Raw genomic sequence first — 56,336 nt, forward strand, 5'->3', positions numbered from 1 at the left:
TGCAACTCGACGGCGAAGGCACCCACGGCCCCCGCGAACTGCTCGAGCTCCCCATCCGCTTCCTTTCGGTCGTCGCCTACGGCGAGGTCTCCGGGACGGCGGTCAGACCCGCAGCGCGGTGACCACCCAGCGCAGCGTGGAGCGGTCGGTGCAGCTCGCCAGCAGCTCGGCCTGCTCGGTCGCCTCGGCGTCGGACCGGCGGGCGTCGTAGAGGTCGGCGACCACGCCGGGCACGTCCAGGTGCTCGCCGCGCAGCGCCTGCGCCGGGCCGGGCAGCTCCAGCCGGTCGATCAGCAGCCGCAGCGTCCGGTACCCGATCACCCGCATGCCCGGGCCGAGCAGCGGCGAGGACGGCGCCGGCGACGGGCCGGGGCCGGCGGGCAGGGTCACCGCGGACACCGCGATCACCCCGCCGTCGAGCATCGCCCAGGCGTCGACCGCGGGCCGGTGCGCCTCCCGGCCGGACGCGGTCGGCAGGTCCTGGGTGGCGAGCCAGCGCCGCAGCCGGGGCCGCAGGTCCCAGCGCACGTCGAACACCCCGCTGCCGAGATCGGAGGGGGTGAACACCTCGTCCCAGCGCGGCCCGCCGGGCACGCCGCTGCCGACACCCGTATCGGGCTGGATGGCCATGTCTCGTTCCCCCGGGCTGGTCACCGACCCGGCCACCGGTGAGCGACGTCACGCACGGAGCCGGACGACCAGAATACGTGCTGGCGAACGGGCGCACAGTGTGGCGCGGACGGTCGTACCCGGTGGTGTGACAACCCGGCCGGCCGTGCCGCGAGCGGCCGATCAGGCGCGCCGGATCGCGACCGGACATGACGCTCCGTCACCGGATCGGGTTGCTCAGCGGTGATGGATGACACGATCGTGGGACTCCACGGGGAGCGGTAACGAGGCAGGATGATCCCAGCGATCCACAAGTGACGGCGACGTGGAGGCGACATGGACGGACAGTTCGACGGCACCCCGGCGGTGCACCCGGGCCTGATCCCGGCTGCGCGGCGCTCGGTGGAGACCCTCCCGTCCGGCCGTGGCGTCGCCGACGCCGGCCGGGGACGGGTGCTGGCCCGCTACGCCCGGCTCATGCGGTCCGGCCGGCCCGAGGTCTGCCGGCCCGGTCGCCGGGAGATCGAGGAGCGGGAGCGGACCGGCGTCGGCACCGCCCCCGGCAGCGACGGCAAGGTCATCTACCCGGACCGGGACGCCGCCGAGTGCGCGGCCCGCGAGCTGGAGGCCCTCGGCGGCCGGCCGCAGCGGGCCTACCTGTGCCGTCGGTCCCGGCGCGGGCACTTCCACCTGACGACTGACCTGGTCGCCGAGCGGCGGCGCGGCCCGGCCGAGCTGATCCCGCGCCCGCGCCGCGGCGACTGACCGGCACCACGTGTTGACCTGGATGTGATGCGCAGCACACGCTGATCGTCTAGCGTGGGTGTGGCGACGGTCACCCGAAGCCGTCGCGTTCACCACCACGCCGACGCATCAGGAGGGTCCCGTGAACCCGCACCTGCTGGAGGAACGAGTCGCCACCGTCTCCGGTGGCCCCGGCCTCGCCGAGACCGCCCGCGCCCGCCTCGCCGCCCACAAGGCCACCGCCGACGCCTGCCGTCGCCGCACCTCCGAGCGCCGCGCCGAGCTGGAGCGGGCACTCGCCGGTGACAGCACCGGCCACGCACTCGATCTGATGCTGGAGCTGGACGCGCTGGAGCGCGTCCAGGACCGCATCGACCACCGGCTCTCCGAGCTGTGCGACGCGCTGAGCGATCCGCGCTCGCCGCGCTACGGGGACGCCCAGCCGATCTAGGGCCCGCTCGGCGCGCGCGTGGTTCGATGGCGGGGACACCGCCGTCGAGCGACAGCAGGGAGAACACGTGCGTGCAGTGCAGGTCGTCGAGCTGGACGGGCCGTCCGCGGTCCGGATCAACGATGTGGAGCCGCCGGTGCGCGGCGCCGGCGAGGTGCTGATCGACGTCGCCGCGGCCGGGGTCAACTTCCCGGACGTCCTGCTCACCCGCGGGCAGTACCAGTACCGGCCGGACCCGCCGTTCACGCTCGGCTCCGAGTGCGCCGGCACGGTCCGCGAGGCGGAGCCGGGCAGCCGGTTCGCGCCGGGCGACCGGGTCGTCGCCTTCACGATGTCCGGCGTGTTCGCCGAGACGCTCTCGGTCCCCGAGCACACGGTGCTCCCGCTGCCCGACGGCGTCGGCTTCGCCGAGGGTGCCTGCCTGCCGATGAACTACCTCACGGCGCACTTCACCCTGGAGACGCGGGGCGCGCTGAAGGCGGGGGAGACGGTGCTCGTGCAGGGCGCGGCCGGCGGCGTCGGCACCGCCGTCGTGCAGCTCGCGGCGGCGCTCGGTGCGACCGTGATCGGGGTCGCCTCCACCGAGGCCAAGGCCGAGGTGGCCAAGCGCGCCGGGGCGGCGCACACGGTCGGCGTCGACGGGTTCAAGGACGCGGTCGCCGAGATCACCGGCGGCGCCGGCGTCGACATGGTGGTCGACCCGGTCGGCGGCGACCGGTTCACCGACTCGCTGCGCTGCCTGGCCCCGCTGGGCAGGCTGATGGTCGTCGGGTTCACCGCGGGCGACATCCCGACCGTCAAGGTGAACCGCCTGCTGCTCAACAACATCGACGTCCGCGGCGTCGGCTGGGGCGCCTACGCGCTGTCCCGCGACGGGTTCGTCCGCGCCGAGTGGGACGCGCTGGTCCCGCACCTGCGCTCCGGCGCACTGGACCCGCTGATCAGCGAGCGCTTCGGGCTGGACGACGCCGCGACGGCCCTGTCCCGGATCGACGACCGGGTGGTGACCGGCAAGGTCGTCCTGGAGGTCTGAGCCGGCCTCAGCCGGCGGGCTCCAGATTGTGCCGGACCGGGGTCCTCGGGTGCGGCGCCGCCGCCGGGCGGCCCGCCCCCGGGTCCCGCGGCGCCGGCGCCGGGGCCGGCTCGGCGACGTGCAGCCGGTGCCGGGCGGCCAGCGCCCGGCCGGCCGGTCCGGTCTCGCCCAGCGCGTGCAGCGCGAGCGCCCGGTGCGCGGGCACCTCGCAGCGGCGCAGGAACCGGTCCAGCTCGCGGACCGCGTCGCCCGGCTCCCGGGACAGCGCCCACAGCACGACCTCGGCGCGGGCGATCTCCTCGCGGACCCCGCCCATCCGCACGCACAGGTACTCGATGTCCTCGTCGGCGAGCTCGCCCGGCGCCGGGACGTGCATGCCCTGCTCCAGCAGGTACTCGTGCACCGCCCACAGTCCCATCGGGGTCAGCGCGACGACCGTGGGATCCGGGTCGTCGCGGTGCGCCACCTGGGACAGCGCGTCCAGCTCGTCGGCGTCGAGGGTCTCGGTCAGCTCGATCGCGCCGAGCAGCTCGCAGGCGTCGAGCAGCGCGGTGACGTCGCGCCGCCACAGCCGCTGCTCGACGTCGCCGGCCAGGTCGTCGACGACGCAGCCCGCGTCGTCGTTGACCGTGTCGCGGACCTGGCGGTGGAAGTGCTCCAGCGGGACCGGGCCGCCGCCGGCCGCGTAGAGGTTGACCCACAGCATCGGGAACGCCTCGGACATCGACATCCCGAACAGCGACGGGGCGCCGAACACGTCGGTGCCGCCCAGGTTGTCGCCCAGCCTGCCGACCGACTCGAACACCCTGCGCCACAGCTCGATCGGCCGGTTCAGCAGCGGCCCCGCGCTCTTCACCGGCAGCAGCCTGCCCCGGACGACGCGGACCAGCCGGGCGGCCCGGGCCCAGCGCAGCAGCAGCGAGACCTCGGGCAGGTCGTCGCTGGTGCGGGCGGTCTCCCGGTAGATGTGGTCGAGCTGCAGGTGCGCGGCGAGATCGAGCGCGTCGGCCCGGCCGAGCCTGCCGTCGGAGGTCAGCCGGCGCCCGGCCCGGACCCACACGGTCAGCTTCCGCAGCAGATCGAGCGCCTCGGACCGCTCGGCGGCCTCCACCAGTGCCGCGGCGCCCGGCATCGGCACCGGCGGGAGCTCCGGGCTCCACTCGGTGCGCGGCGGGCGCTCGGCCTCCCGGCGCATGATCTCGGCGAGCGCGTGCCGGTCGACGTCGGCCTCGCCGGAGCCGGCCCGGTCCAGGAAGCGCTGCACGGCCACCGGATCGGCCGGGTCGATCCCGTTGCGGTGCAGCTGCACGCCCCAGAACTTGCCGAGATCGTAGTTGCGCTCGTCGGCGAGCCCGTCGTGCAGCGCGGGCGTCGAGTCCAGCACCTGGCGGTGCAGCGCGTCGGGCGGGGCGGACTGCGGATCGAACCAGTCGTGGTCGTCCAGGAAGTCGATCAGGGCGTGGAACGCGGGGGCGACGTCGTCCGGTTCGAGGACGGTCACCTTGCGCGGGAACCACATCCCCAGTGCGTCGGCCACCTGCGCGCGGGTCCACCGGCCCAGCCTGCGGTCCCGGGCGTACTTGTAGTCCACCGCCGCGGCGACGAGCGCGGTGTCGACCTCGACCCGGTGCCGCCGGGCCCATACGAGGAACTGCTCCAGCAGCCGGCTCCGGGCCTCGGCGTACCCCTGGTCGTCCCCGGGGGTGAACACGAGACGCATCCGGCCCACTGTGTCAGGTCCCTCCGTCCGTTCGCCGAGCACGGTGATGATCTCCGGCGCGCGCGGGGGCCCGCACGCCGGGTCGTAGAAGGTGCAACGAGCGCGCCGATCGCGGGTCACGCCGAACCACTCACCGTCGGTGGGCGGTCGGTGACGACCGGTGCGACGGTTCCCCCCGACGCGCCCTCCCGGAGACCCTCCCACGGACGACGACGGCCGGACACCCCGCGTGGGGTGTCCGCCCGGGCCGGTGTGCGGCGAGCGGTGCCGCCGGATCGGTCAGTCGCCGCCGACCGGGCTGTCCTTCCGCCCGGCGTCGCCGTCCGCCGGCGGGCCCGCGTCCGGCACCGTGCCGGTGGGCTCGGGCTCGGGACCGGGATCGACCGGGCCCTCGCCGGGCTCGGTCATCGTGTAGCCGGGCCCGGTGCCGGGGCCGTTGCGGTACCCGCCCGGGGGCGCCTCCTCCTCGACGCGGTCCTTCGGGAACGCGCCGACCTTGACGAAGAAGTCGTCGCCGTGCCGGTCGGTGGCCCAGTCGACGGCCTGCTCGATCACCTCGGCGCCCTTGAGCTCGCGCAGCACCACCGGATCGCGGCGCAGGTCGCGGAACAGCGCGAAGCAGAGCAGCACCATGATGATCACGAACGGGGCCGCGACCAGGATGGTCAGGTTCTGGATGCCACCCAGCGCGTCCTCGCCGCCGGTCAGCAGCATCAGGACGGCGACGGCGCCCATCACCGCACCCCAGAAGATGACCACCCAGCGGCTCGGCTCGATGGTCCCGCGCTGGGACAGCGTCCCCATCACGATCGAGGCGGCGTCGGCGCCGGAGACGAAGAAGATCCCGACCAGGAGCATCACCAGGATGCCGGTGGCCGTGGCCCACGGGTAGGCGCCCAGCACCTGGAACAGCTGGACGTTGGAGTCCTCGGAGAACTGCACGCCCTGCTGCGCCTGGGTGATCGCGGTGCCGCCGAAGATGCAGAACCAGACCAGCGAGACCAGCGACGGGGCGAGGATGACGCCGCCGACGAACTCGCGGATGGTGCGCCCGCGCGAGATCCGGGCCAGGAACATCCCGACGAACGGGGTCCAGGAGATCCACCACGCCCAGTAGAAGATCGTCCAGCCGGACAGCCACTCGAGCATCGGCTCGCCGCCGACCGCCTCGGTGCGCCCGACCATCTCGAAGAACTGGGAGAAGTAGGCGCCGATCGAGGTGGGGATGAGATCGAGGATGATCACCGTCGGTCCGGCGACGAACACGAACAGCGCCAGCACACCGGCCAGGACCATGTTCGTGTTGGACAGCCACTGGATGCCGCGCGCGACGCCGGACACCGCGGAGAGCACGAACGCGGCGGTCAGCACCACGATGATCGCGGCCAGGGTGCCGGATCCGACCGGACCGTCCGACCAGCCGACGGTCTGCATGCCGCCGCCGATCTGGTAGGCGCCCAGGCCCAGCGAGGCGGCCGACCCGAACAGGGTCGCGAAGATCGCCAGAATGTCAATTGCCTTGCCGATTGGCCCCTCGGCGGCGCGGCGCCCGATCAGCGGGATGAACGCCTGGCTGATCAGCTGCCGGCGGCCCTTGCGGAACGTCGAGTAGGCGATGGCGAGGCCGACCACCGCATAGATCGCCCAGGGGTGCAGCGTCCAGTGGAACAGCGATGTCGCCATCGCGACCTGCATCGCCTCGGTCGTCCCGGGCTCGGCGGCACCGGGCGGCGTGGAGGTGGTGAAGAACGAGAGCGGCTCGTTCACGCCGAAGAACATCAGCCCGATGCCCATCCCGGCGGAGAACATCATCGCGATCCACGAGACCGTGCGGAACTCGGGTTGCTCGACGTCGGTACCGAGCCTGATCCGGCCGAACCGGCTGAACGCCACGAACAGCGCGAACGCCACGAACGCCGTCGCGGCGAGCACGAACCCCCAGCCGCCGCCGCGCATCAGCCCGTCGAGCATCGTCTGGGCGGTCGCGCCGAGACTGTCCGGGGACACGATGCCCCACACGACGAACAGCAGCGCGAGTGCCGCGCCCACTCCGAAGATCGTCCAGTCGGTGCGCGACCGACCCTCATCGGATCCGGCCGGGCCGGAATCCGCGCGTGGTTCCACCTGTGTCATTCCAGGTCACGCCCGTTCGGGCGTTTCCCCCTCCCTGGTCGAGCACGCTCGATCGTGCACATCCTTGCCGGGGGAGTGTAGGAAAACCGGACGATGCTGTGGTGACGGAGCGACCCGCCCGAATTGGTCCGTGCAGGTCAGCGCGGTGCGGCCGACTGTTTCAATTCGATATCGTTGAAATTTTGTCCGTTTTGTTGCCGTTTACCGCCATCCGGAACCGTCGACACCACCCGGAACCGGCGCCGCCGGATCGTAGGGTGTCCGGGTGAACACGAACGTGGCCAGCCACAGGTGGTCCTCGGCGATCCGCAGCGTCTCACCGGCGAAATAGCCGTCCAGCCCGATCCAGCTGCCGTCCGGGCCCGGCCGGAACCGCGACGAGCGACCGGGCCGTCCGAGGCCGCCCAGGTGCAGCATCCCGCCGGGGACCGCCCGCAGCGCGTACGGCGACGGGCCCCAGAACCAGGGGCCGAGCAGGGCCGGGTCCACCGGCGACGGCTCCGGCGCCCACTCGTCGACGATCCGCGGCTCGGCCGCCTTCACGTCGGCGAGCAGCCCGGCGGCCAGCCCCGAGTCCAGGCCCGAGGTGGTGTTGCCCATCGCCAGCGCGCCGGTGCCCTCCTCGCGGTCCACCCAGAGCCCGGCGAGGAACCCGGGCATCGACCCGCCGTGCCCGACCAGCGTCGCCCCGCCCTCGACCCGCAGTACCTGCACGCCCAGGCCGTAACCCGCCCACACCGGCGACGACGCGTCGATGCCCGCGGGCAGCGTCATCTCCTCGACGGTGGACGGGGCCAGCACGCCGCTGGTGTCACCGAGCAGGAACGCGCCGAGCCGGGCCAGGTCGCGGGCGGTGCACCAGAGCTGCCCGGCCGGGGCCATCGCCCCGGCGTCGTGCTCCGGCTCGGGCAGCGTGAGCTCGGCCCACGGATGCACCGCGCGGCCCGACGCCGCCGGCTCCTGCGGCCGCGGCGAGGTGCGGGTCATCCCGAGCGGGAGCAGCACCTCCTCGCGCGCCACCTCGGCCCAGGCCGCGCCGCGGGCCCGCGCCACGACCTCGCCGAGCAGGCCGAACCCGAGATTGGAGTAGTGGAAGCGGCGGGCCGCGGGCAGCACCCGGTCGGCCTCGCCGAGGCCGAGCTCGTCGAGCGTGCCGCCGGGCGCCCGCTCCCACCACTGCCCGGGGCTCTCCGAACCGGCACCGGCCAGGTGCGACAGCAGCTGGCCGAGCGTCCGGTCGCCGAGCGGGGTCCCCGGCAGGTGCCGGTCCAGCCGGTCGTCGAGATCGAGGGCGCCCTCGTCGCGCAGCCGCAGCACGGTGACGGCGCAGACCGTCTTGGTGATCGACCCGATCCGGAACTGGACGTCGTCGTGTGCCGCGCCGTCCGGGAAGCTCCCGCGGCCGGCGTGCCAGGCCAGTGCGCCGTCGCGGACGACGCCCGCGACGAGCGCGGGGACACGGCCGTCGCGCTGGGCGCGGGCGACACGGGCGAGCAGGGTGCGCTGGGTCGAGGGGAGCACACGACGACGGTAGCGGGCGGGTTCAGAGCGCGATGTCGGCGTAGGAGGTGAGCCGGACGGCGCGATCGGCGAGCGTGGCGGGCACCGGCTCGCCGACCGGCATCCGGTCGGCGCCGGTGAGCGGCCCGAGATCGAGACCGGTGAGCTCGGCGATCCGGGCGACCGGCACCTGGAACGTCCGGAAGCCGCCCAGCGGCGGCGGCTCGCCGGGGGCGCGGCGCAGGTCGCCGAGCCGGGGCGACTGGTCGAGCAGGAACCCGGTGGTGCCCAGCGCGCCCCCGGTCAGGTAGCCGCCGATCTTCCAGAACAGCCGCGGGACGAGCAGCCCGCGGTACTCCGGGTCGTCGTCGGCGAGCACCGGCCCGGTGAACACGACCAGCCTGCGGCCGTGCTCGGCGGCGTGGTCGAGCAGGTGGTCCTCGAGCCCGAGCCACAGCTCGCGGTCCTGGTTGAACGACGACGCCTGCGGTGCGGCGTTGGTGTAGTGGAAGGTGTCGTCGCTCGCCCGCTCCGCGACCGCCTGCTCGCCCCAGGCCGGGTCGGCCCGCCGGACCAGGTGCCCGCGGTCGAGGTCGTTGCCGGTGTAGATGTCCGGACCGGCCTGCGCGTCGGCCGGGATCCGGTCGTCCAGCCGCCAGTCGTCCGAGCGCGGCACCGGGCGCAGGGCCGCGCCGTCGATCATCACCGCGGTCGCCGCGGCCAGCCTGCGGTCCGGCCGGTGCAGCGTGGCGAAGTGGGTGTAGTCCAGCGGCACCGTCGCGACGCCGGGCGGCGCGACCGGCATCGGCGCCGGCACGCCCAGGAAGTCCGGATCGAATCCGCTCACCGCGCCCCCCTGGCCAGCCGGTGCAGCAGCGGGGCGGTGCGGAACCCGACCAGCGAGCGCATGACCAGCGACGTCGACGTCCGCTCCACGCCGTCGATGGCGAGCAGGTGCCCGGCGATCCGGTAGAGATCGTCGGCGTCCCGGGCGACCAGGTGCACCAGCAGGTCCTCGGCGCCGGAGACGCCGTGCACCTCCAGCACCTCGGGGACCCGGTCCAGCGCGTCGGCGACCGCGGCCAGCTCGCGCTGCACCACCCGCACCGTCACGAACGCGGTGAGCGGGTAGCCCAGCGCCGCCGGGTCGATCCGGCGCTCGAAGGTGTCCAGCGCGCCGAGCCGGTCCAGCTTCGCCAGCCGGGCCTGCACGGTGTTGCGGGAGAGCCCGACCCGGTCGGCGAGCGCCAGCACGGTCGCCCGCGGGTCCTCGGCGAGCGCGAGCAGCAGGCGGGCGTCGTGGCCGTCCAGCTCGCTGCGCACCCTGCCGTCCATTCTCCCGCCCACCCTGCTGCCCACCCACGGACCGTCCGTGCGGTGCGCACTCTGCCGCCCCGGCGCCGTCCTGTCCAGGCCGGCCCCGTGCATTCTGCTCAGTTCCCGGCCCGTCGGTTGTGCAGTCATCGGAGTGGTGGTGAGCTGCTGGTGCAACGTGCGTGGTCCCCGGCCACCACGCCGGCGAGGGAGCTGGAGACACCGATGACCGACACCGACGACCGCGGGACGATCGCCGACATCGAGCAGCGGGTGCTGTGGCTGTCGACCGCGATCATCGACGCCGCCAACCGGCGCGGCGACCCGAGCGGGCTGAAGGTGGGTGGGCACCAGGCGTCGTCGGCGTCCCTGGTGACGATCATGACCACGCTCTGGTTCGAGCACCTGCGGGCGGCCGACCGGGTGTCGGTGAAACCGCACGCGTCGCCGGTGCTGCACGCGATCAACTACCTGCTCGGCGAGCTGGACGAGGCGTACCTGCCGACGCTGCGCGCGTTCGGCGGGCTGCAGTCCTACCCGTCGCGGTCCAAGGACCCGGACCCGGTCGACTACTCGACCGGCTCGGTCGGCATCGGCGCGACCGCCCCGATCTGGGGGGCGCTGGCCCGGCGCTACGTCGACTCGCACTTCGGCGGCGCGGGACGGGGACGGCAGTACTCCCTGGTCGGCGACGCCGAGCTGGACGAGGGCGCGGTCTGGGAGGCGATCCTGGATCCGATGGTCGGCGAGCTCGGCGAGGTCGTCTGGGTCGTCGACCTGAACCGGCAGTCGCTGGACCGGGTGGTCCCCAACATCGGCGCGCCGCGGCTGGAGGGCATGTTCAGCGCCGCGGGCTGGCAGGTGCTCACCGTGAAGTACGGCCGGCTGCTGCACGAGCTGTTCGCCCGCCCCGGCGGCGACGCGCTGCGCGAACGCATCGACGGCATGCCGAACCCGGAGTACCAGCGGCTGCTGCGCTGCGACGCCGCCGAGGTCCGCAAGCGGCTCCCGGACGGCGTGCCCGACGGCGCCGGGCTGGCCGGGCTGATCGAGGACCTGGACGACGCGACGCTGCTGGCCGCCGTCCGGAACCTGGGCGGGCACGATCCGGCCGCGCTCGGCGAGGCGTTCGACGCGATCAACGACACCCGCCCGACGGTCGTCCTCGCCTACACCGTGAAGGGATACGGCCTGGCCACCGCGGGCCACCCGCAGAACCACGGCTCGCTGCTGACCGCCGAGCAGGTGCGCGAGCTCGCCGACACGGTCGGCGCCGACGTCGACGACCCGTGGCGGCGGTTCGATCCCGCGAGCCCGGCCGGGCTGCTGTGCGCCCGGACCGCCGAGCGGCTGCGCCGGGAGCCGGCCGTGCCGGAGCCGGTGCCCGCGCTGCCGACCGACATCGGCCGCACCCCGTCCGGCCGGGCCACCACCCAGGCCGCGCTCGGCCGCGCCCTGCTCGACCTGACCCGGGAGGCGCCCGATGCGGCGGGCCGGGTGGTCACGCTGTGCCCGGACGTGTCGTCGTCGACGAACCTGGGCGGCTGGGTGAACAAGGTCGGCGTGTGGTCCAGCGCCGAGCGCCGGGACTGGTTCGACGACGACCCGGAGACGATCCTGCACTGGCGCGAGCGGCCCACCGGCCAGCACCTGGAGCTGGGCATCGCCGAGGGCAACCTGGTCGGCGCGCTCGGCGAGCTGGGCGCCACCTGGTCGCGCTGGGGGCGCCCGGTGCTGCCGATCGGGGTGCTCTACGACCCGTTCGTCGAGCGGGCCCTGGAGCCGTGGTCGTTCGGCATCTACGCCGGCGGGCAGTCGATCCTGGTCGGCACGCCGTCCGGGGTGTCGCTCGCCCCGGAGGGCGGCGCCCACCAGTCGATCACCACCCCGTCGGTGGGGCTGGAGCAGCCCGGCTGCGTGACCTACGAGCCGGCGTTCGCGATCGACGTCGAGTGGACCCTGCTGGCGTCGCTGGCCCGGCTCGGTCGCCCCGACGGGACCTCGGCCTACCTGCGGCTGTCGACCCGGCCGGTGGACCAGTCGCTGGCCGCGGTGCCGTCCGATCCGGCGGCCCGCGAGCGGCGCCGCCGCCAGGTCGTCGCCGGGGCGTACCCGCTGCGCCATGCGGGCACCGCGCCGGACCTGACGATCGCCGCGATGGGGCCGCTGCTGACCGAGGCGCTGGCCGCCGCCGACCGTCTGACGGCGCTCGGGCACGCGGTGGACGTGGTCTGCGTGACCGCGCCCGGACTGCTGTTCGACGCCGTGCAGGCCAGGGCGGGCCGCCCGGCCCGGCCGCAGGCGCAGCCGTGGGTGCTGGAGTCGGCGTTCCCGGCGCGGCGTGCCGCACCGCTGGTCACCCTGCTCGACGGGCACCCGCACACGCTGGCGTTCCTGGCCGGGATCAACCGGGTGCCGGCCACCCACCTGGGCGTGACCCGGTTCGGCCAGTCCGGTGATCTCGCGTCGGTCTACGCCCATCACGGGCTGGACGCCGACGCCGTCGTCGGGGCGGCACTGGACCTGCTGTAGCCGGGATCAGGCGAGGACCTCGTCCAGCCAGTCGAACACCTCCCGGTGGAACACCGCCCGGCCGGTCATCTCGCAGTGTCCGGTGACGCCGTCGGCCGGGCCGAACTCGACGTAGCGCGACGGGCAGGTCAGCCGGGCGGCGAACGTCGGTGCGGCCGCGGTGAGGTCGTCGCCCGCGGTGCGGCAGACGAACGTGGGGCAGCGGATCAGGTGCTCGCGTCCGGCGAGGGTGTAGTCGGCCAGCACACCGAGCAGCTCCAGCGGGTCGTCGACGCCGTGCACCCACAGGTTGCGGCGCAGCGACCAGCCGGCGCTCGGCCTGCGCAGCACCGACCGGAGCGCCGCGGCCAGCACCGGGCGGGTGAGCACGGTGCCGTGCGGGAGGTTGCGGGTCAGCGGCCGCGGGATCCGCGCCCGGAGCGCGCCCAGCAGGTCGTAGGGCCCGCTGTCGGACACGCAGGCGGCGAGCCGGTGCTCGGCGGTCGCCGCCCGCGGGGCGGTGTACCCGCCGAAGCTCCAGCCCATCAACGCGATCCGGGCCGGATCGACACCGGGCAGCTCCAGCACGTGGTCCAGCACCGGGCCGACCACGTTCTCCCAGTCCGGCCGGAACACGATGCCCTGGTCGAGCAGCACCGAGCCCTGGCCGGGGCCGTCGAACGCGATCACGTGGTAGCCGCGGTCGAGTGCCGCGGCGCCGTTGGCGAACCAGAGCTCCTCGACCGTGCCGTCGTAGCCGTCGGTGAGGATCAGCGTCGGCCGGGGCTCGTCGCCGTCGCCGGCGCGGAAGAAGTAGCCGGGCAGCGTGGTGTCCCGGTAGGGCGTCGCGCCGCACCCGCTGCGCGGTCGCCGTCCACTCGCGGTACCAGAGCTCGCCGTCGACCGCCGTGATCCGGCGGGCGGTCTGCACGCACTCGCCGAGCTCGGCGCCGCCGCAGCGGGTGTAGGCGATCGCGCGGACCAGCTGGGCGTCGTACAGGTCGTCGTCGAGAACGAGTCCCATCGGTTCCTCCCTCGGCGCAGCTGTCACCGCAGGATCTCCACCAGCAGCACCCAGGTGCTCACCAGCGCGCCGCCGATCGCGCCGACCGTGGCGACGACGATGCCGTAGGCGCCGGCCGGCCGGCCGGCGACCAGCAGCGCGCCGGCCGCGGCGATGCCGCCGACGGTGACCGCGGCCGGGAGGACCGTCGACACCAGCCGCACGGCCACCGCCTGCTGCGGCGGCCGGGCTCCAGGCCGGGCGAGGTAGAGCACGCCCGGGCCGAGCACGGCGGACAGGACCAGCAGCTGCACGCCGTACGCGGCCGGGCCCTGCGGCACGGTGAGCAGCATCGCCGACAGCGTCGGCAGCACCAGCAGCAGAACGGCGAAACCCGAGCGGGCCGGGAGCTCCGCGGTGTCGACGATCAACCGGATGTTGATCGACATCGAGACGAAGAGCAGCCCGATCAGTGCCGCCCCCGCACCGGTGACGGCGACCCCGAAGTCGGTCCAGCCCTCCATGCGGCGGACACTCGTCCGCCGCGCCCGCGGTGTTAGGGGGCGGGCGGCTCGTGCGGCGGCTCGTCGCCGCCCTCGGCCAGGAACCGCTCGAACTCCGCGGCCAGCTCGTCGCCGCTGGGGAGCTCGCCGCCCTCCAGCCCGTCGGTCAGGTCACCGGCCTCGCGGGCGGCGGCGACCTGGTCGTACTGCTCCTCCAGCGCCTTCACCACCTGGACGACCTCGTCGGACTCGGCCATCTGCTCGGCGATCTCGGTGTCCGCCTGCTCGGCGGCCCGGGTCAGCGTCTCGGTCGGCAGGTAGAGGCCCGCCGAGAGACCGGCGTGGTCGAGCAGCACCCGGGCGGCCTGCGGGTAGGCCGAGCGCGCCAGGTAGTGCGGGACGTGCACGGCGAAGCCCATCGCGTCCTGCCCGGCCTGGCCGAGCCGGTACTCCAGCAGCGCGGCCGCACTGCCCGGGACGTCCGCGGTCGCGAACCACGGCTGGTGTCCCTCGACGAGCTCCGGGCGCGTCGCGTGCGCGGTGACGCCGATCGGGCGGGTGTGCGGCACCGCCATCGGGATGCCCTGCAGGGTGATCACCAGGCGGACGCCGAGCTGCTCGACGAGCAGGCCCACCGCGGCGACGAACCGCTCCCACTGGGTGTCCGGCTCCGGCCCGGCGAGCAGCAGGTACTGCGTGTCGCCGGTGTCCTGGAGCGCGACCACCTCGAGCGTGGGCGGGTCGTAGTCGGCCCAGTGGTCGGTCTCGAAGCGCAGCGGGGGGCGCCGCGACCGGTAGTCGACGAGCTGGTCGATGTCGAAGCTCGCGACCCGGCTGACCTCCCGCTCGTCCTTCATCGCGCCGACGGCGAGCGCGCCGGCGTTGCCGGCGTCGACGAACCCGTCCAGCACGACGATCAGCACGGGCTCGTCGAGGTGCGGCGCGGCCGGGTCGACCTGGTAGAGCTGAGCGGGATCGAGCACCGGGTCCTCCGTGTGGTGGCGTCCGCGACGGCCGGGGCCCGCCGCCGGCCCGACCCTAGCCGGACGGCGGCCGGTGCTGCCGGTGGCCGCGGCCCGGCCGGGTGTGACGCTGGTCGGCCGGGGGCGTGCGGCGGGCCCGGATGCCGCAGAATGGTCGTTCGTCATGGCAACGTTCTCGGCGCCGCGTGGCGCCTACCTGGTCTGGTCGGCCGGTCTGCTCGCCTACACGGTGGCGGTGCTGCAGCGCAGCTCGTTCGGGGTCGCCGGGCTGGACGCCGCGGAGCGGTTCGACGCCTCGCCGACGGTGCTCGCCGGGTTCCTCGTGCTGCAGCTGCTCGTCTACGCCGCGCTGCAGGTGCCGGTCGGCCTGCTGCTCGACCGCTTCGGTGCCCGGGCGATGGTGCTGGCCGGCGCCGTGACGATGACCGCGGCGCAGGTGCTGGTCGCGCTGGCGACCGCGCTGCCGCTGGCGATCGCGGCCCGGGTGCTGGTCGGGATCGGCGACGCGCTGACCTTCATCTCGGTGCTGTCGGTGGTGTCGGTCTGGTTCCCGGCCCGCCGGGTGCCGCTGATGACGCAGCTGACCGCGCTGCTCGGCCAGTCCGGGCAGGTGCTGTCGGCGATCCCGCTGGCGACGCTGCTGCACGGCCACGGCTGGACGACCGCGTTCCTCGCCGCCGCGGCCGCCGGGCTGGTCGCGACGATCGCGGTGGCGGCGGTGTTCGTGAACCGGCCGCCGGGCAGCCCGGAGCCGGCCCCGGCGGCGAGCCCGCGCGAGGTGCTCGACGGCCTGGCCGGGGCCTGGCGGCACCCGGGGACCCGGCTCGGGCTGTGGTCGCACGCCGGGACCCAGTTCTCCGGCCTGGTGTTCGCGCTGCTGTGGGGGGTGCCCTACCTCGTCGCCGGGCAGGGGATGAGCCCGGCGGGCGCCTCGGTGATGCTGACCGTGCTGGTCGCCGCGGGCGCCGTCGCCGGGCCGGTGTTCGGCGAGTTCACCGCCCGGCACCCGCTGCGCCGGTCCTGGCTGGTGCTGGCGGTGATCGGGTCGACCGCGGTGGTGTGGGCGATCGTGCTGCTGGTGCCGCCGCCCGCCCCGCTGTGGCTGCTGGTGCTGCTGGTGGTGGTGCTCGCCGCGAACGGGCCGTGCTCGGCCGTCGGGTTCGACTACGCCCGCACCTTCAATCCCGAGCACCGGCGCGGGACGGCCGTCGGCATCGTCAACGTCGGCGGGTTCACCGCATCGCTGCTGACGACGCTGCTGGTCGGCGCCGTGCTCGGGATCTCAGGCGGCTACACCCCGGAGGCGTTCCGGGTGGCCTGGCTCGTGCAGTTCCCGATCTGGGCGATCACCGTCGCCGGGGTGCTCGTCGCGCGCCGCCGGGCCCGCCGGGTGCTGGCGGAGGAGGGCACGATCGTGCCGCCGCTGCGCGAGGTGCTGAGGCGGCGCCGGCGGACCCCGTGATCCGGGCTCACTCGGCCAGCAGCCGGTACAGCGCCTTGCGTGCCGCGGTCAGCGCCTCGGTGGCCGCGGTGACCTGCTCGGGCGTCCCGGCGGCGGCCACCTGCCGGGCGGCCGCGTGCAGCCGGGCCAGCTCGTCGCCGAGCCCGGTGGCCGGGTCGTCGGCCGCGGCCTCCGCGTCGTCGGCGAACGGGGCCCACACCGCGTCCAGGGTGGCGCGGTGCTCCGCGACGTGCCGGGTGCCCTCCTCGGTGAGGTGGACGACGCGGCGGCCGTCGGTCTGCTCGGAGCGGACCAGGCCCTCGTCCTCCAGCTGGGACAGCATCGGGTAGACCGAGCCGGGGCTCGGCTTCCACCGGCCGCCGGTCCGGGCGGTGATCTCCTGGATGATCTCGTAGCCGTGCCGCGGCGCATCGGCGACGACGGCGAGCACCGCCGCCCGGACGTCACCGCGGGCGGTCCGCCTGCGGCCGAAGCCGCGCCCCCGCCCGCCGGGGCCGAACCCACCGGGCCCGAAGCCGCCGAAGCCGCCGAAGCCGCCGGGGCCGCCCGGCCCGCCGAAGCCACCGGGCCCGCCGCCGAAGCCGCCCGGGCCGAACGGCCCGCCGGGGCCGAAACCGCGGCCGCGGCCGTGCGGGCCGCCGCGGTGCGGACGGCCGCGGCGCGGGTCGTCACCCTCGTGGTCTGCCTGGTCGTCGTTCATGAATGCCTCCTCGCGGCCGCGCGGGCCGGGTCGTCCGAACCGTCCGGGCCGGCCGAACGGCCGCCGGAGACCGTGCACGTCTCGCATGGTCATGACGTGTGTTCCTCTCGTCGCGAGCCTCCTCTTCGATCGGCTCGTGTGCCATCACGATATATCGCGACGCGTCGCCGTTGCAACGAGATACGTCTGAGAGTTCGCTGTGTGCCGCGTCGCCGCTGGCCCGGCCCGGCCCGATGCCGTTGACTGGCCGGACGGGCCCGGACCGGCCGGGCCCGGCGAGGGGAGGGGGCGTCGTGGGGCGTCACGACCGGCGGAGGCCGGCCGACGGGGACACCGCGGGCACCGCGGAGGTGTCCGACTCGGCCGAGGAGCTCGACCTCAGCGAGGTCTCACCGGCGATCCTGCGCGACCGGCTCTCCGCGCACGCGGACGGCCGCGACGACCAGGTCGTCCGCGCCGCCGCCGAGCTGCGGGCGAGCCTGGACCGGCTGGCGGCCGGCATCGCCCACCGCCGGGAGGCGCTCGTCGTGCGGGCGGGGGAGATGGCGCGCGCCGCGGCGCCGTTCGCCGGCGGGGCGCTCGCGGCCGGGCTCGGCGCGGTACTGGTGGTGCGACGGGTGCGCCGGCCAGATCGTTAGCTTGCGCAACGCCGCCCGCCGGGCGGACACTCGGTGCTCCGGCGGTGGCGATGGAGGTACGCGATGAAGGTCTCCGACATCCTGCGGATCAAGGGCGACACGGTGCACACGGTGCTCTCGTGGAACACGATCGCCGAGGCGGCCGCCCGGCTGGCCGGGCCACCCGCGATCGGGGCACTCGTGGTGTCCGACGACGGGTTCCGCGAGCGGGTCGCCGGGATCATCTCCGAACGCGACATCGTCCGCCGGTTCGCCACCGACGGCGCCGGCCTGACCCGGCTCACCGTGGCCGACGTGATGACCCGCAAGGTCGTCACCTGCACACCGGACGACTCGATCGCCGAGGTCATGGCCTCGATGAACCGCTGGCGGCACCGGCACCTGCCGGTCGTGGAGAACGGCAGGCTGCGCGGCATGATCAGCATCGGGGACGTGGTGAAGCAGCGGCTGGCGGAGATGAGCACCGAGGCCGGGGTGCTGCGCGACATCTACATCGCCTCACACTGATACCGGGGGATCACCGTTCCACCGGGAACGACGGGCGCGGCCCGGGCGTTGCACCGGGCATGAGCGCTGCATCTGCTTCGACCGCGGGTCGTCGTGCCGGCCGTACGGCCGCGTTCGCGACGCTCTTCCGTGCCCTCACCCGGCGGGGCGCCCCCGGTGAGCCCGGGCCCGCCCAGCGGGTCCGGGCGCTGCCCTCGATGCTGGGCGACGCCTGGCGCGGCAGCTACCCGCACCTGGGGAAGGGCCGGTTGGCGCTGTTCCTGCTCGCGCTGGCCTACCTGGTGTCGCCGGTGGACCTGGTCCCGGAGGCGTTCCTCACCGTGTTCGGCCTGGGCGACGACGCGATCGTCGCGATGTGGCTGGGCGGCGCGCTGCTGGTCGAGGCCGACCGCTACCTCGGCTGGCGGTCCGGGTCGCCGGTCGTCGTCGACGGCGGTCAGGTCTCGCAGTTCGACCGGACGTAGTCGTTGATCCGCTGGCTGGCCGCCTGGTACTCGGGGTCGCTGCGGGCCTCGGCGATCTCCGGGTCGCGGGCGACGGCGATCGTGTCGCCGCCGTTCGCCTCCAGCAGCTGCAGCTGACGCTCCACGATCTGGTTGACCCGGTCGAAGTCCGACCGGATCTCCTGCGGGGCCAGCGCGGTGACCTGCTGGTTGGCCCGGCGCACGTTGGAGGCGACCGCCTCGACGTCGTCCAGTCCGCGGCCGAGTCCGAGCCCGCCGACCGGCTGCGTCGCCTGGCGGCTGGCCTGCACCGCGTCACAGAACGGCGTCGTCGCCTGCGCCTGGGTGGTCGTCGCCGGGCGGGACGTGCCGGGCTGGGTCGCGAGCGAACCGCCGCAGCCGGCGAGCAGCACCAGCGCAGCCGGAACGAGCAGCACGAACCGCCGCACAGCCGTCATCGGGTTCCTCCACTCACCACCACCGATCGGGGTGTCGGAGAGTCTAGGTCCGGGCCTGTGAGGTGGGTGTCGTGACCTGCCGATCGGCGGTGTGCCGCTCGTCCCAGGCGGGCCTCCCGGCCGGACGGGTCAGCCGAGCAGCGCCCGCAGCACCCCCGGCACGTCGGTGATGATCCGGTGCACCCCGGCGTCGATCATGCGACGCAGGTCGGTCCCGGAGTTGACGGTGTACACGCCGGTCTCCATCCCGCGGGCCCGGACCGCCGCGACCAGCGCGGCGTCGGTGACCCGGAAGCTCGGGTTCACCTGGTCGGCGACGGCCGCGGCGGCGTCCAGCTCGGCGTCGGTGGGCCGGCTGTCGAACAGCAGGCCCGCCGGGACGTCCGGGGCGGCGGCGGCGAACCGGCGCATCGCGTCGTGGTCGAAGGACTGCACCGCGACGTCGGCCCGCGGTGCCCCGACGGCGTCGGCGACCTGCTGCTCGATGCCGGGGTAGGACGCCGGGTCCTTCAGCTCGATCAGCAGGCCGGCCCGGTCCCCGACCCGGGCGAGGAGCTCGCCGAGGGTGGGGACCGGCTCCCCGGCGAACCCGGGACCGAACCAGGAGCCCGCGTCGAGCCGCTTCAGCTCGGCGAGGGTGAACGTCCCGACCGGTTCCGCGGCCCGGTCCGGGAGGACCCGGGCGACGTCGGTGGTGCGGGCGAGGGTGGTGTCGTGCAGCAGGACCAGCTGCCCGTCGGCGGTCCGCTGCAGGTCGACCTCGATCGAGTCGGCGCCCTGCGCGAGCGCCTCGTCGACGGCGGCGAGGGTGTTCTCCGGGGCGTCGGCGGAGGCGCCCCGGTGGGCGACCACCTGCACGGCCGGGCCCGGTCCGGCGGGGGAGGGGTGTCGCATGTCGCCGATCCTTCCGGGCCGGGCGGTCGGCCCGGTGCACGCCGGACGGCGCCGGGATGACACCGGGCCGAACCGGTCACGGGTCACGGGCGGGCGGCGGCGGCGTCGAGGGCGGGCAGGTAGCCGTCCCGGTATCCGGCGGCGGTCGGGTGGTAGGCGGCCGGGCTGCCCGCGGCGGGCGGGTTGATCCACGGCTCGGCGCCGCACAGGCCGTGCCCGGCGAACGCGTCGCGGACGTCGACGAACTGCCCGCGGAAGCGCTGCGCGGCGTCGGCGAGCGCGTCGTTCAGGGTGTCGGCGGCCCGGTTGAGCGCCTCCCGGCGGGCCGCGTTCGGGACGCCCGGGACGTCGCAGGTCGCGCCGGGCTCGAACAGCCGCGGATAGCCGAGGACGACGATCCGGGCGTCCGGTGCCTGCAGCCGCACCGCGACGATCACCGAGATCAGCCCGCCCGGTGCGAACAGCTCGGCGATCCGCTCACCGCCGCGGACCGCCCGGAAGCAGGTCTCGTCGTCCGGGGCGGTGCTGCAGGTGGCGAGCACCGGGCCGAAGCCGGTGTCGTTGCCGCCCGCGGTGATCGTCACCAGGCCGGTGTCCGCGGAGACCGTCCTGACCTGGCGGGCGAGCACCTCGCCGCTGGTCGCTCCGCTGCAGGCGACGGTGCTGAACGACGCGGGCCCGTGCCGTTCCGCCCAGAGCGCGGGATAGGCGTCGGGCCCGCGCAGGCACTCCCCGCTCGCCGGGTCGGTGGCCGCACCGACGCCCGCCGCGTAGGAGTCGCCGAGCGCGACGTAGCGGGTCGCCTGCTGCGCCGACGCGCCCGGGGCGGCGACGGCCGCGGGGGCCAGGCCGACGAGCAGCAGCACGGCCAGCACGGGGACCAGGAGTCGGCGCACGCGTCCCAGCCAACCCGGCGGGGGACGGGCGGGCAATCGCGGTTCCGGGTGAGGGGCGGTACGGGCCGTGCGGCACCGGTGGGCCGAACGGGTGCGCGGGATCTGCCGGCCGGCGGCGTCCGCGGCGTCGGCGCAGCTCCCGGCCCTGCCCGCTCGACCACGCTGAGTGACCGGCAGCACAGGGCGGCAAACGGACGTACCACTCGCCCGTCCGGTGCGCGATCCCGTCGTCGCAGGTGGAGGGGCGATTTTCCGGCGCACCGACCGGTTGTCCCTGCGGTGAACGGCAGGTGATGGCCGCTCTCGTCACCCAGCGTCCGCTCACCGCCCGGCGGCTTCCAGTGGTCTCGTCATCACTCGTTCGGGTTTGCCCTCGCGGGGCGGCGGGCTAGCGTCGGCGTCAGATCACGGAACGGTCACGAACCGGACGCAGCCCGACCCCCCGACGGGCTGCCCCGCTCCCCACGGGTTGTCCGCCGTTCCGCGATCCGGAAGGAAGACGTGGCACGGCATCGCTCCCCCCAGGGTCGGCCCGCGGGTCTCGGGCTCCTGTCACCGCAGTTCGCGGTGGCAGGGGTCGGAGGCATGGCCGGCGCGTTCCCGTCCGGTCCGCACGTCCGGCGCTCCCGCCGCGCCGAGGACCGCCCCCGGTACTCCGCGAGCACCCGGATCGCGGCCGCGGTCGTCGCGGTCGGCGGTCTCGCCGGTGCCGCGCACGCCTCGGTCGGCGGCGAGGGGCTCCCCGCCCCGGTGACCGGCTGGCTGGACACCGCCTCCGCGGCGTTCACCGGCGGTGGCGCCACGGCCGGCCTGGCGGCGCCCGAGGCGGTCCCCGCCGCCGCGCCGATCGCCGATCCCGGCACGATCGCCGCGCTGGCCACCCCGGCCGCCGGCGGCGCCTCGGTCGCCGCGCAGACCGTCATCGCCGGAGCCGGCGTGCACTCCAGTGCCGCGGACGCCGTCGACGGCGCCGTCGCCTCGATCGCGAAGGTGCAGGAGGCCGCCGCCGAGCAGGCCCGCGCCGCCGAGGCCGCCCGGGCAGCCGGTGCCACCGGCTCGCTGGAGAGCCCGTCGGTCGCCGGTGGCGCGGTGTCGATCGTGTCCGGCCGGGTCACCTCCGGGTTCGGCTCGCGCTGGGGCTCCCAGCACATGGGCCTGGACATCGCCGCCCCGATCGGCACCCCGATCAACGTCCCGATCGACGGCACCGTGATCAGCTCCGGCGCGGCGAGCGGGTTCGGCATGTGGGTCCGGGTGCAGCACGACGACGGCACGATCACCGTCTACGGCCACATCAACCGCTCGCTGGTGTCGGTGGGCGAGCGGGTGACCGCCGGGCAGCAGATCGCCGAGGTCGGCAACCGGGGCCAGTCGACCGGCCCGCACCTGCACATCGAGGTCATCGACCCGAGCGGCACGAAGATCAACCCGAAGCCGTGGCTGGACGCCAGGGGCTTCTCCTACACCTGATCAGGACTTCTGCACGCTCTCCAGCGCGCGGATCTTGTTCGTCGCGTCCAGGGCCGCCACCTTGTACGCCTCGGACAGGGTCGGGTAGTTGAAGACGGTGTCGACCAGGTAGTCGACGGTCCCGCCGCAGCCCATGACGGCCTGCCCGATGTGCACCAGATCGGTCGCGTTCGTCCCGAAGACGTGCACGCCGAGCAGCGTCCGGTCCTCCACGGAGACGAGCAGCTTCAGCATCCCGTAGGAGTCGCCGACGATCGCGCCGCGCGCCAGCTCCCGGTACCGGGCGAGCCCGGTCTCGTACGGCACCGCGGCCGAGGTCAGCTCCGCCTCGGTGTGCCCGCAGAACGAGATCTCCGGGATGGTGTAGATCCCGATCGGCTGCAGCTCGTGCAGCTGGCGGACCGGCTCGTCGAACAGGTGGTAGGCGGCCAGCCTGCCCTGGTCCATGCTGGTCGACGCGAGCGCCGGGAACCCGATCACGTCGCCGACCGCGGCGATGTGCTCCACGGTGGACCGGAACTGCTTGTCCACCTCGATCCGGCCGCGCGGGTCGGCGCTCAGGCCCGCCTTCTCCAGGTCCAGCTCGGCGGTCAGCCCCTGCCGGCCCGCCGAGTACATGACCATGTCGGCCGGGATCTTCTTCCCGCTGGCGAGGCTGGTGACGGTGCCCTTCCCGTTCACCTCGACCGAGGACACCTCCTCGCCGAACCGGAACGTCACGGCCTGGTCGCGCAGGTGGAACTTCAGCGACTCGACGACCTCCGGGTCGCAGAAGCCGAGCATCGTGTCCCGCTTCTCCACCACGGTGACCCGGGTGCCCAGCGCGGCGAACATCGAGGCGTACTCGATCCCGATCACCCCGGCGCCGACGACCACCATCGAGCCGGGCACCCGGCCCAGCTCCAGCACCTGGTCGGAGTCGACGACCCGCTCGCCGTCGAACGCGACCGTGTCCGGCCGGGCCGGCCGGGTCCCGGTCGCGATCACGAACTTCTCCGCGCTGACCTGGTTGTGGTCGCCCCGCCCGGCGCCCTCGACGACGACCGTGTGCGGGTCGGTGAACCGGGCGGTGCCGGTGAGGATGTCGACGTGGTTGCGGAGCAGCTGGTTGCGGACGATCTCGGTCTCCCGGCCGATCACGTGCCGGGTGCGGGCCAGCAGGTCGTCGATCGTGATCTCGGCCTTGACCCGGTAGCTCGCGCCGTACATCTCGCGCTGGCTGAACCCGGACAGGTACAGGACGGCCTCGCGCAGCGTCTTCGACGGGATGGTCCCGGTGTTGACGCAGACGCCGCCCATCATGTGCCCGCGGTCCGCGATGGCGACGCGCCTGCCGAGCTTGGCCGCGGCGATCGCGGCCTTCTGCCCGCCGGGGCCGGAACCGATCACCACCAGGTCGTAGTCGTACACGGGGTGCACCTCCGGGTCGGTCACGCGACCAGCCTCATCGCCGCCGGGGCACCGGGCAACAGCCCGCGCGTGAACAGCGTGTCACGCCTGGTACGCCCGGCGGCGCTCCTCCGCGAGGAAATGCGCGGTCTCCCGGGTCGCGGTGTACAGCGAGCGGTAGTGCGGGTGGTACCGGTCGTAGATCTCGCGGGCCGCCGGATCCGGCTCGATCGTCCGGGCGACCGGGTTCCACCTGCGCAGTTCGGGCTCCGCGCCGGTCGCGACCGCGGCCAGCCACGCGTCGCCCAGCGCCGCCCCCACGGTCTGCTCGGGGACGTCCTGGGGCACCCCGGTCACGTCGGTGACGATCCGCGTCCACAGTCCACCCTGGACCCCGCCGCCCACCGCCACCAGCCGCTTCGTGCCGCCGCCCGCCTGCCGCATCACCTCCAGGTTGTGCCGGACACCGTGCGCGATGCCCTCCAGCGCCGCCCGGTACACCTCGCCCCGGGTGTGCCCGGTGGTCAGTCCGGCGAGGACGCCGCGGGCGTCCGGATCGAACAGCGGGGTGCGCTCGCCGGCGAAGTAGGGGAGCAGCAGCAGCCCGCCGCTGCCGGGCGGCACCTGCGCGGCCTCGGCGACCAGCTCGGTGAAACCCTCGCCGGTCAGGTCGCGCAGCCAGTTGGTGATGGCGCCCGAGGTGGCCATCCCGGCGGCGAGGGTGGTGCTGCCGGGGACGACGCCGCGGGTCGTCCACATCGCCGGGTGCGGGTGCGCCCGGTCGATCACCTCGATCAGGAACATGGTGGTGCCGTACATGACCATGACCTCGCCGGGTGAGGTGACGCCGGCGCTGGTCGCCTCGGCCCAGGCGTCGACCGTCCCGGCGGTGACCGGCAGCCCCTGCGGCAGCCCGGTCTCGGCGGCCGCCGCGGCGCTCACCTGCCCGGCCACCTCGGTCGGCCACAGCAGCCGGGGCAGCTCGATCCCCGGGGCGGTCAGCTCCGCCCAGTCGTGCGCCCAGTCCGCGGCGGCGAGGTCGTACATCGGGTCGCACTGGCTGGCCGAGTGGTGGTCGAGCACGTACTCGCCGGTCAGCCGGTGCACCAGGTACGACGAGCACATCAGGAACAGCGACGCGCGCCGGTGCACCTCCGGCTCGTGCCGGGCCAGCCAGCGCCACTTCGGGCCCACCGCCTGCGACGACAGCGGTGTCCCGGCCCGGGCGAGGATCGCCTCGGCGCCCAGCTCGGCGGTCAGCTCGTCGATCTCGACCCCGGCCCGGGTGTCGACGCCGTAGAGGATCGCCGGGCGCAGCGGGCGCCCGTCGGCGTCCGCCGGGAGCAGCGTCGGGCCGATCCCGGACACGCCGAGCCCGGCCGGCTCCGCGTCCGGGACGGCGGCGAGCAGCTCCCGGACGATCCCGGTGAAGTCGCCCCACCAGATCGTCTCCGCGTCGTGCTCGACCCAGCCCGGGCGGGGCTGGGCGGTGTCGTGGGCGCGATCGGCCCGGGCGAGCAGCCGGCCACCGGTGTCGACGACGACGCCCTTCGAGCCGGAGGTCCCGATGTCGACGCCCAGATAGACCTGCATGGGACTTTCCTACCCTCCCCGGGGTGTGCCGCGCAGCGCTGCCGGGCAGAACATCGGTGCAGGTTGCGGGGTGCCGGGCGGGGTGTGTCCGGTGCTGCCGCCGGGCACCGGCCGCGCCGCCGATAGCAGACCGGTCCGACAGTCCGGGCGCTCCGCGGCCCGCGGAGCCGGACCTGTCCACGAGACCCCCTCCGGAAGTGGTCGCGAGGCCGGTTGTCCACAGCCCGCGGGCCGGCACCGTCGCGGACCCGGCCCGCCGTCGCAGGATCGCCGCATGACGATCCCCGCCCAGCCCGATCCCGCCGCACCGCCCGGGATCCGCCCGGTTCCCCCACCGGCGGATCCGCCGGTGCCGAGCCCCGCACCGGCCCGGCCGCGCCCGGGCGCCGCACCGCCGGATCCGCCGGCCGGCGGCCCGGCCGGGCCACGGCTGCGGCTCGGCGACACCGGGGAGGTGCTGGCCGCGATCCCGGTGCTGATCGGCTTCCATCCGGAGGACTCGCTGGTCCTGGTCGCGATCGGCGGGCCGGGCGGCGGGCGGCGGGTGGGGCTCACCCTGCGGGTCGACCTGCCGGCCCCGCACCAGGTCCGCCGGGTGTGCGACGAGGCGGTGTCGGTGCTGTCCGGGGACGGCCCGGCGGAGGCGGTGGCCGTCGTCGTCCGGGGTGCGCGGACACCGGCCCGGCCCGCCCGCCGCACCCGCCGCGACGTCGCGGTCGCCACCCGCCGCGCGCTCGGCTGGGCCGGCATCGTCCCGCTCGCCGTGCTCTGGGCGGCCGGCACCCGGGAGGGCGACCGCTGGAGCTGCTACCCGCTGCCGGGGCAGGTGTGCGACTGCTCGGGGGTGGTGCCCGGCCCGGCCGCCACCCCGTTCGCGGCGGCCGCCGCGGTGCTGGAGGGCCGGGCGGTGCTCCCCGACCGGGCGGCCGTCCGCGATCAGCTGGCCGGCGGTACCACCGACCGCGCCCGCCGGGAGCGGCTGGCCGCGGACCCGCCACCGCCGGTGGACGTGTCCGGAGGCCCGGCCGGGCGCACGCTGCTCGACGCCGCGCTGGCCGACGCCGCCCGGGGGCGGCTCGCGATCGACGACGGGTCCGCCCGGCGGTTCCGGGCCGCGTTCGGCGACCCGGCGTTCCGGGACGAGGCGCTGCGACGGTGCCTCGGGGCGCAGGCCCCGCACGCCGAACAGCTGTGGGCGGCGCTGACCCGCGCGCTGCCCGCGCCCGGGCGGGCGCATCCGGCGGCGTTGCTGGCGGTCTGCGCGCTGCTGCGCGGCGACGGGCCGCTGGCCGCGCTCGCGGTGGAACGGGCGCTCACCGACCGGCCGGACCAGGTGCTCGCCGCGGTGGTGGACACCTCGCTGCGCGGCGCCACGACACCGGGGGAGCGGTCGCCGTACGCGGGCCCCGGCGGGCTGCGACGGCTGCTCACCGCGATGCTCGGCACCGGCGGCCCGGGCGGCTCCCGGTGAGCGGGTCAGCGGCTGCGGGCGAACTCCCACGCGTCGGCGACGATCCGCTCGATCTCGGTGCGCGAGGGCTTCCAGCCCAGCTGCTCGGCCGCCCGGTCGCCGGCGGCGACCAGCACCGCCGGGTCACCGGGGCGGCGCGGCGCCACGACCGCCGGGATCGGGTGCCCGGTCACCCGGCGGCAGGTCTCGACGACCTCCAGCACGGAGAACCCGTGCCCGCTGCCCAGGTTGTAGATGTCGTGCCGGCCGGGGGTGGCGTGGTCCAGCGCGAGCAGGTGGGCGTCGGCCAGGTCGTCGACGTGGATGTAGTCGCGCACGCAGGTGCCGTCGGGGGTCGGCCAGTCGTCACCGTAGATCGAGATGGACTCGCGGGTGCCGGCGGCGACCTGCAGGACCAGCGGGATGAGGTGGGTCTCGGTCGCGTGCCGCTCGCCGAGCCGGTGCCCGCCGCCCACGTGCGCCCCGGCGACGTTGAAGTACCGCAGGCTGGTCGCGGCGAGGCCGTGCGCGTGCGCGTACGAGGTCATCATGTGGTCGATGGCGAGCTTGCTCGCGCCGTACGGGTTGGTCGGCCGGGTCGCGGCGGTCTCCGGGATCGGCACCCGGTCCGGCTCGCCGTAGGTGGCCGCGGTCGAGGAGAAGACCAGCCGCGGCACCGCGTGCTCGCGGATCGCCTCCAGCAGCCGGAACGAGGCGACCACGTTGCCGTCCCAGTACCGCTCCGGCTTCTCGACCGACTCACCGACCAGCGACCGTGCGGCGAAGTGCAGCACGCCGTCGAAGGAGCCCCCGGCCAGGACCTCGCCCGCGGTCGCGCCCAGCTCGCCCTCGACGAGGGTCGCTCCGGCGGGCACGGCGTCCCGGTGCCCGGTGGACAGGTCGTCGAGCACGACGACCTCGTGCCCGGCTGCGAGCAGGTGTGCCGCGCACACGCTGCCGACGTACCCCGCCCCACCGGTGACGAGCAGCTTCACTCCGGTCCTCCCACCGTGCCGATCCGACGGTGCGAGCCTCTCACCCCGCCCCCCGGTGCGTCGTCGTGCCCCCGGGGTGCGGGGTGCCTACTGCGCCCGGACGAGGACGGCGTGCGCCACCAGGGGGGCCACGGTGGCCTTCTCGCCCTCGGTGACCACCGGGACGGGATCGCCGAACCGCGGGATGGAGCCGACCTCCACGATGTGCCCCGGCACGATCCCGGCCAGCTTGAGCTCGGCCATCAGCTCCGCGTCGTTCTGGACGTGCTCGGCGATCCGGCGCACCTCGACCCGGCCGCCGCCGCGGCGGGCCAGCTCGTCGAGCCGCTGCAGCCCCACCTCGAGCGCCGGCGGCACCGAGGAGGACGCGGACAGCCCGTCGCCCCGCTCCAGCTCCTCCAGGCCCGGGATCGGGTTGCCGTAGGGCGACACGGTCGGCTTGTCGAGCAGCCGGAGCAGCTTCCGCTCGACGTCCTCGCTCATGACGTGCTCCCAGCGGCACGCCTCGGCGTGGACGAGCTCCCACTCCAGGCCGATCACGTCGATCAGCAGGCGTTCGGCCAGCCGGTGCTTGCGCATGACGGCGACGGCCCGGCTGCGGCCGTCGTCGGTCAGCTCGAGGTGGCGGTCCCCGGCCACGACGACCAGCCCGTCCCGCTCCATCCGGGCGACGGTCTGGCTGACGGTCGGGCCGCTCTGACCGAGGCGTTCGGCGATCCGCGCGCGCAGCGGGACGACGCCTTCCTCCTCGAGTTCGTAGATGGTTCGGAGATACATCTCCGTGGTGTCGATGAGGTCGTTCACGTGGGGCCCCTTCATTCGGTGGCCAGTCTACCCAGGCCGGCGCCCGGGCACGGTGCGCCCGTCCGGGGCAGGATGGGGCGCGTGTCCGGTTCCATGATCGCCCCCGAGGATCTCGCGGATCTGCTCGCCCCCACCGCGGGGGCTGCGGCCGGTCCGCCCGAGACCACCCGCCCCGTGCTGCTCGACGTGCGATGGCGGCTGCTCGGCCCGCCCGGGCGCGGGGACCACGCGGCCCGCCGGATCCCGGGTGCGGTCTTCGTCGACCTCGACACCGAGCTGGCGGCCGGTCCGTCGGCACCCGGGCCCGGCGGGCGGCACCCGCTGCCGGGGCCCGCTGCGCTGCAGGCCGTGCTGCGCGCCGCCGGGATCCGCGACGACGCACCCGGCCAGCTCGTCGTCGCCTACGACGACGTCGACGGCTCGGTCGCCGCGCGCGCCTGGTGGCTGCTGCGCTGGGCGGGCGTCGCACCCGGCCGGATCCGGGTGCTCGACGGCGGGTTCACCGCCTGGGAGGCGATCGGCCTGCCGGTGGCCGGGACCGAAGGCGACGCCCCGGAGCCGGATCCGGCGCCGCCCGGCGACCTGGTCGTCCGGCCGGGCGCGATGCCCGTGGTCGACGCCGACGGCGCGGCCGCGCTGGCCCGCGACGGCGTGCTGCTCGACGCCCGCGCCGCGGCCCGGTTCCGCGGCGAGACCGAGCCGGTGGACCCGCGGGCCGGGCACATCCCGGGCGCCCGCAACACCCCGGCGGCGGCCACCGCCGGGCCGGACGGGCGCTGGCCCGCCGCCGGCGTGCTGGCCGACCGGTTCCGCGCGGCCGGGATGGCGCCGGGGACACCGGCCGGCGCCTACTGCGGCTCGGGCATCAACGCCTGCGCGATCGTGCTCGCGCTGGAGGAGTCCGGGCTCACCACGCCGGACGCGCCGGCCGCGCTCTACCCGGGTTCCTGGTCGGAGTGGAGCTCGGATCCGCAGCGCCCCGCCGCCACCGGCGACCGGCCGTGGGCCGCTCGGGAGTGACCGTGACCCCGCGTCTGGCATACGGTCCCCTCCCATGAGCGCGCGCACGTCGGTCGTGTGGACACCGGAGTTCCTCACCTACCAGCTGTCCGACGACCATCCCCTCAACCCGGTGCGGCTCGAGCTCATGATGGAGCTGTCCCGCGGGCTGGGTGTGCTCGACGGCGTCGAGCTGATCGAGCCGGAGCCGGCGACCGAGGCCGATCTCGACCGGGTGCACACCGCCGGCTACCGGACCGCGGTCCGGTCCGCGCCGGAGGCGCCGTTCGGCGTCGGGCACGGGCTCGGCACCTCCGACAACCCGATCTTCTTCGGGATGCACGAGGCGGCCGCCCTGATCGCGGGCGGCTCGGTGCGCGCCGCCCGGGAGATCGCCGAGGGCCGCGCCGACCGGGCGGTGAACATGGCGGGCGGGCTGCACCACGCGATGCGCGACCGGGCCGCCGGGTTCTGCGTCTACAACGACTGCTCGGTCGCGATCGCCTGGCTGCTGGAGCAGGGCTACGAGCGGATCGCCTACCTCGACGTCGACGTGCACCACGGCGACGGCGTGCAGGCCGCCTTCTACGACGACCCGCGGGTCATGACGATCTCGCTGCACCAGCACCCGCTCACCCTGTGGCCGGGCACCGGCTGGGCGGGCGAGCTGGGCCGCGGCGACGGCGAGGGCTACGCGGTGAACATCGCGCTCCCGCCGGGCACCGGGGACGCCGGCTGGCTGCGCGCCTTCCACGGCGTGGTGCCCTCGCTGCTGGAGCAGTTCCGGCCGCAGGTGCTGGTCACCGAGTGCGGGGCGGACACCCACGCCGAGGACCCGCTGGCGAACCTGGAGATGTCGGTGGACGGCCACCGCGCCGTCTACCACGCGCTGCGCGAGCTGGCCGAGACCACGGCCGGCGGGAAGTGGCTGATCCTCGGCGGCGGCGGCTACGCCCTGTACCGGGTGGTCCCGCGCTCCTGGACGCACCTGATGGCCGTCGCGCTGGACCGCGATCTCGACCCGGACACCTCGATCCCGGCGGACTGGACGGCGAAGGCGTCCACCCACACCCGGGCGCCGCTGCCGGTCTCCATGTCCGACGGCGCGGACCCGTCGTTCGAGCGCTGGGGCGGGTCGTTCGGGGAGCGCGTCGACTCGGCCATCCTGGAGACCCGCCGTGCGCTGTTCCCCCTGCACGGCCTCGAACCCGACGACCCGCGGGACTGAGCGGCGGACAGGACGGACCCATGCCCGACGACGAGCCGCAGCACGAGCACCCCTACCCCTATCCCCGGCAGTGGGAGGCCGACGTCGTCGCCTCCGACGGCGGGATCGTGCATCTGCGCCCGATCACCCCCGACGACGCCGACGCCCTGCTCGCCTTCCACGCCAAGCTGTCCGACCGCACCCGCTACCTGCGCTACTTCGGTCCCTACCCGCGGATCTCGCCGCGCGACCTGGAACGGTTCACCGTCGTCGACCACCGCACCCGGGTCGCGTTCCTGGCGCTGCTCGGCGACGAGATCATCGCGGTCGGCCGGTACGAGGGCCTGACCGCGAGCGGCGGCGCGGCCGTCTCGCAGGGCGCCGGGACCGACGAGCCCGTCACCTCCGCCGAGGTCGCGTTCGTCGTGCGCGACGACCACCAGTCCCGCGGGCTCGGCTCGATCCTGCTCGAGCATCTCGCCGCGGCCGCCCGGGAGAACGGCCTGTCCCGGTTCGAGGCCGAGGTGCTCGTCGAGAACCACGCGATGGTGCGCGTCTTCCGGGAGGCCGGCTACCAGGTCAAGCGGGCCTTCGCGGAGGGCGTGCTGCACCTGGAGTTCGACATCGACCCGACCGAGAAGTCGATCGCGGTCCGCGACTCCCGCGAGCAGGCCGCCGAGGCGCGCAGCGTGGCGAACCTGCTGCACCCCGGCTCGGTCGCGGTGATCGGTGCCTCGGCGGACGAGACCAAGCTCGGCCACACCGTCCTGTCCAACCTGCTGCAGGCCGGGTTCACCGGCCCGGTGTACCCGGTCAACCCGGACGCCCGGTCGGTGCGCGGGGTGCGCGCCTACCCGTCGGTGATCGACATCCCGGACGAGGTCGATCTCGCCGTGGTCGCCGTCCCGGCGGCGAACATCGACGAGGTCATGGACTCCTGCCTGGCCAAGGGCGTCAAGGTGCTGGTGGTGATCAGCTCCGGGTTCGCCGACGCGGGCGACGACGGCGGCACCGTCGCCGAGCGCCGGCTGGTCGCCGAGGCCCGCGCGCACGGCATGCGGGTGGTCGGGCCGAACGCGCTCGGCGTCGCCAACCCGGATCCGGCGGTCCGGCTCAACGCGACGCTGGCCCCGGCGCTGCCCGGCCCGGGCAGCACCGGCTTCTTCTGCCAGTCCGGTGCGCTGGGCACCGCGATCCTGGCGAACGCGCGCAGCCGCGGGCTGGGGCTGTCGTCGTTCGTGTCGGCGGGCAACCGGGCCGACGTCTCCGGCAACGACCTCATGCAGTACTGGCAGACCGACCCGGCGACCGACCAGGTGCTGCTCTACCTGGAGACGTTCGGCAACCCGCGCAAGTTCGCCCGGGTCGCCCGCCGGCTGGCCCGGACGAAGCCGATCGTGGCGGTGAAGTCCGGCCGGCACACCGGGCCGCTGCCGTCGCTGGCCTCGGTCGCCGCGCCGATCGACGAGCCGAGCGTGCAGGCGCTGTTCGAGCAGTCCGGCGTCATCCGGGTGCAGACCCTGCCGCAGCTGTTCGACACCGCGCTGCTGCTGGCCTACCAGCCGCTGCCCGACGGACGGCGGGTGTCCGTCGTCGGCAACTCGACCGCGGTGAACCTGCTCGTCACCGACGGCCTGCTGGACGAGGGGCTGGAACCGGCCGCCGATCCGGTCGACGTCGGCACCCGCGCCTCGCCCGCGGAGTTCGCGGCCGCGGTGCGCTCCGCGCTGGACGGCCCGGGCCGGCCGGACGCGCTGATCGCGGTCTTCGTGCCACCGGTCGCGGTCGAGGGCACCGCGCACGCGCACGCGCTGCGCGACGCCGCGGACGGCGCGGGCGTCCCGGTGCTCGCGGTCTTCCTCGCCGCCGAGGGGATACCGGAGGAGCTGTCCGTGCCGCAGGCCGACGGCACCCCCGGCCGCGGTTCGGTGCCCAGCTACGCGAGCCCGGAGCGGGCGACGTCGGCGCTCGGCCGGGTCACCCGGTACGCCGAGTGGCGCAACACCCCGGTCGGCGAGTTCGTCGTCCCAGAGGGGATCGACACCGAACGGGCCCGGCGGCTGGTCGCCTCCTTCGACCCGGACGCCGAGCACCAGCTGACCGACACCGAGGCCGTCGAGCTGCTCGACTGCTACGGCCTGCGGGTCATCGCCTTCGAGCGGGCCGACGGCGCGGACGCCGCCGTCGCCGCCGCCGAGCGGGTCGGCTACCCGGTGGTGATCAAGGCGACCGCCGACGAGTGGCGGCACCGCGGGGACTTCGTCGGTGTCCGGCTCGATCTCGTCTCGGCCGACGCGGTGCGGGCGGCGCACGCCGAGCTGTCCCGGGTCACCGGGTCGCAGGAGGTGTACGTGCAGCGGATGGCGCCGAAGGGCACGTCCTGCAAGCTGGAGGTCGTCGACGACCCGTCGTTCGGCTCGCTGCTCGCCTTCGGCCTGTCCGGGATGGCCACCGAGCTGCTCGACGACCGCGCCTACCGGGTGCTGCCGGTGTCCACCGAGGACGCGCGGCGGCTGATCCGGGCGCCCCGCGCCGCCCCGCTGCTGACCGGCTACCGCGGCACCGAGCCGGTGGACACCGCGGCGCTGGAGGACGTCGTGCTGCGGGTCGGCCGGCTCACCGAGGACATCCCGCAGATCCGGTCGCTGTCCCTGGACCCGGTGCTGGCCTCCCCGGAGGGTGCCTTCGTCACCGGGGCCAGGGTGACGGTCGGCCGCCCGCCCAGCCGGCGCGACGCCGGCCCCCGCCGCCTGGCCTGAACCGGGCGGCGGGGCCGGCCGCGGTCAGCTGCGGAACGACACCTGCAGGGTGGGGGTGGAGGTGTCGGCGAAGAAGTCGTTGCCCTTGTCGTCCATCACGACGAACGCCGGGAAGTCCTCGACCTCGATCTTCCAGACCGCCTCCATGCCGAGCTCCGGGTACTCGAGCACGTCGACCTTGCGGATGCAGTCCTGGGCCAGCCGGGCGGCCGGGCCGCCGATCGAGCCCAGGTAGAAGCCGCCGTTGGCCGCGCAGGAGTCCACCACCTGCGTGGACCGGTTGCCCTTCGCGAGCATCACCAGCGACCCGCCGGCCTCCTGGAACTGCTTCACGTAGGAGTCCATCCGGCCGGCCGTGGTCGGGCCGAACGAGCCGGACGCGTAGCCCTCCGGGGTCTTCGCCGGGCCCGCGTAGTACACCGCGTGGTCGCGCAGGTACTGCGGCATCGGCTCGCCGGCGTCGAGCCGCTCGGCGATCTTGGCGTGCGCGATGTCGCGGGCGACGACCAGCGGCCCGGTCAGCGACAGCCGGGTCTTCACCGGCAGCTGCGATAGCTGGGCCCGGATCTCGTCCATCGGCCGGTTCAGGTCGATCCGCACGACCTCGTCGGACAGGTCGGCGTCGGTGGCCTCGGGCAGGTACTGCGCCGGGTCGCGCTCCAGCTGCTCCAGGTACACCCCGGACGGGGTGATCTTCGCCTTGGCCTGCCGGTCGGCCGAGCAGGAGACGGCCACCCCGACCGGCAGCGAGGCGCCGTGCCGGGGCAGCCGGATCACCCGCACGTCGTGGCAGAAGTACTTGCCGCCGAACTGGGCGCCGATCCCGAAGTTGCGGGTCAGCTCCAGCACCTGCTGCTCCAGGTCGGTGTCCCGGATCGCGTGCCCGAGCTCGGACCCCTCGGTGGGGAGGTTGTCCAGGTAGCGGGCCGAGGCGAGCTTGGCGACCTTCAGGTTGTACTCGGCCGACATGCCGCCGACGACGATCGCGAGGTGGTACGGCGGGCAGGCCGCGGTGCCCAGCGAGCGCAGCTTCTCGTCGAGGAAGGTGGCGAGCCGCTTCGGGTTCAGCAGCGCCTTGGTCTCCTGGTAGAGGAAGGTCTTGTTGGCCGAGCCGCCGCCCTTGGCCATGACCAGGAACTCGTAGTACGGGTCCAGGCCGGGCTTGGCGTACAGCTCGACCTGGGCCGGGAGGTTGGTCCCGGTGTTCTTCTCGTCCCAGAAGCTCAGCGGCGCCATCTGCGAGTAGCGCAGGTTGAGCTCCTGGTAGGCCTCGAACACGCCGCGCGAGACGGCGGCCTCGTCGTCGCCGCCGGTCAGCACGGTCTCGGTCTTCTTGCCGACCACGATCGCGGTGCCGGTGTCCTGGCACATCGGCAGCACCCCGCCGGCCGAGACGCAGGCGTTGCGCAGCAGGTCGGTGGCGACGAACCGGTCGTTGCCGCTCGCCTCCGGGTCGTCGACGATGGCGCGCAGCTGGCGCAGGTGCGACGGCCGCAGCAGGTGCTGGATGTCGGTGACGGCGGCGCGGACGAGACCGGTGATCGTCTCCGGCGGCACCTCGAGGAAGGTGCGTCCGGCGGCCTCGGTCACGGCGCCCGCGGGCAGGTCGAGCTCGCGGTACTCGGTGTCGTCCGGGCCGAGCGGGAGCACGTCGGTGTGGTGGAACTCGGGCATGGCCGGGACGCTACCGGGCCGGCCCGGTGCGCGACCGCAGGTGGAGACGCACGCGACGACGTGACCCCGGCCGCTGCGCCCGGCTAACCGGACGGCCCTCCGGTTGTCCGGTAGCGTGGGTCACATGCCTGGTTCGATCCTCGGAACATCGGTCCGTCGCGTCGAGGACGCCGACCTGATCACCGGTCGCAGCACCTACGTGGGCAACCTGCGCCGCGAGTCGCTGGCGCACGTCGTCTTCGTCCGGTCGCCGCTGGCGCACGCGCTGGTCACCGGCATCGACACGGCCGCCGCCGCGGCGGCGCCCGGGGTGCTCGCCGTGTACACCGCCGCCGATCTCGACCTGCCCGCGCACCACGGCCTGATGGTGCTGAACCCGCGGACCCCGCGCCCGCCGCTGGCGACCGACCGGGTCCGGTTCGTCGGCGAGGCGGTCGCGCTGGTCGTCGCCGAGAGCCGCGCGGCCGCGGTGGACGCCGCCGAGCTCGTCGAGGTCGACTACGACCCGCTGCCCGCCGTCACCGACCCGGAGGCCGCCCTGGCCGACGGCGCCGAGCTCCAGTTCCCGGAGCTGGGCAGCAACCTCGCGGGCGGTGAGCGCGGTCCCGGGCCGGACCCGCTGGCCGGCGCCGAGATCGTCGTCCGGGCCCGGATGGAGAACCAGCGGGTGGCGGCCGTGCCGCTGGAGGGCAACGCGATCGCCGTCGAACCCGGCGGCCCCGGCGACGAGTTCGCGCTCACCGTGCACGTCTCCACCCAGATGCCGCACGGCTTCCGCGCGCAGATCGCCGGCCTGCTCGGGCTGGAGCCCGGCGACGTCCGGGTGATCGCGCCGCACGTCGGCGGCGGGTTCGGCGCGAAGGCCGGCGTGCTCGCCGAGCACACCGCCACCGTCGTCGCCGCGCGCGCCCTGGGCCGCCCGCTGACCTGGGTGGAGACCCGCTCGGAGAACCTGGTCTCGATGCCGCACGGGCGCGGCCAGGTCGGGTACTACGAGCTGGGCCTGACCCGGGACGGCCGGATGACCGGACTGCGCGCCCGGGTGATCGGCGACGCCGGCGCGTACGCCGGGTTCGGCGGCGCGCTGCCGCTGCGCACCACCTACCTGATGGCGACCGGGGTCTACGACATCCCGGCGCTGCGCTACGACGCGGTCGCCGCGCTGACCAACACCACCCCGATGGGCGCGTTCCGCGGCGCCGGCCGCCCGGAGGCGGCCGCGCACCTGGAGCGGCTGGTCGACGTCGCCGCCGCCGAGCTGGGGATCGACCCGGTGGAGCTGCGCCGGCGCAACCTGCTCGATCCGGCCGCGTTCCCGCACACCACGCCGACCGGCGCGACCTACGACGTCGGCGACTACGACCTGCCGCTGCGCGAGGCGCTGCGGATCGCCGGGTACGACGAGCTGCGCGCCGAGCAGGCCCGCAGGCGGGCGGCCGGGGACCCGGTCCGGCTCGGCATCGGGGTCGCCGCCTACGTCGAGGTGACCGCCGGCGGCGGGGGCGGCGAGTACGGCTCGGTGACCGTGCACGAGGACGGGACGGCCACCGTGTCGGCCGGCACCTCGGCGCACGGCCAGGGGCATGCGACGTCGTTCTCGATGCTGGTCGCCGACCGGCTCGGCATCCCGCTGGAGAACATCCGGTACGTGCAGTCGGACACCGCGCTCGTCCCGCGCGGCGCCGGGACCGGCGGATCGCGCTCGCTGCAGCTGGGCGGCACCGCGGTCGCCGAGGCCGCGCACGAGCTGTACGAGCGGGCCCGCAAGCTCGCCGCCGCGCTGCTGGAGGCCTCCGCCGACGACGTGCTGATCACCGACGACGGCCGGTTCGGCGTCACCGGCGTGCCCGGCGGCCCGACCGTCGGCTGGAGCGAGGTGCACCGGCAGGCCGCGCAGGCCGGGGAGGAGCTGCACGTCGGGTTGGACTCCCAGCAGGACGGGGCGACGTTCCCGTTCGGCGCGCACGTGTCGGTGGTCGAGGTCGACACCGGCACCGGGCGGGTCACCCCGCTGCGGCACGTCGCCGTCGACGACTGCGGGCGGATCCTCAATCCGCTGCTCGTCGAGGGCCAGCAGCACGGCGGCCTGGCCCAGGGCATCGCGCAGGCGCTGCACGAGCAGGTGCTGTTCGACGACGAGGGCCAGCCGCTGACCTCCAGCCTGGCCGCCTACACGATCCCGACCGCGGCCGACATGCTCTCCTTCGAGGTGGCCACCACCGAGACGCCGACCCCGCTGAACTCGCTGGGCGCCAAGGGGATCGGCGAGTCCGCGACGATCGGGTCGACGCCGGCCGTGCAGAACGCGGTGGTGGACGCGCTGGCCGATCTCGGCGTGCGGCACGTCGACCTGCCGTGCACCCCGGAGCGGGTGTGGCGGGCCGTCACGGCCGCCCGGCAGGGCGCCCCGCAGGACGCCTGGCGGGAGCCGCCCGCGGTGTTCGACGGGCTCCCGGTGCGCGGCGGCGAGGCCGCCGACGACGAGGCCGGCGCCATCTGAGCCGGACGGCGACCCCACCCCTGGGGTGGGGCCGCCGGAGCCGGTGCCGCAGACTCTCAGCCGGACGCAGGCGATACCGCCGACGGACTCACTGGAGGGACGCGCACACGATGAGGCTGGCGACGATCCGGACCGCGACCGGGCACCGGGCGGTGCGTGTCGACGGCGACACCGCCGTCGAGACCGGGGAGGCCGACGTCCGTGCGCTGCTGGAGCGCCCGGACTGGTTCGAGCACGCCACCGGCGCCGACGGCCCGGTGCACGACGCCGCGAACCTGGATCACGCGCCGCTCGTCCCGAGCCCCGAGAAGATCATCTGTGTCGGGCTGAACTACCGCGACCACGTGCTGGAGATGGGCAACGAGCTGCCCGAGTACCCGACGATCTTCGGCAAGTTCGCGCCCGCGCTGATCGGCGCCCGGGACGAGATCGAGCTGCCCGCCGAGTCCGACCGGGTCGACTACGAGGCCGAGCTGACCGTCGTCATCGGGCGGTCGGTCCGGCACGCCGACGCCGAGGCCGCCCGGGCCGCGATCGCCGGCTACACCGTGCTCAACGACGTCAGCATGCGCGACTACCAGCGGCGCACCAAGCAGTTCCTGCAGGGCAAGACCTGGGAGCACTCCACCCCGCTGGGCCCCGAGCTGGTCACCCCGGACGAGCTGCCCGCCGACCCGGCGGACGGCGGCGCGCTGCGCATCCGGTCCGAGCTGGCCGGCGAGATCATGCAGGACTCGACCACCGACCAGCTGGTGTTCGGCGTCGTCGACCTGGTCGTGTACCTGTCGACGATCCTGACCCTGAACCCCGGCGACGTCATCGCCACCGGGACCCCGGGCGGTGTCGGCGACGCCCGCACGCCGCCGCGCTACCTGACCGACGGCTGCGAGATCGTCACCGCGGTGGACGGGGTCGGCGAGTGCCGCAACGTCTGCCGGTCCGTGCGGTGAGTGGGGACCCTCCCGCCGCACGACCCACCGTCCCGCCGCCGCTGGCCGACTCGCTGGCCTGGGCCGGTGACGGCCAGGCCCACCTGCGGGGCCTGATGACCCGGATGGGCGGCGACGCGCTCACCGCGCCGTCGCTGCTCGCCGGCTGGACGCGGGCGCACGTGCTCACCCACGTCGCCCGCAACGCCGACGCGATGCGCAACCTGCTGACCTGGGCCCGGACCGGGATCGAGACGCCCGCCTACCGCAGCGCGGCGGCCCGCGACGCCGACATCGAGGCCGGTGCCGCGCGCTCCGCCGACGAGATCCGGGCCGACGTCGTCGCCTCCTCCGACCGGCTGGCCGACGCCGTCCGGGCGATGCCGGCCCGGGCCTGGTCGGCCCGGGTCCGGACCGCGCAGGGCGCCGGGATCCCGGTCACCGCGGTGCCCTGGCTGCGCGCCAGGGAGGTCTGGATCCACGCCGTCGATCTCGACGTCGGGGCGTCGTTCAAGGACCTGCCGATCCCGATGCGGCGGGTGCTGGTCGCCGACGTCGTCGGGCACCTGGAGCGCAGGCCCGGCTGCCCGCACGTCCGGCTGGAGGAGTCGCGCACCGGGCAGGTGCTGGAGTTCGGGCCAGGCCCGGCCGGGACCGACGGCTCGGCCCCGGCGGACCTGGGGACGGTGCGCGGCCGCGCACCGGACCTGATCGCCTGGCTGCTCGGCAGGCCGTTCGGCAAGGGTTTGCGGGACGCCGCGGGCAACCTGCCGGGGCCGCTGCCGTCCTGGCTCTGACGACCCCGAGCCCGACCCGGCCCGATCCGGTCCGGCTCAGTCCCGCCCCTCCAGCTCGTCGAGCCGTGCGGTGGCCCGGCCGAGCTGGCGGGCCATCTCGTCGAGCCGGGCCTGCAGCAGTGCCATCTCCGCGGTGAGCACCGCGACCGCCCCGGCCGTCGCGACCGCGTCGCCCTCGATCTCGTCCCGGCCGCCGAACGCCGAGTCGTCGAGCAGCCGATCCGGATCGGCGCCGGCGGCGCGGGCGCCGATCGGGGTGAGCGGGCCGGCCGGGACGTCGTCGGGCAGCAGTTCGATCCCGGCCAGCCGGGCGAACCGGTCCGGGGTGAGCACCGGCCGGGCGCCCGCGCAGCGGGCACAGACCGGTTCGAGCCGGCGCCAGCCCCGCTGCCCGGCGCCGGTGTCGGCGAGCGCGGACACCGGCACGCCGCACCGGCAGGGCCGCATCCGGACCGACCGGACCCGCTGCCGGGAGTAGCGCAGGCCCAGCTCGTAGCGGCGGAACCGGCCGGACACCGCGACCTCCAGCAGCACCGAGCCCTGGTGCTCCGGCGCGCAGGCCAGCTCCCGGGCGTCGGAGTCGGAGTGGAAGCAGTAGAAGCCGCAGTCGCACCAGCGGGACGGGCAGGCGTGCCGGCAGCCGTGCGCGCACACCGCGTCGTCGACGGTGCGGTAGACGTGCGCCCGGCCGAGGGTGACGCCGCTGAAGCCGGCCATCGTGCCGTCCGCGGACAGCATCGGGAAGGCCAGCTTGTGCCCGTCCAGCGGGCCGGTCGGGTGTTCCCGCGGCAGTCGACGGAACGGAGCGCGCACGTCGATCAGTCCTCGCGGGACCCCGAGCGCGCCGGGTGCTCGTGATCGGCCGGTGCCCAGTCCGCGAACTCGGGGTCGGTGGCGGTGGGCCGGGGGCCCTCCTGCGCCGCGGCGACCCGGTCGGCCTCGTGGTCCACGGCGAATCCCTCGGAGATCTTGCGGCCCAGCCTCATGACGCCTCCCGTGATCCGGGGTTCCCGGGCGGACCTGGTGTGGCCGCCGTCACCAGGCTGACCGCTCGGCGCGATGTTGTCCAGGGCGGAACGGGTGAGCACGTCCGGTTCGGATCACATCCGGACGGACCATCGGCGCCGGTAGGCTCGTCCAGCGCTCACTCAGGGCTCATGAGCGGCGAACCGGGGGTGATCGGTGCGGGGACCGGCGCGATACGGCATCGAGCACGAGCTCGCCCTGCTGCGGGCGGACGGCTCGCTCGCCGACTTCACGACGCTGACCCACGCCGAGGTCGCCGCCGTCGTCGACGAGCTGCCCGATCTCCCGGACGGCCAGGCCGACCTGCGGATCGGGGACGCCGGGATCCGGCGCAAGCGGTGGTACGCCGAGGGCTACGAGCGGCTCGACGAGCACGGCGGGCTGTGGCGGTTCGATCCGAAGGGCATCGAGATCCGCACCGTCGTGCACGACTCGGTGGACGCCGCCGAGTCCGCGCTGTGCGCCGACGCGCGGCTGCTCGCCGAGGTCGCCGGCCGGCACGGGCTGCGCCCGGTCGCGCTCGGCTTCCATCCCGGCCGTTCGGCCTACCACCTGGACCCGCCGGCCAACGCGCACGAGCGCGAGCTGATGGCGTCCTCGCCCGAGGAGCGGACCGCCCACCTGCACATGGTCACCTGGGGGCCGGACCTGAACCTGTCGTTCCCGGAGGCCGGGACCGACCCGGCGATGCTGGCCGACGCCGCCGCCAAGCTCACCTACTACAGCCCCTACCTGGTGCCGTGGTCGTTCTCGTCGCCGTTCCGGGAGGGGCGGCCGTGGGGCGGCGAGTCGGCGCGGACGTCCCGGCGGACCGGGCCGCGCCCGGCCGCGCTGGCCTACCTGGAGCCGGGCGCGGCGCTCCCGCCGACCGACCCGAGCCTGACCCGGCACGCCGGCATCCCGGGCGAGATCGGCCGGATCGAGTTCAAGGCGTTCGACGCGATCGCGGCGGTGCCGGGGGAGGAGCCGGCCGAGGGCGGCCGGGGCGGGCTGCCCGGCGCGCTGCTCAGCCTGCTCACCGGGGTGCTGCGCGACGACACCCTGACCGGCCGCCGGCGCACCCCGGACGCGGCCGCGCACCGCCGGGCCGCGCTGCGCGGCTGGTCGGACCCGGCGGTCCGCAGCGGCTCGCAGGCGGTGCTCGACGCCGCGGCGGCCGCGCTGCGCGGCGAGCCCGGCCACGGCGAGCGGCTGGCGCTGCTGCGGGCGCTGCTGGAGCGCCGGGAGAACCCGGCCGTCCGGATGCTCGCCCGGCACCGCGCCGGCGGCGGGATCCCCGGTATCCCGGGGATCCCTGCCGCCGCGCCGCGTCCCCGGTGACCCCGGCGGAGCCGGGACCGGACCGGCGGCGTCAGTGGTCGTCAGTGGTAGCTGTGCTCCTCGGCCGGGTACTCGCCGTCGCGCACCTCGGCGGCGAACGCGGCGGCCGCGTCGTGCAGCACCCCGCCGACGTCGGCGTAGCGGCGCACGAACCGCGGCACCCGCCCGCGGTTCATCCCGGCCATGTCCGACCAGACGAGCACCTGGGCGTCGCACTCCGGGCCGGCACCGATCCCGACGGTCGGGATCCGCAGCTCGGCGGTGACCCGCTTCGCGACGTCGGCGGGCACCATCTCCAGCACCACGGCGAACGCGCCGGCCTCCTGCAGCGCCAGCGCGTCCTCGACGAGCCGGTCCGCGCCGTCGCCGCGGCCCTGGATCCGGAACCCGCCCAGCGCGTGCTCGCTCTGCGGGGTGAAGCCCAGGTGCGCCATCACCGGGACGCCGGACGCGGTCAGCGCCTCGACCTGCGGTGCGAACCGGGCGCCGCCCTCCAGCTTCACCGCGTGCGCACCGGCCTCCTTCATGAACCGGAACGCGGTCTCCTGGGCCTGGGCGGGGGAGACCTGGTAGCTGCCGAACGGCAGGTCCGCCACCACCAGCGCGCTGCGCGCCCCGCGCACCACGGCGCGGGTCAGCGGGAGCAGCTCGTCCACCGTGACCGGGATGGTGTTGTCGTGGCCGAACACGTTGTTGCCCGCCGAGTCGCCGACCAGCAGCACCGGGATGCCGGCGTCGTCGAAGATCTCCGCGGTGTAGACGTCGTAGGCGGTGAGCATCGGCCAGCGCCTGCCCTCCTGCTTCCACTGCAGCAGGTGGTGCACGCGGGTCCGCCTCGGCGGTGCCGCGGGGGCCCGGTAGGGCGCGGTGACCTCGCCGTGGTCCTGTGTGCCCAGGTCCTGTGCGCTCATCGGTGAGCTCCTTCCGTCCTCGAGGCCCGCGCTGGTCACGGGTCCCCGGGTTCGCCGTCGATGGCCATTCCAGGGTGGCAGCGGGGACGCCGCGGTGGGCGGCGGTGTGGGAACGCTCACCGGCCGGTGCCGCGTCCGGAACCGTCGGGGGTCGATGGCATGCTCCGGACATGCTCCCCCGAATGCTGCGTCCCCGGGTCGGCGGACCCGCGTCACCATCGCGTCCCGGGGCCCTGCCGGTGCGGCGCCGCGGGCGGGCGGCCGGCATCGGGGCCCTCGGGGCGGCGGTCCTGGTGCTGGTCGGTGCCTGTTCGGACGCCGGGACCGGTACCGACGAGGCGCAGGCGCCCGCCGAGCCGGGGCTGGAGCAGTTCTACGGCCAGGAGCTGACCTGGGGCCCGTGCGCCGACTACGCGCCCACCACCGAGGACCAGCCGGCCTACGCCGATCCGGAGCTCGACTGCACCCGGGTCACCGTCCCGCAGGACTACGCCGAGCCCGGCGGCGAGACGATGCAGATCGCGCTGCTGCGCAAGAAGGCCACCGGCGACCGGATCGGCTCGCTGTTCACCGACCCGGGCGGGCCGGGCGCGTCGGGCACCTCGTTCATGGCGGGCCAGGCGTCGAGCTGGGCGGCGAACGGGCTGGGCGACCGGTTCGACCTGATCGGGTTCGACCCGCGCGGCACCGGCGCCAGCGTGCCGCTCATCGAGTGCCTGACCGACCAGGAGAACGACGAGGACCGGGCGAAGGTCTTCGCCGATCCCTCGCCGGAGGGCGTTGCCGCCGCCGAGGCGCACAGCAGGCAGTTCGCCGAGCGGTGCACCGAGCGCACCGGCGCCGACGTGCTGGCCAACGTCGGCACCCGGGACGTCGCGAAGGACATGGACATCCTGCGCGCCGTGGTCGGCGACGAGCAGCTGACCTACGCCGGGTTCTCCTACGGCACCGAGCTGGGCACCGCGTACGCCGAGGCGTTCCCGCAGAACGTGCGGGCGCTGCTGCTCGACGGCGCGGTCGACCCGACGCAGACCACGATCGAGTCCACGGTCAAGCAGAACGCCGGGTTCCAGCTCGCCTTCGACAACTTCGCCAAGGACTGCACCACCCGGGAGAACTGCCCGCTCGGCACCGACCCGGCGCAGGCCACGGCCGCGTTCCAGGCGATCATGCAGCCGCTGATCGACGAACCGGTCCCGGCGGGCGACGGCCGGATGCTGAGCTTCAACGACGCGCAGACCGGGGTCAGCCAGGCGCTCTACGTCTCCCAGCTGTGGCCCGCCCTGCAGCAGGGCATCTCCCAGGTGGCGAACGGCAACGGCGACTTCCTCATGCAGCTCGCCGACCTCTACCACCGGCGCGACGCGCAGGGCGAGTACTCCAACATGCTGCAGGCGTTCCAGGCGATCACCTGCGTGAACCAGCCGGCGCTGACCGAGCCCGCCGAGGCGCTCGAGCTCGCCACCCAGGCCGACGAGGCGGCGCCGTTCCGGTCCACCGGGCGCGGGCCGGTCGGCGCGCGGGACGCCTGCGCGTTCTGGCCGGCGCCGCCGACCAGCGAGCCGCACACGCCACAGGTCGACGGGCTCCCGCCGGTCGTCGTGGTGTCGGTCACCGGTGACCCGGCCACGCCGTACCAGGCCGGGGTCGATCTGGCCGGCCAGCTCGGCGGCAGCCTGATCTCGGTCAACGGCGAGCAGCACACCGCGTCCCTGCAGGGAGACCCGTGCGTGGACCGGCTCGCGATCGACTACCTGGTGAACCTGACCGTGCCGGAGGAGGGCGCCGAGTGCACCCTGATGCCGTCGTGACGCCGGGACCCGGCCGGGTGGTGGGCGCCCCGCTCGGGGCACCCGCACACCCCGGTAACTTCCGCGTAACACGGACTTCCTAGGCTCCGCCGCATGGACCGCCAGCAGGAGTTCGTTCTCCGCACGCTCGAGGAGCGCGACATCCGATTCGTCCGTCTGTGGTTCACGGACGTGCTCGGCTACCTCAAGTCGGTGGCCATCGCCCCGGCCGAGCTGGAGGGGGCCTTCGCCGAGGGGATCGGTTTCGACGGTTCCGCGATCGAGGGCTTCGCCCGGGTCTACGAGTCGGACATGGTCGCGAAGCCGGACCCGTCGACGTTCCAGGTGCTGCCCTGGGAGACCGCCTCCGGCGAGCACTACTCGGCGCGGATGTTCTGCGACATCGCGATGCCGGACGGCTCGCCGTCCTGGGCGGACCCGCGGCACGTGCTGACCCGCGCGCTGAACAAGGCCGGCGAGGCCGGGTTCACCTGCTACGTGCACCCGGAGATCGAGTTCTACCTGCTGCGCGACCTGCCCGACGACGGCACCCGCCCGGTCCCCGCCGACTCCGGCGGCTACTTCGACCAGGCCAGCCACGACGTCGCGCCGCACTTCCGGCGCAACACCATCGAGACGCTGGAGTCGATGGGCATCTCGGTCGAGTTCAGCCACCACGAGGGCGGGCCCGGCCAGCAGGAGATCGACCTGCGCTACGCCGACGCGCTGACCATGGCCGACAACCTCATGACGTTCCGCTACGTCGTGAAGGAGGTCGCGCTGACCCAGGGGGTGCGGGCGTCGTTCATGCCCAAGCCGTTCTCCGAGCACCCCGGCTCGGCGATGCACACCCACTTCTCGCTGTTCGAGGGCGACCACAACGCCTTCCACGACCCGGACGACCCGTACGAGCTGTCCGCGACCGGCAAGGCGTTCGTCGCGGGCGTGCTCAAGCATGCCCGGGAGATCACCGCCGTCACCAACCAGTGGGTCAACTCCTACAAGCGGCTGATCACCGGCGGCGAGGCGCCGACCGCGGTCTCCTGGGGGCACGCGAACCGCTCCGCGCTGGTCCGGGTGCCGATGTACTCGCCGGGCAAGTCGTCGTCGCGCCGGATCGAGGTCCGCACGCTGGACTCGGCGTGCAACCCGTACCTGGCCTACGCGGTCATCCTGGGCGCCGGGCTGACCGGCATCCAGAAGGGCTACGAGCTGCCGCCGGCCACCGAGGACGACGTCTGGGCGCTCACCGACACCGAGCGCAAGGCGCTGGGCTACGAGCTGCTGCCGCAGAACCTGACCGAGGCGCTGGACGTCATGGAGCGCTCCGAGCTGGTCGCCGAGTACCTCGGCGAGCACGTGTTCGACTTCTTCCTGCGCAACAAGCGCGCCGAGTGGGACGCCTACCGGCGGAACGTGACGCCGCACGAGCTCGCCACGTACCTCCCGGTGCTGTAGCGGGATCCCACTCCGGGATCGTGCCGCGGCCCGGTCCCGCAGGGGATCACCAGGGCCGGCGAGCGAAGGCGGTCGGTGAGACGGGCAGTGGGAGCAGGCCGGGCCCGGCCGAGGTGGTGCGGCAGCCGGCGCTGCACGACGTGGACCTCCTCCCGCCCGGCGCGGACTGAGCGGCCTGCCCGGCGACCCCGCCGGCGTCGCGGGGGAGGGGCGTCAGAACTCCCTGGGGCGTACCCGCAGCCGGCCGGCGATCCGGGCGAGCGCCGCCCGGTCGTCGGCGTCCAGGCGGTCCAGGGCCAGCTCGCGGACCGACCGCAGGTGGGTCGGGGCCGCGTCCTGCAGCACGGCGAGCCCCGCCCCGGTGAGTGCGGCGATCGTGTAGCGGCCGTCGTCGGGGTCGGGCGACCGCTCGACCCACTCGCGCCGCTCGAGCCGCTTCACCACGTTCGAGAGCCGCGACAGCGAGCCGTTCGCGAGGAAGGCGAGCTCGCTCATGCGCAGCCGCCGCTGCGGCGCCTCGGACATGTGGCTGAGCACGAGGTACTCGAACAGGGTGAGCCCGTGCGCCTGCTGCAACGGCGACTCGAGCCGGCCGGGCAGCAGCAGGAGCAGGGACAGCAGCCCGGTCCAGGCCTCCTTCTCGTCCGGGTCGAGCCAGCGCAGGTCGTTGCCGGTGTCTCCGGTCTCCATGGCGATCACTTTACATGTGAAGTCATGAGTTGTAGCTTGAGTTCATGAGTGAAGTGAATACGGCCGTGTCGTTCCACGCCACCCCCGGGTACGGCGAGGTGCTGCGCGAGCAGCTCGGGTACAGCCAGGCGGTGCGGATCGGGGACCGGGTCGAGATCTCCGGCCAGGGCGGCTGGGACGACGGGCTCGCGATCCCGGAGGACCTGGAGCGGGAGATCGTGGGGGCGTTCGACAACGTCGGCCGCACGCTGGCCGCGGCGGGCGCGAGCTGGGCGGACGTGGTGCACGTGAACTCGTACCACAAGCTCACGCCGGGCGCGGACGCCATCGGCGCCGACCACAACGACGTGATGACCCGCGAGTTCAGGGCGCGCCTGGGCGGCCGGGCGCCGGTGTGGACCCAGACCGGGGTGACCGCGCTCGGACTGGCCGCGATGCGGGTGGAGATCCGCGTGACGGCCGTCATCGGGTCGTGAAGTAAGGCATGCCTTGCCTACGATGTGGCCGTGGGAGAGCGACGGACACTGATCGGCGGGCACGGGCTGCCCCTCGGCTACGCCGAGTACGGGCGGGCCGACGGGCCCCCGGTCCTGCTGCAGCACGGATTGTTCGGGTCGGCCGAACTGGGTGAGGTCTGGGCCGCCCGGGCGGATCGGGCCGGCATCCGGCTGGTCGCCGTCGAGCGACCGGGGTACGGCGGGTCGGCACCCGCGCAGATGCGATCGGTGGCCGACTGGGCGGGGATCGTCGACCCGCTGCTGGAGCTGCTCGGCGCCCCGGCGGACGTCGTCGGCATCTCGGCGGGCGCGCCCTACACCTACGCTCTCGCCGCGCTCCGCCCGGAGCGGGTGCGGGCCGGGTGGCTGCTGTCCGGTCTGCCCTACGTGTACGACGACGCCGTCCGCGGCCACTATCCCGACGCGTCCCTGCGGGCCTGGGAGTTCTTCGGCACCGGTGACCCCGAACAGGTCGGGTCGTACTTCGCGGGTGAGCACGACCGCTTCGTCGCCGCGTTCGCCGGGCACCTTCCGATGCAGCGGGCGCTGGCCGCGAACCTGGCGACCGGGTACGCCGGCCCGGCCAGGGAGGCCCGGCTGCAGGTCCGTCGGTGGGGCTTCACCCCGGCCGACGTGCTCCGCCCGATCACCGCGTGGCACTCCCGCGGCGACGACCAGGTCCCGTTCGACGCGGTGGAGGACACCATCGCGCTGGTCCCCGGCGGCCGGTTGCTGGAGCAGGTCGAGCCCGGTCACCTGCCCTCGGCCGGAACCCTCGACGCCCTGTTCGACGCCCTGGCGGATCCCGACCGCGACCCGGTCGCCACGCCCTGACCACCCGTTCCCGATCGCCCGTGCGCCCCGACCGTCCGTACGCGCCTGTCCTGCCCGTGCGAGGTGCGGAATCCTGTGCGGACCCGGAGCGGCGCCCCCGACCGGCGCGGGGTGGGTGGGGCGTCGGCGGGCGGCCGTCGCCCGGCAAGCGGGTCCGGACCGACCGGCCGCGGGGACCGTGCCGTGACCGGGGCGTGATGGGGCAGGATCGGCAGTCGTGATGGAACGGCGGACGGGGACGTCGCTGGCCCGGCTCGGCCTCACCGGCCAGGGCGCGGACGCGATGCTGCGGGAACTGGGCTGGTGGGACGGCGACGCACCGGTCGCCGGCTGCGAGGAGATCATGTGGGCGCTGGCCCGCAGCCCCGATCCGGATCTCGCGCTGCGCGCGGTCGAGCGGCTCGCGCAGACCCCGCCCTGGCGTGAGATCGACCGGACCCTGCGCACCGACCGGGGCCTGCGCGGACGGCTCTTCGCAACGCTCGGCTCGTCCACCGCGCTCGGCGACCACCTCGTCCTGCACCCGGACCGCTGGGAGCTGCTCGCCGACACGCCGGACCGCGGGAACCCGCCGCCGGACCTGGCCCGGCGCTCCGCGAACCTGCTGCGCGCCGTCGGCGCCGATCCGGCCGCCCCGACACCGGGCACCCCCGGCGGCGCCCGGGCCACCCTCACCGGCGCCGACGCGGTCGCCGCGCTGCGCTGCGCCTACCGCGACGAGCTGCTCGGGCTGGCGTCGGCCGATCTCGCCGCGGTCGGCGACCCGGCGCTGCCGGTGATGGAGGTCGACGACGTCGCCGCGCAGCTCGCCGATCTCGCCGAGGCCGCGCTGACCGCGGCGCTCGCCGTCGCGGCCGCCGAGCAGGACCCGCCGGACGAGCTGCGGCTGGCGATCATCGGGCTCGGCAAGTGCGGCGGCCGGGAGCTGAACTACGTCTCCGACGTCGACGTCGTGTTCGTCACCGAGCCCGGCGGCGAGCTGACCCAGCCGGCGACGAAGCTGGCCGCCCGGGTGATGCGGGTGGCCGGCGAGGCCTGCTTCGAGGTCGACGCGAACCTCCGGCCGGAGGGCCGCCAGGGCGCGCTCGTCCGGACCCTGGACGGGCACGTCACCTACTACCGGCGCTGGGCGAAGACCTGGGAGTTCCAGGCGCTGCTCAAGGCCCGCCCGATCGCCGGCGACCCCGATCTCGGGAAGGCCTACGTCGACGCGCTCGCGCCGATGGTGTGGCAGGTGTCGAGCCGCGACGACTTCGTCGCCGAGGTGCAGGCGATGCGCACCCGCGTCGTCGAGAACATCCCGTCCCACCAGCGCGAACGCGAGCTGAAGCTGGGTCGCGGCGGGCTGCGGGACGTCGAGTTCGCCGTCCAGCTGCTGCAGCTGGTGCACGGCCGCAGCGACGACACCCTGCACTCGGGCAACACGCTCGTCGCGCTCGCGGCGCTGTCCGCGGGCGGTTACGTGGGGCGCGACGACGGCGCGAACCTGGCCGCGTCCTACCGCTTCCTGCGGTTGCTGGAGCACCGGCTGCAGCTGCAGAAGCTGCGCCGCACCCACCTGCTGCCGGCCGCCGACGACACCGACGCGCTGCGCTGGCTGGCCCGCTCGGCGCGGATCCGGGCGGACGGCCGGCGCGACGTCGTCGGGGTGCTGGTCACCGAGTGGCAGCGCAACGCGCGGCGGGTCAGCCGGCTGCACGAGAAGCTGTTCTACCGGCCGCTGCTCTCCGCGGTCTCCCGGCTGGCGGGGGAGGAGGCGGACGCCGTGCTGTCGCCGGACGCGGCGAAGGCCCGGTTGAAGGCGCTCGGCTGGGCGTCGCCGGAGGGCGCGCTCGGGCACCTGCGCGCGCTCACCGGCGGGGTGTCGCGGGCCGCGTCGATCCAGCGCGCGCTGTTGCCGGTGCTGCTCGACGAGCTGTCCCACAGCCCGGACCCGGACCGTGGGCTGCTCGCCTACCGCCGGGTGTCCGAGGCGCTCGCGGCGACGCCGTGGTACCTGCGGCTGCTGCGCGACGAGGGCGCCGTCGCCCAGCGGCTGATGACGCTGCTCGGGACGTCCGCGCTGGTCCCGGACCTGCTGCAGCGTGCGCCCGAGGTGCTGCGGATGCTCGCCACGTCCTCCGGCGTGCAGAGCCCGGAGCTCACCCGGGACCCGGCCGAGGTGTCGGTGGCGCTGCGCACGACGGTCGCCCGGCAGAGCACCCCGGAGGCCGCGGTCGCCTCGGCGCGCTCCTACCGGCGGCACGAGATGCTCCGCATCGCCTGCGCCGACCTGCTCGGCCTGGTCGAGGTGGACGAGGTGTGCGCGGCGCTGAACTCGGTGAACGAGGCGGTGATCGCGTCCACGCTGGACGCCGTGCTGCGGGCGGAGGAGGAGCGGTCGGCGCTGCTGTCGGTGATCGGGATGGGCCGGCTCGGCGGCGGCGAGTCGAGCTACGGCAGCGACGCCGACGTGATGTTCGTGTGCGCCCCGGCGGAGGGCGTCAGCGACCACGACGCCGTCCGGTGGGCCACCCGGGTGGTGGAGAAGGTGCGCAGGCTGCTGGGCTCGCCGAGCCCGGACCCGGAGCTGCCGGTGGACGCCGATCTCCGCCCGGAGGGCCGGTCCGGCCCGATGGTGCGCACGCTGGCGTCCTACCGCGAGTACTACGCCCGCTGGGCCGAGGTGTGGGAGGCGCAGGCGCTGCTGCGGGCCCGGCCGATCGCCGGCGACCGCACGCTCGGCCGGGAGTTCACCGCCATGATCGACCCGATCCGCTACCCGGCCGACGGGATCGCGGACTCCTCGGTCGCCGAGATCCGCCGGATCAAGGCCAGGGTGGACGCCGAGCGGCTGCCCCGCGGCGCGGACCGGTCCACGCACACCAAGCTCGGCCTGGGCGGGCTCGCCGACGTCGAGTGGACGGTGCAGCTGCTGCAGCTGCAGCACGCGGGCGACCTGCCGGAGCTGCGGACCACCTCGACCCTGGAGGGGCTGCGGGAGGCCGCCGAGGCCGGCCTGATCGACGACGACGACGCCCGCGAGCTCGAGGAGGGCTGGCGGACCGCGACCGGCGCCCGCAACGCCATCATGCTGGTGAAGGGCAAGCCGGGCGACCAGCTCCCGCGCTCGGGGCGGGAGCTGGCCGCCGTCGCCGCCGCGCTCGGCTATCCGGCGGGCGGCGACCCGGGGGTGTTCCTCGACGACTACCGGCGCACCACCCGGCGGGCCCGCGCCGTCGTCGAGCGGGTGTTCTACGGCTGGGAGGCCTGAGCGCGCAGCGCCCGGGCCACCCACTCGAACGCCGGGATCGTCGGCTCCCGGCCGGGCCAGCCGTTGAGCGTGCCGAGCAGCGTCCAGTAGCGCTCGACACGCCGGTCGGAGAACAGCTCGATGGTCTCCGCCGTGCGGATCCGCTCGGCGGGGCCGAGCCCGTCGACGCCGGGGATCCGGGCGAGCACGGCGGCCGCCTCGGCGGACGCCGGATCGATCCCCGCGGTCTCGGCACCCCCCGCGTGCTCGATCACGGCGGCCGGATCCAGCTGCCGGTGCTCGGCGGTGGCATCGGATCCGGCGACGGCCATCTCCCGGCAGCGGGCCCGGAAGCCGGGATCGGCGACCAGCTCCGCGAGCTCGACCCACGCCCCGACCTGCTCGGGCGTCGGGTCGTCGGGCAGCTCGGACGGCAGCGTCCGCATCCCGTCGGCGATGCCGGCGCCCGGGGCGTCCGGGTCGGTGCCGGCGAAGGTCTCGGTCACGAACTCGTCGATCAGGTTCTGCCGCTGCGCGGCGGACAGCCGGGCGAGATCGTTCATCAGGGTCACGGTCCTCTCATCGGGTTGGGTGTCGTCGGTGCCGGTCCGCGCGAGCAGCACGCACACCGCGCGCTGTGCCTTGAGCTCGCGGATCCGGCTCTCCAGGGCCCGTACGTGCGCCTGCGCCACCTCGCCGACCCCCCGTCGGCGGGACAGCACGGCGCGCACGTCGTCCAGCCCCAGGCCCAGCTCGCGCAGCGTCCGGACCAGGTCGAGGCGGGCCACCGCGGCCGCGTCGTACACCCGGTGGCCCGACGCGCTGCGATCGGCGGGCACCAGGCCCTCGTCCGACCAGAAGCGGATCGTGCGTACCGGCACCCCGGTCCGCTCGGCCAGCCGGCCGATCGTCAGCGCGGGATGATCTCCGGTGTGCGATGCGGTCACGGGGGACAGCGTCGCGGGTTCCAGCGACTGGAGGTCAAGTGCGAATCGGATTCGGTCTGCCGCAGTTCGGTGCGGCCGCCGCCCGGGCGGAGGAGACGATGCGGTTCGCCGCGGGTGCCGAGGAGCTCGGCGCGGCCAGCCTGTGGGCGGGGGACCGGCTGCTGGCCGCGGTCGAGCCGTCGGTCGGCTACGGCGGCACGGACACCGTGCCGGAGCAGTTCCGGGCCTCGCTCGATCCGCTCGCGCTGCTGACCGCGGCCGCCGCCGTCACCACCCGGGTGCAGCTGGGCACCAGCACGCTGAACGCGCCCTGGTACCCGCCCGCGCTGCTCGCCCGGCACGCGCTGAGCGTGGACCGGATCTCCGCCGGGCGGTTGCTGCTCGGCCTGGGCACCGGCTGGTCACCGGAGGAGTACGCCGCCGTCGGCGTCCCGATGGCGCAGCGCGGTGACCGCCTCGACGAGGCGCTCGACGTGCTCGACGCCTGGTGGAACGACGACCCGGTGACCCACGACGGGCCGACCGGCACCATCGCGCCGTCGCACGTGCAGGTCAAGCCGCACGGCATCCCGGTGTACCTGGCCGGGTGGGCGCCGCGGGCGCGCCGGCGGATCGCGCTGCGCGCGGACGGGTTCCTTCCGGTGGTGACGCCGGGGGTGCAGGACCTGACCGCGGCGGTCTCGGCGCCGTGGGCGGAGCTGCGCGCCGCGGCCGCCGACGCCGGGCGCGACGCGGACGCGGTCGGCGCGGTCCTCCGGGTCAACCTGCCACCGGGATCGACCGTCGCCGACGCGGTGGCGACGCTGCGCCGGGTCCGCGACGAGACGGCGGTGACGCACGCCTTCGTCGACCTGATGTACCTGCCGGGCGCGGCGGCCGGCGGGGCCGCTGCGCTGCGCCTCGCCGAGGAGGTGCTGGCCGCCGTCTGACCGGTCCGCGGCCACTGGTTCACTGGTCGGGTGGCCCCCCTGGAGCTGATCACCCGAGGCTACGAGCTGGTCGCCGCCCGGCCCGCGTCGCTGCTGGCGGCGGTGCTCGCACTGGTGGTGGTGGCGTGGCGGCCGACCTGGCGGCTCACCCGGACCGCGGTGACGATCGCGCACGAGGGCGGCCACGCGCTGGTCGCGGTGCTGGTCGGGCGCGGGCTGACCGGCATCCGGCTGCACGCGGACTCCTCCGGCGTCACCTACTCGACCGGTGCGGGCCGCGGCCCCGGGGTGGTCGCGATGTTCCTCGCCGGGTACGTCTTCCCGCCGCTGCTCGGGCTCGGCGGCGCCGTCCTGGTGGGTGCCGACGCGGCCGGCGCGATGCTCTGGATCGGGGCGGGACTGCTGGCCGTCACGCTGCTGCAGATCCGCAACGTCTACGGCGGGCTCGCCGTCGTCGCCACCGGCGCGCTGCTGGTGCTGGTCGCGCTGCGGGCCGACGAGGAGCTGCGCACCGGGTTCGCGGCGGCGCTGAGCTGGTTCCTGCTGTTCGGCGGGGTGAAGGCCTGCCTGGAGCTGCGCCGCGGCCGGCGCGGCGGGCGGTTGCGGCACTCCGACGCCGACCGGCTCGCCGAGCTGACCCCGCTGTCCGGCGGCGCCTGGGCGGCGTTCTTCGTGCTCGCCTCGGTCGCGGCGACGGCGGCTGCCGGATGGGTGGTGTTCGCCCCGGGCGGGGCCCCGGCGTGATGGGATCACCGGTATGGCAGAGGACTTCAACAGCCGCGTCATCCGCGAGTTCCGGGAGAACGACGGGAAGGTCGGCGAGCCCTTCACCGGCCTGCCGATGATCCTGGTCCACCACGTGGGCGCGCGCAGCGGCACCGAACGCGTCACCCCGTTGCGCTGGTTCGCCGACGGCGACAGCTACGTGATCGTCGCCTCCAAGGCGGGCGCGCCGGACAACCCGGCCTGGTACCACAACCTGAAGGCGAACCCGGACACCGTCGTCGAGGTGTCCGACGGTGCGGGCGGCGCCGAGACCGTCCAGGTGCGGACGACCGAGCTGACCGGTGCGGACCGGGACCGCGTCTGGACCCGGATCAAGGACGACAACGAGGTGTTCGCCGGCTACGAGCGCAAGACCGACCGCACGATCCCGCTGCTGGCGCTCACCCCGCGCTGAGCGTCCACGGACCGGTGATGGCAGGGTGCTGGACATGACGATCACCCTCGAGCAGGCACAGACCATCACCGCCGCGGCGTTGCAGCACGGCACCGAGCAGGGCTTCAACCCGCTGACGGTCGCGGTCCTCGACCCGGGTGGTGCGATCGTCGCGCTGGCCCGCCAGGACGGCTCCGGTTTCCTGCGGCCCGATCTCGCCGTCGGCAAGGCCAGCGGCGTGCTGGCACTGGGGATGACGAACCGGGCGATCGCGGCCCGCGCGGCCGACTCGCCGGAGTTCTTCACCTCAGTCGCCAACCTGGCCGGCGGGAAGATCCTCTCGGTGCCCGGCGGGGTGTTCGTCAAGGACGCCGCCGGCGCGCTGCTCGGCGCGGTCGGCGTGACCGGCGACGCCTCGCTCAACGACGAGGCGGCGGCGCTGGCCGGGATCGAGGCGGCCGGGCTGGTCGCGGTCACCGGCGCCGAGTAGCACGCGCGCGTCGCGGCCGGTCCCGGACGAGCCGCACCCCCGGGCGACGAGGTCAGCCCGGGGGCGCGGAGGGGACACGATCCTGCCGCCGAGGAAGGATCGTGCACGTGCGTGGGCACGCGCGGGCGGAGCAGCGCGTGCGGGTCATCGCGTGGTGGTGGCCGGGACGTACACCGGCGGTCCGTCACACTTCGTGGTCAGGCGGTTACAGCCGTCACACGGTGTGACGTGGAACACGGTACCTGCGAGTCAACCAGCCGGTCCGGCCCCCTGTCAACGTCTCCGCGCACGCGGTCCGCGAGCGGATCACTGGACCGATTCTGCGCTCACCGTACCGCGCGCGGCCCGGACGAGATCCGGGTGGTGACGGATCGCGACCTCGGGATGTGAACGCAACCATCCCTTGAGCGCGTTGTCCCCGAACCGGGGCAGCAGCGCGTTCTGCGCGGTCTCGTGCACACCCGGTGCCTGCTCCGCCAGTCCGGGCGGCAGCGGCACCGGATCGAGCCGGGCGTCCAGCCGGGGCGACCAGAAGAACCCGACCGACTGCCGGGTGGCACCGGGCCCGCAGGCCAGCACCCGGTGCGGGGTGGCGACCAGGTAGCCGTCGGTCGCGACCTCCAGCATCTCGCCGACGTTGACGACCAGCGAGTCCCCGTGCGGCGGCACGTCCACCCAGCCCGATCCCGGCGGGCGCGCCTGCAGCCCGGCGACCGGGCCGGCCGGATCCTGCAGCAGCAGGGTGAGGAACCCCCAGTCGGCGTGCGGGCCGACGCCCTGCGCGTCCGGCGCGAGCGGCTCGCCCGCCGGCGGTCCGACGTAGCGGATGACCTTGCCGAACCAGTGCGGCTCGCCGGTGAACAGCGGATCGAAGTGGTCCTCGGGCAGGCCGAGCCCGGCGGCGAGGGCGCGGGTCAGCTCGCCGGCGACCCGCGCCATCAGATCGGCCCAGGCGTGCGCCCGGACCCGCAGCTGCGGGACGGTGTCGTCCGGCCAGCGGTTCGGGCCCTCCAGCAGCCGGTACGGCTCGTCCCACTCGGCGCGGGGCCGGGCCGGCAGCTCCGGGCCGAAGTCGATCTGCTCGCGGGCGTCCGGCCGGCCCGCGGTGATCTCGTGGCCCAGTCGGGTGTAGCCGCGGAAGTGCGGTGACTCCCGGTTGTCCAGCGCGAGGCGCTGCCCGGCGGGCAGGTCGAAGAACGCGGCCGCCGCCGCCATCAGCTCCGCGACCTGACCGGGTGCGGCGCCGAACCCGTGCAGCCGCAGGAACCCGATCCGGTGCAGCGCGTCCCGCAGGGTGGCGGTGAACGCGGGATCGAAGCTCCCGTCGGCCCGGCGGGCGCGGTCCAGCCGCAGCGCGGGGACGGGGTCGTTCGCGGTGTCCGGGCCGGTCATGGCCCCATCCTCCCCGCCCGGCGCATCCGGGACGACCCTCATATCGATCCGGGGACCCCGGATCGGGTGTGCAGGGGCGTTTCCTGCATGCCGGGACCACGCAGGAGGTTTACTCTCGGCAACGTTTCGATCGGCGTTCCACTGGTCACTCGGTGTCAGATCGACTCACCAAGGTCGCGACGGTCCGTCGAGGGGACGAACCGGACGAAAGGGGAAAACCATGCTGTGGACCATTCTGGGCTGGATCGTGCTGGGCCTCGTCGCGGGCTTCATCGCCCGCGCGGTGGTGCCGGGCAAGGACGACATCGGCATCGTGCGCACGATCATTCTCGGCATCGTGGGCTCGTTCGTCGGTGGTGCGCTGGCCAGCATCTTCACCGGCTTCAGCGAGTTCTCGCCGTCGAGCTGGATCGGCTCGATCATCGGGGCGATCATCGTCCTGATCATCTACAACCGGGTCACCGGCCGTAAGGCCGTCGGCCGCTAGGCCGCGCACCCACCTCGGCGCCGTCCGGCTCTGCCGGGCGGCGCCGACGTGTGTCCGGGGCCGGGCGCCTCCGCCTGTCTCCGCCGGGTGTCGCTGTGTAGGTCTT

Annotated in this window: 51 protein-coding genes; 27 read left to right on the forward strand and 24 right to left on the reverse strand. The window is 74.9% G+C overall.

Going from position 1 to position 56,336, the window contains the following annotated elements; all coding sequences use genetic code 11:
* Positions 1-102: 102 nt before the first annotated feature.
* Entirely contained in the window at positions 103-630 is a 528-nt protein-coding gene (locus ABD160_RS29260) for a hypothetical protein (protein WP_344028607.1), read from the reverse strand.
* 315 nt (positions 631-945) lie between these two features.
* Between ABD160_RS29260 and ABD160_RS29265 the strand changes: the two genes are divergently transcribed.
* The 3 genes from ABD160_RS29265 to ABD160_RS29275 all read left to right on the forward strand — a co-directional run bounded on the left by ABD160_RS29265 (position 946) and on the right by ABD160_RS29275 (position 2,837).
* Positions 946-1,374, forward strand: coding sequence for a hypothetical protein (locus tag ABD160_RS29265; RefSeq protein WP_344028610.1), 429 nt, complete (start codon positions 946-948; stop codon positions 1,372-1,374).
* Between the two features lie 121 nt (positions 1,375-1,495).
* Entirely contained in the window at positions 1,496-1,804 is a 309-nt protein-coding gene (locus tag ABD160_RS29270) for a hypothetical protein (protein WP_344028611.1), read from the forward strand.
* A 67-nt stretch (positions 1,805-1,871) separates the two neighbouring features.
* Positions 1,872-2,837, forward strand: coding sequence for an NADPH:quinone oxidoreductase family protein (locus ABD160_RS29275; protein ID WP_344028614.1), 966 nt, complete (start codon positions 1,872-1,874; stop codon positions 2,835-2,837).
* 7 nt (positions 2,838-2,844) lie between these two features.
* Here the strand turns inward: ABD160_RS29275 and ABD160_RS29280 are convergent, their stop codons facing one another.
* From ABD160_RS29280 to ABD160_RS29300, 5 genes are all read right to left on the reverse strand, one after another.
* Positions 2,845-4,557 carry a hypothetical protein gene (locus ABD160_RS29280; protein ID WP_344028616.1) on the reverse strand — a complete coding sequence of 571 codons (1,713 nt, stop codon included), beginning with the start codon at positions 4,555-4,557 and terminating at the stop codon, positions 2,845-2,847.
* A 279-nt stretch (positions 4,558-4,836) separates the two neighbouring features.
* A complete protein-coding gene (locus ABD160_RS29285) occupies positions 4,837-6,690 on the reverse strand; it encodes a BCCT family transporter (RefSeq protein WP_344028619.1) in 1,854 nt (617 codons plus the stop codon).
* A 201-nt stretch (positions 6,691-6,891) separates the two neighbouring features.
* On the reverse strand, positions 6,892-8,211 hold the full coding sequence (locus ABD160_RS29290; protein ID WP_344028621.1) for a serine hydrolase domain-containing protein: 1,320 nt from the start codon (positions 8,209-8,211) through the stop codon (positions 6,892-6,894).
* A 22-nt stretch (positions 8,212-8,233) separates the two neighbouring features.
* Complete coding sequence (locus tag ABD160_RS29295; RefSeq protein WP_344028624.1) at positions 8,234-9,037, reverse strand: DNA/RNA non-specific endonuclease; 804 nt, start codon at positions 9,035-9,037, stop codon at positions 8,234-8,236.
* Positions 9,034-9,525 carry an Lrp/AsnC family transcriptional regulator gene (locus ABD160_RS29300; protein WP_344028627.1) on the reverse strand — a complete coding sequence of 164 codons (492 nt, stop codon included), beginning with the start codon at positions 9,523-9,525 and terminating at the stop codon, positions 9,034-9,036. Before ABD160_RS29300 ends, ABD160_RS29295 begins: the two co-directional genes overlap by 4 nt.
* 204 nt (positions 9,526-9,729) lie before the next feature.
* Between ABD160_RS29300 and ABD160_RS29305 the strand changes: the two genes are divergently transcribed.
* Positions 9,730-12,036 (forward strand): transketolase-like TK C-terminal-containing protein, encoded by a 2,307-nt coding sequence (locus tag ABD160_RS29305; RefSeq protein WP_344028629.1) that lies wholly within the window; start codon positions 9,730-9,732, stop codon positions 12,034-12,036.
* A gap of 6 nt (positions 12,037-12,042) precedes the next feature.
* Here the strand turns inward: ABD160_RS29305 and ABD160_RS29310 are convergent, their stop codons facing one another.
* Genes ABD160_RS29310 through ABD160_RS29320 form a run of 3 tightly spaced genes read right to left on the reverse strand, consistent with a single transcriptional unit; the run spans position 12,043 to position 14,504 of the window.
* Positions 12,043-13,059: an alpha/beta hydrolase family protein gene (locus tag ABD160_RS29310; RefSeq protein ID WP_344028805.1), complete on the reverse strand. Its 1,017-nt coding sequence runs from the start codon at positions 13,057-13,059 to the stop codon at positions 12,043-12,045.
* Positions 13,060-13,062: 3 nt separating this feature from the next.
* Positions 13,063-13,542, reverse strand: coding sequence for a hypothetical protein (locus ABD160_RS29315; RefSeq protein ID WP_344028632.1), 480 nt, complete (start codon positions 13,540-13,542; stop codon positions 13,063-13,065).
* A 32-nt stretch (positions 13,543-13,574) separates the two neighbouring features.
* The gene (locus tag ABD160_RS29320) at positions 13,575-14,504 is read right to left on the reverse strand and encodes a proteasome assembly chaperone family protein (RefSeq protein ID WP_344028635.1); all 930 of its coding nucleotides are present in this window, start codon (positions 14,502-14,504) and stop codon (positions 13,575-13,577) included.
* Positions 14,505-14,667: 163 nt separating this feature from the next.
* Here ABD160_RS29320 and ABD160_RS29325 point away from each other — a divergent pair, with 163 nt between their 5' ends.
* Complete coding sequence (locus tag ABD160_RS29325; protein WP_344028637.1) at positions 14,668-15,966, forward strand: MFS transporter; 1,299 nt, start codon at positions 14,668-14,670, stop codon at positions 15,964-15,966.
* A gap of 7 nt (positions 15,967-15,973) precedes the next feature.
* On the opposite strand, the gene ABD160_RS29330 is transcribed toward ABD160_RS29325, so the two are convergent.
* Positions 15,974-16,666 (reverse strand): PadR family transcriptional regulator, encoded by a 693-nt coding sequence (locus ABD160_RS29330; RefSeq protein ID WP_344028639.1) that lies wholly within the window; start codon positions 16,664-16,666, stop codon positions 15,974-15,976.
* 293 nt (positions 16,667-16,959) lie between these two features.
* Here ABD160_RS29330 and ABD160_RS29335 point away from each other — a divergent pair, with 293 nt between their 5' ends.
* The 3 genes from ABD160_RS29335 to ABD160_RS29345 all read left to right on the forward strand — a co-directional run bounded on the left by ABD160_RS29335 (position 16,960) and on the right by ABD160_RS29345 (position 18,275).
* Entirely contained in the window at positions 16,960-17,304 is a 345-nt protein-coding gene (locus ABD160_RS29335; protein WP_344028642.1) for a hypothetical protein, read from the forward strand.
* Positions 17,305-17,367: 63 nt separating this feature from the next.
* Positions 17,368-17,811, forward strand: coding sequence for a CBS domain-containing protein (locus ABD160_RS29340; RefSeq protein WP_344028645.1), 444 nt, complete (start codon positions 17,368-17,370; stop codon positions 17,809-17,811).
* A gap of 59 nt (positions 17,812-17,870) precedes the next feature.
* Positions 17,871-18,275 (forward strand): YkvA family protein, encoded by a 405-nt coding sequence (locus ABD160_RS29345; protein ID WP_344028647.1) that lies wholly within the window; start codon positions 17,871-17,873, stop codon positions 18,273-18,275.
* Here ABD160_RS29345 and ABD160_RS29350 read toward each other — a convergent pair.
* The 3 genes from ABD160_RS29350 to ABD160_RS29360 form a co-directional block, all read right to left on the reverse strand.
* On the reverse strand, positions 18,248-18,712 hold the full coding sequence (locus ABD160_RS29350; RefSeq protein ID WP_344028649.1) for a hypothetical protein: 465 nt from the start codon (positions 18,710-18,712) through the stop codon (positions 18,248-18,250). The genes ABD160_RS29345 and ABD160_RS29350 overlap by 28 nt on opposite strands.
* Before the next feature lie 129 nt (positions 18,713-18,841).
* A complete protein-coding gene (locus ABD160_RS29355) occupies positions 18,842-19,606 on the reverse strand; it encodes a glycerophosphodiester phosphodiesterase (RefSeq protein WP_344028652.1) in 765 nt (254 codons plus the stop codon).
* Positions 19,607-19,689: 83 nt separating this feature from the next.
* Positions 19,690-20,502, reverse strand: coding sequence for an SGNH/GDSL hydrolase family protein (locus ABD160_RS29360; protein ID WP_344028655.1), 813 nt, complete (start codon positions 20,500-20,502; stop codon positions 19,690-19,692).
* Positions 20,503-21,087: 585 nt separating this feature from the next.
* On the opposite strand from ABD160_RS29360, the gene ABD160_RS29365 reads away from it, so the two are divergent.
* A complete protein-coding gene (locus ABD160_RS29365; protein ID WP_344028658.1) occupies positions 21,088-21,972 on the forward strand; it encodes a M23 family metallopeptidase in 885 nt (294 codons plus the stop codon).
* Here ABD160_RS29365 and sthA read toward each other — a convergent pair whose 3' ends face one another.
* Both sthA and ABD160_RS29375 read right to left on the reverse strand, forming a co-directional pair.
* On the reverse strand, positions 21,973-23,406 hold the full coding sequence (gene sthA, locus ABD160_RS29370) for a Si-specific NAD(P)(+) transhydrogenase (protein WP_344028661.1): 1,434 nt from the start codon (positions 23,404-23,406) through the stop codon (positions 21,973-21,975).
* A gap of 57 nt (positions 23,407-23,463) precedes the next feature.
* Entirely contained in the window at positions 23,464-24,954 is a 1,491-nt protein-coding gene (locus tag ABD160_RS29375; RefSeq protein WP_344028664.1) for an FGGY-family carbohydrate kinase, read from the reverse strand.
* A 274-nt stretch (positions 24,955-25,228) separates the two neighbouring features.
* Here ABD160_RS29375 and ABD160_RS29380 point away from each other — a divergent pair, with 274 nt between their 5' ends.
* The gene (locus ABD160_RS29380) at positions 25,229-26,425 is read left to right on the forward strand and encodes a DUF4192 domain-containing protein (RefSeq protein WP_344028667.1); all 1,197 of its coding nucleotides are present in this window, start codon (positions 25,229-25,231) and stop codon (positions 26,423-26,425) included.
* Positions 26,426-26,430: 5 nt separating this feature from the next.
* Here the strand turns inward: ABD160_RS29380 and galE are convergent, their stop codons facing one another.
* Together galE and ABD160_RS29390 are read right to left on the reverse strand one after the other, a co-directional pair.
* Complete coding sequence (gene galE / locus ABD160_RS29385) at positions 26,431-27,399, reverse strand: UDP-glucose 4-epimerase GalE (RefSeq protein WP_344028670.1); 969 nt, start codon at positions 27,397-27,399, stop codon at positions 26,431-26,433.
* An 87-nt stretch (positions 27,400-27,486) separates the two neighbouring features.
* Complete coding sequence (locus ABD160_RS29390) at positions 27,487-28,203, reverse strand: iron-dependent transcriptional repressor DtxR (RefSeq protein WP_344028673.1); 717 nt, start codon at positions 28,201-28,203, stop codon at positions 27,487-27,489.
* Positions 28,204-28,296: 93 nt separating this feature from the next.
* On the opposite strand from ABD160_RS29390, the gene ABD160_RS29395 reads away from it, so the two are divergent.
* From ABD160_RS29395 to ABD160_RS29405, 3 genes are read left to right on the forward strand one after another with little or no spacing between them, the layout of a single operon-like run.
* Positions 28,297-29,223, forward strand: a complete 927-nt coding sequence (locus tag ABD160_RS29395; protein ID WP_425563685.1) for a sulfurtransferase — start codon at positions 28,297-28,299, stop codon at positions 29,221-29,223.
* A gap of 34 nt (positions 29,224-29,257) precedes the next feature.
* Positions 29,258-30,430, forward strand: coding sequence for an acetoin utilization protein AcuC (locus ABD160_RS29400; protein WP_344028679.1), 1,173 nt, complete (start codon positions 29,258-29,260; stop codon positions 30,428-30,430).
* A 20-nt stretch (positions 30,431-30,450) separates the two neighbouring features.
* Positions 30,451-33,168, forward strand: a complete 2,718-nt coding sequence (locus tag ABD160_RS29405; protein ID WP_344028681.1) for a bifunctional acetate--CoA ligase family protein/GNAT family N-acetyltransferase — start codon at positions 30,451-30,453, stop codon at positions 33,166-33,168.
* Between the two features lie 24 nt (positions 33,169-33,192).
* Here ABD160_RS29405 and ABD160_RS29410 read toward each other — a convergent pair whose 3' ends face one another.
* A complete protein-coding gene (locus ABD160_RS29410; RefSeq protein WP_344028683.1) occupies positions 33,193-34,842 on the reverse strand; it encodes a fumarate hydratase in 1,650 nt (549 codons plus the stop codon).
* Between the two features lie 124 nt (positions 34,843-34,966).
* Between ABD160_RS29410 and ABD160_RS29415 the strand changes: the two genes are divergently transcribed.
* From ABD160_RS29415 to ABD160_RS29425, 3 genes are all read left to right on the forward strand, one after another.
* Positions 34,967-37,342 (forward strand): xanthine dehydrogenase family protein molybdopterin-binding subunit, encoded by a 2,376-nt coding sequence (locus tag ABD160_RS29415; protein WP_344028686.1) that lies wholly within the window; start codon positions 34,967-34,969, stop codon positions 37,340-37,342.
* A 110-nt stretch (positions 37,343-37,452) separates the two neighbouring features.
* Positions 37,453-38,292 (forward strand): fumarylacetoacetate hydrolase family protein, encoded by an 840-nt coding sequence (locus tag ABD160_RS29420; protein ID WP_344028689.1) that lies wholly within the window; start codon positions 37,453-37,455, stop codon positions 38,290-38,292.
* Complete coding sequence (locus ABD160_RS29425; protein ID WP_344028692.1) at positions 38,289-39,068, forward strand: maleylpyruvate isomerase family mycothiol-dependent enzyme; 780 nt, start codon at positions 38,289-38,291, stop codon at positions 39,066-39,068. The genes ABD160_RS29420 and ABD160_RS29425 overlap by 4 nt, the downstream gene beginning before the upstream one ends.
* Before the next feature lie 36 nt (positions 39,069-39,104).
* Here the strand turns inward: ABD160_RS29425 and ABD160_RS29430 are convergent, their stop codons facing one another.
* On the reverse strand, positions 39,105-39,881 hold the full coding sequence (locus tag ABD160_RS29430) for a hypothetical protein (protein WP_344028694.1): 777 nt from the start codon (positions 39,879-39,881) through the stop codon (positions 39,105-39,107).
* Positions 39,882-39,886: 5 nt separating this feature from the next.
* Entirely contained in the window at positions 39,887-40,054 is a 168-nt protein-coding gene (locus tag ABD160_RS29435) for a hypothetical protein (protein WP_344028697.1), read from the reverse strand.
* A gap of 196 nt (positions 40,055-40,250) precedes the next feature.
* Between ABD160_RS29435 and ABD160_RS29440 the strand changes: the two genes are divergently transcribed.
* Complete coding sequence (locus ABD160_RS29440; RefSeq protein WP_344028699.1) at positions 40,251-41,414, forward strand: glutamate-cysteine ligase family protein; 1,164 nt, start codon at positions 40,251-40,253, stop codon at positions 41,412-41,414.
* 41 nt (positions 41,415-41,455) lie between these two features.
* On the opposite strand, the gene panB is transcribed toward ABD160_RS29440, so the two are convergent.
* The gene (panB, locus tag ABD160_RS29445; protein WP_344028701.1) at positions 41,456-42,325 is read right to left on the reverse strand and encodes a 3-methyl-2-oxobutanoate hydroxymethyltransferase; all 870 of its coding nucleotides are present in this window, start codon (positions 42,323-42,325) and stop codon (positions 41,456-41,458) included.
* Positions 42,326-42,507: 182 nt separating this feature from the next.
* On the opposite strand from panB, the gene ABD160_RS29450 reads away from it, so the two are divergent.
* Entirely contained in the window at positions 42,508-44,136 is a 1,629-nt protein-coding gene (locus tag ABD160_RS29450) for an alpha/beta hydrolase (RefSeq protein ID WP_344028704.1), read from the forward strand.
* A gap of 93 nt (positions 44,137-44,229) precedes the next feature.
* Positions 44,230-45,573: a type I glutamate--ammonia ligase gene (gene glnA, locus ABD160_RS29455; protein ID WP_344028706.1), complete on the forward strand. Its 1,344-nt coding sequence runs from the start codon at positions 44,230-44,232 to the stop codon at positions 45,571-45,573.
* Between the two features lie 213 nt (positions 45,574-45,786).
* Here glnA and ABD160_RS29460 read toward each other — a convergent pair whose 3' ends face one another.
* Positions 45,787-46,263, reverse strand: a complete 477-nt coding sequence (locus tag ABD160_RS29460) for a MarR family winged helix-turn-helix transcriptional regulator (protein ID WP_344028708.1) — start codon at positions 46,261-46,263, stop codon at positions 45,787-45,789.
* 44 nt (positions 46,264-46,307) lie between these two features.
* On the opposite strand from ABD160_RS29460, the gene ABD160_RS29465 reads away from it, so the two are divergent.
* The 3 genes from ABD160_RS29465 (at position 46,308) to ABD160_RS29475 (ending at position 50,847) form a co-directional block, all read left to right on the forward strand.
* Positions 46,308-46,739, forward strand: a complete 432-nt coding sequence (locus tag ABD160_RS29465; RefSeq protein ID WP_344028710.1) for a Rid family hydrolase — start codon at positions 46,308-46,310, stop codon at positions 46,737-46,739.
* Positions 46,740-46,769: 30 nt separating this feature from the next.
* Positions 46,770-47,594 carry an alpha/beta fold hydrolase gene (locus ABD160_RS29470; RefSeq protein ID WP_344028712.1) on the forward strand — a complete coding sequence of 275 codons (825 nt, stop codon included), beginning with the start codon at positions 46,770-46,772 and terminating at the stop codon, positions 47,592-47,594.
* Between the two features lie 220 nt (positions 47,595-47,814).
* On the forward strand, positions 47,815-50,847 hold the full coding sequence (locus ABD160_RS29475) for a bifunctional [glutamine synthetase] adenylyltransferase/[glutamine synthetase]-adenylyl-L-tyrosine phosphorylase (RefSeq protein WP_425563683.1): 3,033 nt from the start codon (positions 47,815-47,817) through the stop codon (positions 50,845-50,847).
* Here ABD160_RS29475 and ABD160_RS29480 read toward each other — a convergent pair.
* Complete coding sequence (locus ABD160_RS29480; protein ID WP_344028716.1) at positions 50,829-51,773, reverse strand: MerR family transcriptional regulator; 945 nt, start codon at positions 51,771-51,773, stop codon at positions 50,829-50,831. The genes ABD160_RS29475 and ABD160_RS29480 overlap by 19 nt on opposite strands.
* A 38-nt stretch (positions 51,774-51,811) precedes the next feature.
* On the opposite strand from ABD160_RS29480, the gene ABD160_RS29485 reads away from it, so the two are divergent.
* Genes ABD160_RS29485 through ABD160_RS29500 form a run of 4 tightly spaced genes read left to right on the forward strand, consistent with a single transcriptional unit; the run spans position 51,812 to position 54,351 of the window.
* Positions 51,812-52,702, forward strand: a complete 891-nt coding sequence (locus ABD160_RS29485) for a TIGR03619 family F420-dependent LLM class oxidoreductase (protein WP_344028718.1) — start codon at positions 51,812-51,814, stop codon at positions 52,700-52,702.
* Between the two features lie 30 nt (positions 52,703-52,732).
* Entirely contained in the window at positions 52,733-53,446 is a 714-nt protein-coding gene (locus ABD160_RS29490) for a M50 family metallopeptidase (protein ID WP_344028720.1), read from the forward strand.
* Positions 53,447-53,459: 13 nt separating this feature from the next.
* Positions 53,460-53,882: a nitroreductase/quinone reductase family protein gene (locus ABD160_RS29495; protein ID WP_344028722.1), complete on the forward strand. Its 423-nt coding sequence runs from the start codon at positions 53,460-53,462 to the stop codon at positions 53,880-53,882.
* 34 nt (positions 53,883-53,916) lie between these two features.
* A complete protein-coding gene (locus tag ABD160_RS29500; RefSeq protein ID WP_344028725.1) occupies positions 53,917-54,351 on the forward strand; it encodes a GlcG/HbpS family heme-binding protein in 435 nt (144 codons plus the stop codon).
* 306 nt (positions 54,352-54,657) lie between these two features.
* Here ABD160_RS29500 and ABD160_RS29505 read toward each other — a convergent pair whose 3' ends face one another.
* Positions 54,658-55,743, reverse strand: a complete 1,086-nt coding sequence (locus ABD160_RS29505; RefSeq protein WP_344028728.1) for an isopenicillin N synthase family dioxygenase — start codon at positions 55,741-55,743, stop codon at positions 54,658-54,660.
* Positions 55,744-55,963: 220 nt separating this feature from the next.
* Here ABD160_RS29505 and ABD160_RS29510 point away from each other — a divergent pair, with 220 nt between their 5' ends.
* Positions 55,964-56,230, forward strand: a complete 267-nt coding sequence (locus tag ABD160_RS29510; RefSeq protein WP_344028730.1) for a GlsB/YeaQ/YmgE family stress response membrane protein — start codon at positions 55,964-55,966, stop codon at positions 56,228-56,230.
* Positions 56,231-56,336 lie beyond the last annotated feature (106 nt).

Source organism: Pseudonocardia kongjuensis (assembly GCF_039526905.1).
Lineage (GTDB): Bacteria > Actinomycetota > Actinomycetes > Mycobacteriales > Pseudonocardiaceae > Pseudonocardia > Pseudonocardia kongjuensis.

Excerpts from the sequence above, each read along its gene's own strand:
- ABD160_RS29260 (WP_344028607.1), bottom strand. The coding sequence starts at position 630 with ATGGCCATCCAGCCCGATACGGGTGTCGGCAGCGGCGTGCCCGGCGGG.
- ABD160_RS29265 (WP_344028610.1), top strand. The coding sequence starts at position 946 with ATGGACGGACAGTTCGACGGCACCCCGGCGGTGCACCCGGGCCTGATC.
- ABD160_RS29280 (WP_344028616.1), bottom strand. The coding sequence starts at position 4,557 with ATGCGTCTCGTGTTCACCCCCGGGGACGACCAGGGGTACGCCGAGGCC.
- ABD160_RS29285 (WP_344028619.1), bottom strand. The coding sequence starts at position 6,690 with ATGACACAGGTGGAACCACGCGCGGATTCCGGCCCGGCCGGATCCGAT.
- ABD160_RS29300 (WP_344028627.1), bottom strand. The coding sequence starts at position 9,525 with ATGGACGGCAGGGTGCGCAGCGAGCTGGACGGCCACGACGCCCGCCTG.
- ABD160_RS29305 (WP_344028629.1), top strand. The coding sequence starts at position 9,730 with ATGACCGACACCGACGACCGCGGGACGATCGCCGACATCGAGCAGCGG.
- ABD160_RS29315 (WP_344028632.1), bottom strand. The coding sequence starts at position 13,542 with ATGGAGGGCTGGACCGACTTCGGGGTCGCCGTCACCGGTGCGGGGGCG.
- ABD160_RS29325 (WP_344028637.1), top strand. The coding sequence starts at position 14,668 with ATGGCAACGTTCTCGGCGCCGCGTGGCGCCTACCTGGTCTGGTCGGCC.
- ABD160_RS29330 (WP_344028639.1), bottom strand. The coding sequence starts at position 16,666 with ATGAACGACGACCAGGCAGACCACGAGGGTGACGACCCGCGCCGCGGC.
- ABD160_RS29340 (WP_344028645.1), top strand. The coding sequence starts at position 17,368 with ATGAAGGTCTCCGACATCCTGCGGATCAAGGGCGACACGGTGCACACG.
- ABD160_RS29345 (WP_344028647.1), top strand. The coding sequence starts at position 17,871 with ATGAGCGCTGCATCTGCTTCGACCGCGGGTCGTCGTGCCGGCCGTACG.
- ABD160_RS29350 (WP_344028649.1), bottom strand. The coding sequence starts at position 18,712 with ATGACGGCTGTGCGGCGGTTCGTGCTGCTCGTTCCGGCTGCGCTGGTG.
- ABD160_RS29355 (WP_344028652.1), bottom strand. The coding sequence starts at position 19,606 with ATGCGACACCCCTCCCCCGCCGGACCGGGCCCGGCCGTGCAGGTGGTC.
- ABD160_RS29365 (WP_344028658.1), top strand. The coding sequence starts at position 21,088 with ATGGCCGGCGCGTTCCCGTCCGGTCCGCACGTCCGGCGCTCCCGCCGC.
- ABD160_RS29375 (WP_344028664.1), bottom strand. The coding sequence starts at position 24,954 with ATGCAGGTCTATCTGGGCGTCGACATCGGGACCTCCGGCTCGAAGGGC.
- ABD160_RS29380 (WP_344028667.1), top strand. The coding sequence starts at position 25,229 with ATGACGATCCCCGCCCAGCCCGATCCCGCCGCACCGCCCGGGATCCGC.
- ABD160_RS29395 (WP_425563685.1), top strand. The coding sequence starts at position 28,297 with ATGATCGCCCCCGAGGATCTCGCGGATCTGCTCGCCCCCACCGCGGGG.
- ABD160_RS29400 (WP_344028679.1), top strand. The coding sequence starts at position 29,258 with ATGAGCGCGCGCACGTCGGTCGTGTGGACACCGGAGTTCCTCACCTAC.
- ABD160_RS29405 (WP_344028681.1), top strand. The coding sequence starts at position 30,451 with ATGCCCGACGACGAGCCGCAGCACGAGCACCCCTACCCCTATCCCCGG.
- ABD160_RS29410 (WP_344028683.1), bottom strand. The coding sequence starts at position 34,842 with ATGCCCGAGTTCCACCACACCGACGTGCTCCCGCTCGGCCCGGACGAC.
- ABD160_RS29415 (WP_344028686.1), top strand. The coding sequence starts at position 34,967 with ATGCCTGGTTCGATCCTCGGAACATCGGTCCGTCGCGTCGAGGACGCC.
- ABD160_RS29420 (WP_344028689.1), top strand. The coding sequence starts at position 37,453 with ATGAGGCTGGCGACGATCCGGACCGCGACCGGGCACCGGGCGGTGCGT.
- ABD160_RS29435 (WP_344028697.1), bottom strand. The coding sequence starts at position 40,054 with ATGAGGCTGGGCCGCAAGATCTCCGAGGGATTCGCCGTGGACCACGAG.
- panB (WP_344028701.1), bottom strand. The coding sequence starts at position 42,325 with ATGAGCGCACAGGACCTGGGCACACAGGACCACGGCGAGGTCACCGCG.
- ABD160_RS29450 (WP_344028704.1), top strand. The coding sequence starts at position 42,508 with ATGCTGCGTCCCCGGGTCGGCGGACCCGCGTCACCATCGCGTCCCGGG.
- glnA (WP_344028706.1), top strand. The coding sequence starts at position 44,230 with ATGGACCGCCAGCAGGAGTTCGTTCTCCGCACGCTCGAGGAGCGCGAC.
- ABD160_RS29460 (WP_344028708.1), bottom strand. The coding sequence starts at position 46,263 with ATGGAGACCGGAGACACCGGCAACGACCTGCGCTGGCTCGACCCGGAC.
- ABD160_RS29465 (WP_344028710.1), top strand. The coding sequence starts at position 46,308 with ATGAGTGAAGTGAATACGGCCGTGTCGTTCCACGCCACCCCCGGGTAC.
- ABD160_RS29475 (WP_425563683.1), top strand. The coding sequence starts at position 47,815 with ATGGAACGGCGGACGGGGACGTCGCTGGCCCGGCTCGGCCTCACCGGC.
- ABD160_RS29495 (WP_344028722.1), top strand. The coding sequence starts at position 53,460 with ATGGCAGAGGACTTCAACAGCCGCGTCATCCGCGAGTTCCGGGAGAAC.
- ABD160_RS29500 (WP_344028725.1), top strand. The coding sequence starts at position 53,917 with ATGACGATCACCCTCGAGCAGGCACAGACCATCACCGCCGCGGCGTTG.
- ABD160_RS29505 (WP_344028728.1), bottom strand. The coding sequence starts at position 55,743 with ATGACCGGCCCGGACACCGCGAACGACCCCGTCCCCGCGCTGCGGCTG.
- ABD160_RS29510 (WP_344028730.1), top strand. The coding sequence starts at position 55,964 with ATGCTGTGGACCATTCTGGGCTGGATCGTGCTGGGCCTCGTCGCGGGC.